Source organism: Candidatus Kapaibacterium sp. (assembly GCA_023957315.1).
Lineage (GTDB): Bacteria > Bacteroidota > Ignavibacteria > Kapaibacteriales > UBA2268 > PGYU01.
In genome coordinates this window covers 1-57,671 of the sequence record JAMLHE010000008.1, presented here as the reverse complement: position 1 = coordinate 57,671, position 57,671 = coordinate 1, and the positions used below count along the sequence as shown (strand labels likewise).

The following is a 57,671-nucleotide window of genomic DNA, read 5'->3' as shown; positions in this document are numbered from 1 at the left end:
AAAAAAGCCAAAAAAGGCGACGCCGAAACGTACTTGAATAAAATCGAACCACTTGGTAAGATTAGTTTATTAGTCGGCTTGACAATCATTGTTTTAGCTGTTTACGTATTTCATTAATTCGATTTTAATTTGCTGTTTGAATTTTTTTACTTAATTTACATCTTTATTGATTGCGTTGAATCAATATTTATTTTGTCATTTATTAAGGGTTTGATTATGTTGAGCAAAATTGCTACTCTTTTGATTTTCGTATTTGCATTCGTGAATTATACTTTCGCTACAGATATTAAGCAAATCAGCGAGGGCGAAAATCCGCGTTATTTAATAAAAGTCAAGCATGGCTTTACAAATTTGGGTGAAATCGAATTTGAATCTTTCCCGGAACTCGCCCCCAAACATAGTCACAATTTAGATAGCTTGGTTTCGATTAAATTTTATGACGGGACCGCTTTTCATAGGGTAATTCCAAATTTTATGATTCAAGGTGGCGACCCGAACTCAAAAAATAAATCTAAAGAAACTTGGGGAACGGGAGACCCTTCGCAAACTAAGGTTCCTGCTGAATTCAGCACAACGCAAAAGCATCTCAGAGGTACTCTGTCGGCTGCAAGGACGAACGACCCGAATAGTGCCACTTCTCAATTTTTCATTTGTGTAGTCCCAACTCCTTGGTTAGATGGGCAGTACTCGATTTACGGGCAAGTTTTAAGCGGAATGGATGTCGTGGATATGATTGTTAATGTGCCACGCGATGCTAAGGACAATCCTAAAGAAAAAGTTGAAATGACCATCGAACGATTGGCATCTTCCAATGTAACCGAAAATTTATATAATTCCGGCAATATCAAAATCTATCCAAATCCGACTTCGACTTCAATCGGTTTCCAATTGGAAAATTCAAATATTTTCGTAAAATCTGCGGTTATTTCCGACATTTCGGGTAAGCAATATTTTACGCAAGAATATGCTAATCCGACAATCATTTCCGAGCTTTCAATTCCGGTTGCAGATTTTTACAGCGGAGTTTATATCGTTACGCTGACTGATGGAAATGGTGCAGAATTTAAGCTGAGATTTGTGATTAATTAAGCATTAATAGCTAAAAGCAACTATACATTCACTCGTTTCATACAGAATCGCGTAAAATTCCTTATATTTGCCGTGTTAAAAATTATAATGGCAAATATGAGATATCAGTTTAAAATTCCGATCATCTTACTTATGATTTTCTTTGCGAGAAATGCATATTCGCAATGCGGTTGCAGTTCCGCAGGTTCAATGGGAGGGGCTACTCCTTTCAATTTAACCGATAACCGAGGCGTGTTGCAAAGTAAGAATCTTGAAATCAGCACATTCTATCGCTATTCCTATGCATCGCAATTTTACTACCAAGATAGTAAGATTGGGTTTGGCGACGAGGAAATCGTCAATTTTCATCTGCTAAATTTGTACTCGGCTTATGGTTTGACTCAGAATCTAACTTTAGAAGCCGATGCCGGGCATTTTTATTACACAACAAGAAATTTGTGCGATACCGTTTCGGGGAATAATTTCTCCAATCTCAATATTTCTGCAAAGTTGAATTTACTGAACCAAACGGAGCATTCAATCAACTTTACATTGGGTGTAGGAGGCAAAGTCCCACTGACAACAGATAAAATCGAATCAATCGGTTATAATATGCCCGTTACGGCAGGATATGGAGTTTTGCTCCAAATGTTTGTCGGCAAAAGCGTCCTATCAGGCGATTTGAGCATTATGAATTACTCTCGCTACGAAATTAACAGCTTAGATGCACAAGATTACGAGTTTGGAAATTCATTGACAAATTCAATTTACGTCAGTTTGCCGGTTACCAAGGATTTTATTTCTCATGTCGAACTTCGTAATTCATTCAGAAATTCGGATAACATCAATGATTCAACCTTGAACAATACGGGTTCTTATATGTTTATTGTATCTCCACAAATTAGTTACCACCACAAATCTTGGGCTTTTCGATTAGGAGGCGAAATTCCGATTTATAAGTACGTGAATGGCACTCAACTCACAAATAGCTTTACTTTGCATGCTAACATCTCAAAAACTTTTGATTTCACTCCGCGAGATGAAATTTACGAAGAATACCTCAAGTACAAGGACGATTTCGAGAGCTACGACGATTTCAAGAAGCAATTTGGGCTTTGAGACCGATTTCTCAATCCGCAAATGAGCCTTTTTTCGTAATTTTGTAATGATTATTAATGATGAAAATTAAAAAATGATAAAAATTGAAGATTGGGGATTGATTGGATACATGGAAGCTTGGGAGCGTCAAAAGCAACTCGTAGCCAAGATTCAATCGGGTGAAGAAAGCAGTACATTTGTCGTTTGCGAGCACCCGACTGTGATTACAGCCGGTAGGGCAACCAAAGAGGGCAATATTAATGTGTCTGTAGATTTTCTCAAAAGCTTAGGTGTGGACGTTATTCAAAACGACCGTGGGGGAGACGTTACTTTGCATAATCCCGGACAATTAGTTGGCTATCCGATATTCGACCTGAAGCAATACAAGCAAGATTTGCACTGGTTCTTGCGTGAAATCGAAGATTGTATCATCCAAACAATTGCTTCCTATGGCATAGTCGGCGATAGGGTAGAAGGGCTTACAGGTGTGTGGCTCGAATCAAAACGTAAGATATGTGCGATTGGTATGCACTGCTCGCGCTGGGTCACCTCTCACGGCTTTGCTTTGAATGTCAAAAACAACCTGAACGAATTTTTCTACATCATTCCTTGCGGAATAACTGACAAAGAAGTCACCTCGATTTCTAAGGAAATTGGCACGGAAGTTGACTTTGATGAAGTGAAAAATAAATGTATTGAGATTTTTAAGAGCAAATTTTAAGTTTTTTTTGATTTATTTGAAAAAATAATTGTGATTGTGAGAAAAATTTCTTATTTTTGAATCCGCTTATAAATGAATGAGCGTGCAAGCGAAAGTAGCTCAGTTGGTAGAGCACAACCTTGCCAAGGTTGGGGTCGCGAGTTCGAGTCTCGTCTTTCGCTCGACAACGCAAGTTGTCACTTCCTCTTTATGCTGCATGCCTTGCTGTCAGTTCCCCCCGATAGTAAGGCATTTTTTTTTGCAAAAAAAAGCACCTGCAATTGTTGCAGATGCCTGTTTCAGCCTACATCAAACACTTTTAATTTCCGTCAAAATTCGCTTTGCGTTTTTCGATAAAAGCAAGCGTTCCTTCTTTAAAATCACTCGTACCGCAAGTTCTGCCAAATAAACGAGACTCATAATCTAAGCCTTCTTTTGGCGAGAGCCTTTCCGATGCATTGATTGCATCTACTGCCGCAGATAAAGCCAATGTACCTTTGGTGAGCATTTTATTGACCAATTCAATAGTTTTGGGGAGTAATTCGCCAACTTCAAAAACTTTGTTCACCAAGCCAATTCTATATGCTTCATCTGCACCAATCAAATCACCTGTCAAAATTAGCTCGATAGCGCGTGCTTTGCCTACTATTTTGGGTAAACGCTGTGTGCCACCATATCCGGGAATAATGCCAAGATTAACTTCAGGCTGCCCGAACTTCGCATTATTGCTTGCATAGCGAATATGGCAAGCAAGAGTGAGTTCACATCCGCCGCCAAGTGCAAAACCATTGACAGCAGCAATCACGGGAATGCTCAGATTTTCGAGTCGCGCCATAACACCCGAACCAAATTCGGAGAACAATTTCCCTGTTCGCGTATCACATTCGTGAAGCTCGGTGATGTCGGCTCCTGCTGCAAAGGCTTTTTCGCCCGAACCCGTCAGTATGAGAGCTTTGATGCCCGCATCTTTTTCGACTTCTGTGATGATTTGGTCTAATTCCGTGAAGAGTTGATTGTTGAGTGCGTTTAGTTTGTCCGGACGGTTTAGAGTGATAATTGCAAAATTCTCTTGTTTTTCAAAGATTATTGTACTGAATTCCATTTTTTATCCCTTAAATTTGAAATATGATTTTTACCAATAACGAACTTAAAAGATAATTATTCGCAACAACATGAGATTCATATTTTTACTATATCTTAGCTTTTTGATGCTTTTTACTTCTACAGAGCTTTATGCCCAAGTACCCTTAGCTTACAAGCATAATATCGAAACGGAAATTTCACTTGCAGACGGATTGAGCTACAAAAAAATAATGATGGGAAATCAAAAGACAAAATTTGCCGTGCATGTACTTGAAGTGAATTTGCTAAACCATTTGCTTGTCCCGACAGTTTTAAAAGCCGGAAGCCATACTTTAGAACTTGCCAAATTGCACGATATTATCACTCATTCAGATTCAATCAATGAAGGAAAAATCCTTGGAGCTATCAATGGCAGCTTTTGGAAGGCTTATACAAATAACCCGATAGGAGCCTGTTTCATTGATGGTGAAATCGTCGAATTGAATCCATATAAGGAGTGGTCAGGAATTTATTTCGATTCAGTGGGCAAACCTTTCATAGATAATTACAAAATCACAGGAAAAATCGAACTCAAAAACGGAAACGAAATCATTCTCAATCGGGTAAACCGCAGACGCGACTCGCTCGAGATTGTGCTCTATAACAAGTATGGCGGAACCGAAGTGCCACACGTGCAAATGCAAAAGCTTGAGGATGAAATTGCTACACGTATGGCGGTGGCTATGAATGAAATGTTCGAAATTGATTCGACAGAATTCGATATAGACCCTGAAATGCTCAGACAGGAGTTAGTCACCGAAAAGCGTGGAAATTCTTTGGAAAACTCACTTATCAAATGCAAGTTGAAGTACCTTGACCATCCTGCAATCAATAAATCAATTAAATGCGTTGTGATGGCGATTGATACCGGATTGATGGCAATTGATACAATGTCGGCAGTTTTGTCCTACGGCATAAATGTTCCCTACGATATGTTTCCAATGCTGGGCGATACCTTGACCTTATCCTATAAAACTGATGTTCAGACGAAAGTTCAATTCCGAAATGGTCTTAGTGCCACACCAAGGCTTGTAAGAGATGGCAAAGCTCAACACGAAGCCCTGAAAGAGGGTTCAAAAGGGAAAAGATTCATCAATCGTGCCTTATCGCGAACTGCAGTCGGATATAGCAAAGATAAAACTAAACTGTACTTAGTTACTGTGCAAACGACTTCGAGAAGCAATTTCGTAAAGGGAGCAAATCTGAAAGATATGGCGATGATAATGAAATCGCTTGGATGCTATGATGCTATGAATCTTGATGGGGGAGGCTCGTCTGTGATGGTGATAGACGGCAAAAATGTTATGAGTACACTGAGACCCGACGCATCACGCAGAATTTCTGTTGGATTGGGTGTAAGGCTGCTCCCGTAAATTGAATTTTTGAATATTGATTTTTTTTTTGTGGCAATTCGTAGAAATTTCTTAGTTTTGTCTATATTTTTGAATGTAGTATGAAATTTTTACATATGTTGGCTGAAATTTGTTATATGTGGCGAATATAACATAACATCTCGTGAAACTTGTTTTGCGGAGTGGAATAGCCACGAATCACTTAAAAAAACTTAGAAGGATAAGATTTGTATGGTAAGAAAGAAGAACTCAGCGTTCATAAATTTCATAGATAATGATATTTTTAAAATCATTGTTATTTACATTGTGCTGATTATTTTGGCAGTCTGTCAAGTTATTGATGTTTATTCCGAAATTACCAGACCTCTGTCGGGTCCGATTTTGATTTTCCTATCCATTTTGGCTTTTTGGGAAATTTTGAGAAAATATAAATTACCACAACCCAACAAAGCAGGCATCATTGACCAACCAAACCTCCGCAACAACTTCATCATTTATTTTATAATCGTCGTCGTTGTGGCGTGGTCATTACAACTTTTGGGAGTGCGGACGAAAACAATATTCGGTTCGTACAACTATAACGATATTTTGCAACCAACACTTTACAATGTTCCGATTGCACTTGGTTTTGTATGGTTTTTAGCACTTGTATCATCTTATGCCATACTCCAAAAAACATCAAGAATCAATCTCAACGGCATTCCTACACTAATCAAGTCCATCATAATTGGGTTTACGATGATGTTTTTCGACTTCCTGATGGAACCCGCTGCAATTAGAATTTACTATTGGTCATGGGTCAATGATATAGTACCATTGCAGAACTACTTCGTGTGGTTCTTAGTAGGCGCCTTGTTCGCTTTTTTGGGCTTCAAGATGCGAGTACTTAAAATCGTTTTCCCAAACATCATCTACCATATTTTCTTAGCATTGCTCGTTTACTTCCTCATAATCCAGTTTGGGTGAGAGAAAAGCATCGCCGAGAAATTAGTAAGAAATCCCCTTAATTCCTCTTTGGCAAAGGTGGAAATCGTGCTTGCGAGCAGGGGGATTTGTATTTTCTTTACATTTATCAAGACTTTTTTATTATCTACCCATTTCACAAACGTCAAAATACGACATATAAAAATGTAGTTTTGCTATTGTAATTGTACCATTTTTATTTTGGAGTATGGCATTATGGAAACGAAACACAAAGTATTCAACCTGATTATTTTGGATGAAAGCGGCAGTATGGACTCTATCAAACACTCTACTATCAGCGGATTCAACGAGATTATTCAAACGATTCAGGAAGTCGAAAAGCAATTTACAGAGCAAGAGCATTTTGTTTCATTTGTTACTTTCAACGGTGTCGGTATCAAGACTCTTCTGTTCAACCAACCCGTTGCAACAATTCAGCCGATTGACGAACGGAAATATCAGCCCAATTCATCGACTCCGCTTTACGATGCTATGGGATACAGCATCAACAAACTCAGAGTTACTTTGCTCGACATGACTGATTACAACGTCTTGGTCACGATTTTGACCGATGGCGAAGAAAATTCATCTCGGGAGTACAACAGCCGAAATATCAAAAACATGGTTGAAGAACTCAAAACTAAGAATTGGACTTTTACTTACATTGGTGCCAATCATGATGTCAATAGGTCTGCTTTTTCAATTTCAATTGATAACACTCTGATTTTCAATTCAAGTGCGGCGGATGTAAAGAGAATGTTTGACCGCGAGAAATCTTCGCGAATGTCTTTCAGCCGGAAGATTAGACTGAAAGAAGATTTGCAGAAGAATTTCTATGATGAAGAGCCGCCTGAAAACCCTTCTTCAGTATGAAGGAATTTTGTGGTGATGTTGGGGTTTTGGTTCAATTTATGACTAAGTTGATAATTTATTTCATATTTTCGCATAAATTCTTTATTTTAGAATCTGAATTTTTGTAAATTGTGATTGAATTTTGAAAAAGAACTCTGAGATTTGGAGAAAAGTATGAATGTAAGAACTCAAGCGGAAATAGACAAGATAACGGCTATTCGTCAAGATAAAATTTATAAGCGTCTGATGGACGGTGATACAAACATCACGTTCGATGATGCGCTCGATAATGATATGATTTTGAATATGGGACCCCAACATCCCGCTACTCATGGTGTATTGCGTGTTTTGCTTCGCCTCGAAGGTGAAACAATTTTGCGCTGTGTGCCCGAGTTAGGTTATTTGCATCGCGGTTACGAAAAATTAGCCGAGAACGTGACTTATCACGAATTTATACCGCATACCGACCGATTAGACTATCTTTCGCCAATGTCCAACAACACTGCGATTGCCCTCGCTATCGAGAACTCGCTTGGTATAGAAGCATCGCCTCGTGCACAATGGATTCGTGTTTTGGTTTCGGAAATGGCTCGAATCTCATCACACTTGATGGCGATGGGTGCTACTTGTATGGACGTTGGAGCTTTGACTGTGCTGATTTGGACTTTCACTGAGCGCGAAAAATTGTACGATATTTTCGAGTTAATTTGCGGAGCAAGATTTACAACAAGCTATACTCGCATTGGTGGCGTCGCAAATGATATTGATGATGCTACGATTGCAAAACTTCGTGAATGGGTGGCACAATTCCCCGCTCAATTAGAAAAATCGGAAAAACTTGTGCATCGTAATTCGATTTTTATTAACAGAGTTGCAGGTATTGGTGTAATAAGTCCCGAATTAGCTGTCCAATATGGTCTGACCGGACCATGTTTGCGTGGTTCCGGAATTCCAAGAGACATTCGTCGTGATATGCCGTATTTGGTTTATGACAAACTCGATTTCGACGTCATAACTTATCCCGAAGGTGATTGCTGGTCTCGATATATGGTCAGAGTTGATGAGATGAGGGAAAGTATCAAGATTATTACTCAAGTGCTCGACCAAATGCCCAAAGGTCCGGTTCTTGCTAATGAACCTAAGAAGGTATTACCACGTAAAAATGAAATTTATACCAAAATGGAAGAGCTTATTCACGATTTTATGTTGATTAATTTTGGTGCTGCACCTGAGCCGGGAGAGACATACACTGCTATCGAAGCCCCGAAAGGTGAGCTCGGTTTCTTTATTGTTTCTGACGGTACCGGACACCCATGGAAGATGAAAATTCGTTCGCCGTCGGCATCCAATTTGCAAGCTTTGCCTCATTTTGTCGAAGGCTCGATGCTGTCGGATGTGGTTGCTTGTATTGGTTCGATTGACCCGGTTATGGGAGAAGCTGATAAGTAGGATTTGCTTTACAATTCTAAAAAAAATTGGTTGATACTTTATGAGGTATCAACCAATTTCGTTTATAGACTGTCTGCGTTTTTTACGTAGATTCTTAAAGTGAGAAGGGGATAAGCCTGTAACTTTTTTGAACTGAGTCGAAAGATGTTGAACGCTGCTATAGTTCAGTTTCCAAGCGATTTCGCTTATATTTAGCTCATCGTAAACAAGCAGTTCTTTAACACGTTCAATCTTATGCTTGATTACAAATTGTTGTATCGTAACTCCTGTTACTTCAGAAAAGAGATTTGAAAGATAAGTGTAATCCAAATGAAGTTTCTCGCTCAAAACTTCCGAGAAGTGTACCGGTTCCATATCTTCTGTATAGTGAACCATCTCAATTATTACATTTTTTATTTTTTCAATAATTTGACTTTTCCTATTGTTCATAAGTTCCAGTCCGGAACGTCTCAAGTTAATGTCGAGCTTTTCCTTATCCGCATCGCTCACGTCTTCACTGACCTCGACTTCGCCAATTGTGAGATTTTTATATTGAATGCCTAAATTTTCCAATTCGGATGCCACTACCATCTTACATCTAATACACACCATATATTTTATATATAATTTCATATAGAATCTAATTCTTTAATTCAAAAGTTTGTGTTGTCGTAATAAAATCGTAAAAAATGTCATTGTGTTTCTCCCTATATCTTGTTTATCGAGATTATAAAGTCAGTCGTTTATTATTCTAAGTTATTTTAAATCAATTCATTATTAAAAAAAGCCCAGAGTTTGTCAAAGTTAGAATTTAAATTAGCTACAAATTTATTCATACAAAGAACAAACTCTGGAATTAAATAAAATCGCAAAACATAGATTAGAATTCAATTTAAATGTATCCTAATTTTTGTTTGTATCAAGACTAAAAGTAGTAACGAAATCCAAGGGCACCCTCAAAATTAGTTCGAATTGGCGAAGGAATACCTAACATTAGACCGACTTCCACAAAGAATTCGAGTGGAGCAGTTCTTGGCACAATATTGATACCAACAAGCCCACGGACACCGAATCCTAATTCGTCATTCTCTTTATACCAAGTTTTGCCTTTGTTGCTGTACCACCAGCCGCCACTTTCGCCAATACCAATAGCCACACCCGGACCTGCATACATATTGACTACTTTTGAATTAAAAGCATTGAAATGCCATAAATAATCAACACCAATTCTGATATTTCCTAAATAGGAACTGCCAAGACTCAAAGCAAAAGCTCTGTCATTGTATGACCAAATTTTCGCTGTCAAACCGGAAGGTTCGCCTGCCATCAATCCCAATCCGAAATCTCTGCCTTGAGGGGCGAACGATTTGGATGTCTGAACTGACACTATAAGGAAAAGAGCAATCAAAAGTCCTGTAATAAAAATCTTCATCTTAATTCTCCTTGGGATATGTAAAATAATCCCAAATATATGTTGTAAAATTTAATCAATACGCCGCCAATCACATTTAAATAAGACAGAGTGACGACTCCAAATGCTTCACTTATTGAAACCTGTAACCAACAGTAAATTGCACCCAAGAATTTCTATATCGTGGGGTATGCGAATTGCCGTCCCCATGATTTTGGTGTAAATCCCAACCTAATCTTGTTCCAAAAACAAGTTGGTCCAAGTTAACATCTAATCCAATTAAGAATGATAGAGTGTTGTTTCTGATATTGTCATTTTCAAATTCCTGCTCCTGTTCTACTGTAGTCAAAGCATTCTCGAACACATCAGTTTGTTTGACTAAATATGAATACTGCGGTCCGGCTACAATTGTAATTTCTTTAATCGGTCTCAAAGTTGCCAACAATGGTATGGCAATATGATTTGTAGTTCGGGTGAGGCGATAATCGCCACCGAGAATCTTACCACTACCTTCGAAACCTTTTTGAGAAAAGAGCAATCCGGGTTGAAATCCTACATACTCCCAAATCGGAATCGAAACGAAACCGCCAAATACCAAACCAAATGTTGAATTGGCTACAAAATCCTCGCCTTCGGAATCCCAGACATTCGAGTAATTTAACCCTATTTTCAAACCAACGTGCAGAATTTCCCGATGTCCTTCTGTATCATTTTGAGCCAGACTAATAAATGTTGTGGCAAAACTTGCCATAATCAATATCATAATAAATTTTTTCATGTTTCCTCCTTAAAACCATTATCGAAAATTTTAAATACTTTTTTTAATTTTACTAAAGAGAACCGTGATTGTCTTTAGCATATAAATACTTTTAATACATCAAACCGTTCATTTTGTAAGATATTCTATACAACTCTGCGACCTTGAATAAGTCTTACTAATATTATAACTACGGCTATCACTAAAAGTACATGAATGAATCCGCTCATTGTATATGAACTTAACATTCCGAGAAGCCAAAGGATTATCATCACTACTGCGATTATATACAACATAAATACTCCTATAATTTTGTTTTAAATATGCAATTATATTATTTTTAGATTCAAATAGCGATAGTTGAGAAGGTTTATAAAGAACCCAAAAAATAATTTTTCTTCACTATCAAAAGAGTCCTTTACTTCCTTCAAAACTAAAATCAAGACTGCGTCAAACTATCATATAACACTGTTATAATTCTGTTATCTAACTCATCTGCCTTCGATGATTTCGACAAATACATTTCTGTTATACATTCTACCTTCGGGGTATTTGTTATCGAATGAATATTGTGTTTTACGTTCACCCATGCCCATACTTGTGACATTTCTTGTTGTTTTATTGTCTTTTCTGAGCTGGTCATCAATAATTGATTTCGTTTCCTCAGCTCTTTCTTTCGATAGCTTCATATTACCTTCCGGTGTACCAATAATATCAGTATGACCATGTACGATAACCCTATCTGTGTTTCCAATACCTTTGACAATATCGTTTCTGATGGTGGTCTCATAAGTTCTAACCGCATCTGCTTGGTTATAGTCAAATATCATCAGGTATCTTGAAGCATTTTCCAATTCGGTATCTTTAGTTAGATTGAAGCTAACATTTTCAGTAGTGATTTTTCCGGTTCTATCGGTAATGGAAACTTTAGCATTATATTTTCCATTTTCAAGAAATCTCATAAGTTCAGCCGGATTAATTCTGGCACTGCTATATGAGTATGGACCGAAATACATTGTTCTGCCTTCGCCGGTGATAGTAATATCCCAGCTCCTGAATGGAACTGAATTGTCAATCGAAAATAGCATATCATTGTCAATCGAAGTTTCATCTCTAATAGTATAAACCAATGGTTTGTACATGTCCGAGTTGCTGAAAACAAACTTGACTCTTCTATTTTCGTCATTAATCAATTCTGCTGATTTTACTTCAGTCTCATCACTTCCCGATGGAGCATACGGAGGGTCTGTAATTACGGATATTCTATCTGCATTAATACCGAAATTAGTTACCAAATAGTTCTTGACTTTGGTAGCATGTACTTCAGCATTTTTTTCATCGGGGTCCGAACCACGTAAAGTCAATTGAACACTTGGATTCTTTCTCATCCTGTCACCATATACATTCATTACATTGTAGTATGCTATCATCAACTGGTTCACGTTTGTTTCTTTAACAGTCAAATCACCTTTTTCAAAATTAGATAAGTCTGACTCGTTGAAATTTTGAGCTTCAGAAAATGTCAATGTTTTATACCTTCTTGGAAAATCTAAACTACCTTTGTCAAAAAACACATAAGGATGTATTGGGAAATAACCTTTTACATTCTTAGTAACTATAGTATTATCAGTAGGCATTGCAATTGCTACTTTATTAGTAAATGTTGGAGTTGGTGATTTTGAAATTTGAGTCATACCTTCTATCGGGTCTCTGTGTTCGATAGAAAACCTAACTCCAATCCTGTAAGCCACAGTTGACCATACATCAGCTATCGAATTTTGGTCCGGTTCATCAATGCTTTCACGTTGATTTACTAACCATGATGTTTCAAAGAATGGCGATAAATACAAGGATGAATTTTGGTCTAAATCTGAAATCCTAATATCATATGCCACACCACCTTGGAGTCCATAAGTTAACTTGACAACATCAGGTACATCTCTTTCCGCTTCTTCAGCAGCAGCATCCTTATCAAATTTAAAGACGTAAGTACTACTTAAGTTATATGCTAAGAAAGGACCTATATAGAAGTTCAAATTTGGAATAAGATTTTGGTCAGCCCTGAACAATGGTTCAAAAGTCAGGTAGCTCATTTTAGTGTCAAATGAAGGAATTGGCGTTCTCGTGTCATCAATTACTAATGCATCTCTGACATCATATGAGACACGGAATTGGAATCCCCACCAGCTTTCGGAAAGATATTCCCCAAATAAGCCTAAGTAAATACCATTACCTGTACCATCTACATAGTCAATTTCATCCCTTTCTGATTGGAAATTCGGGTCAAGACCGTGAAGATACTGCCATCCAAGCCCGGCTGAGTTAAATTGGTAACCAAGGTTCAATCCGTATCGCCATGCTTGTTGGCGAAATTTCATTTCTTGCGCATCTGTCGTTGATATAAACATCATTGCGATGACAAATGTGAATATGAAACTAAATACGATTTTGTTTTTAAAACTTTTCATTGTAAAATCCTTTATTATGTTTTCTTATTTTATAATAAGAATAATTTTTTGTTTAACAGCAATAATATATCGCTATTATGATATTGAATAACTAAATGCTTACATACACTAAATTTGGTATGTTTTTCTGTGACAGTAAGGTTTATTCATAGCCGCTTTTTATAACTGTCAGTATCATTTTGAAACGTTCATTAGCTACAATTTTATTCGAAATATGAGCAGGTATGATTATAGATTGTCCTGTTTCAAGAAAAGATGATTTACCATTAATTACGATTTCAGCCCTGCCATCAATAATATGTGCAAATGAATCAAATGCAGATATTCTCTCGACCAATCCTTCACCTACATCAAGTGACAATACGCTTACATTTCCTGTCGTTTTTTTTATGATTGTCTTTATCACAACAGAATTCAATTCATACTCAATTATTTCAACCAAAATCAAAGCTTCTGCTTTATTGATTTCTGCGTTTTTCATTTTACTTCTTGTCCTTCATGTAACATTGTTAATAATTGATACTGAAATCAACTACAATTGCTATTTCTTTTGTTCAGTTGTAAAGAAATTAGATATTGAATTTCCAAGATCATCCATGTTACGTGAGAATTTAGTCTTGAAGTTTTCCCAATTTTCTTTGCCTTTTTCATTATATGTTTTCAAATTCTCCTTCAACAAGTAATTTTTTTGTTCCAAATCAATAATCATTTTGTCGTAGTTGTTTCTAGTAGTCTTATTTGTTTTTGCAATTTGTAATTTTAGTTCAGCGATATCTTTCTCATGTTGGAGAATCCTCAATTCAGATTGCTGCTTAAAGCTCTTGTAATCATCAATTGAATCCTTAATAGCCTGAGTTAGTTCTGTTCTTGCTTCGACTACATCATATTTTGATGTTTGAAGTTCCATACGTGCATCATCAACTTTTTCACTTTCTGACTGACAGCCAATCAAAAATGTGTAGAAGCTCAAAGCCATTGCAAACACTATAATTTTAAAACTATTCATTGTGATATTCCTTAATAATGTATAAAAATTTTCAATTCAAATTCCTTTAGACAAAATATTCATAAAGCTCTACTTTATGTAAGTAATCGTCTTTGTGTTGTCCGAATCCGGTAATGCAATCCTTCATAGTGCCATGATGCATTATTCGTATGTCTGTCTGTCTGTAAGTACTATCTTGTTTGGTCGGAAGTGTTATAGGTCGTTCGCTCATACAGTTTCAGTTTGAAGAAAAATTTTTTGAATCCCTACCATTTCCTTTTATAATGATATTCGGTATATTTTAATTTCTATATGAAACTTATTTACGATACAAAGATAACTCCAAAGATACAAGACAAAGTTACATAGAAAAACCTAAAATGTATATAATTCACATGTAATATGCTAATGAGTAAAATCTATATTCAATTTGCACAATACTTACATTATAAGATAAGTCTAAAGCTGCAAGTGAAAGTTATATACAAAAATCTAAAATGTATATAATTCACAGGTTTTGAGTATTTAATCGAAGAAGTAGTATGGAAGCGATTGAAAGCGCATATTATGGTGATTTTACATTAAAAACTTATATTTATTTAAAATGAATGTTTAAACGACAGTAGGTTCAAACCCCCCAAAAAAAAAATCGTCCAAATTTTTGGACGATTCGTTTGCGATTTTGTACCCGGAACAGGAGTCGAACCTGCACGAGAGTTCTCTCACTACACCCTGAATGTAGCGCGTCTGCCAATTCCGCCATCCGGGCAACGTCGGAGTTCAAAAGTAAGCAATTTTTCCGCTTCTGCAAAGAAATTTCCTGTTGTTCGTCATAGCATTAATGTTAATTGGAATAAGCATTTTTTGTACTTTTGTATTTTACACTGAAATTGAAATTGAAGGAATTTTATGACATCGCAAGAAATTAGAAAGTCTTTTTTAGATTTTTTTAAAGATAAAGAACATCGTATCGTACAGGGTTCGGCTGTGATTCCCTTTGGCGACCCTACTCTTTTGTTTACAAATGCCGGTATGAACCAGTTCAAAGACGTTTTCTTAGGTACCGGAAGCCGAGAATATACTCGTGCAGCCGACACACAGAAATGTATTCGGGTAAGCGGCAAGCATAATGATTTGGAGGAAGTTGGCGTTGATACCTATCACCATACATTTTTTGAGATGCTTGGTAACTGGAGCTTTGGTGATTACTACAAGCATGAAGCGATTCAGTGGGCTTGGGAACTATTGACCGATGTTTGGAAATTACCAATCGAAAGGTTGCATGCTTCCGTTTTCCGCACTGATGATGAAGCTTTTGAAATTTGGAAAAAATATCTTCCCGAATCTCGAATTCATCGTTTTGACGAGAAAGATAATTTCTGGGAAATGGGGGAGACCGGTCCATGCGGTCCTTGTAGCGAAATCCACTATGACAGAACTCCTGACTTGAGTGGTGCCAATTTAGTAAACGCCGGAGTTCCGGAGGTAATTGAAATTTGGAATCTCGTATTTATTCAATACAACAGGAAGTCAACCGGTGAATTGGAACCCTTAACTGCAAAGCATGTTGATACAGGCATGGGTTTCGAGAGAATATGTTCGGTTATCCAGCAAAAAGAATCCAATTATGACACAGATGTTTTCAGCCCAATTATTAGCGAAATTGCAAAATTATCAGGTAAGATTTATAAACAGGATTTAGATGATAGCGATAGCATTGCGATGAGAGTCATTGCCGACCATTTGCGTACTTTATCGTTTGCGATTGCCGATGGTGCATTGCCCGGTAATGAGGGCAGAGGATATGTTTTGAGACGAATTTTGCGTCGCGGTTCGCGATTTTCACGCAATCTTGGTTTCAAAGAACCTATAATTTATAAATTATTACCTGTTTTGATTGACATTATGGGTGAACAATTCCCCGAATTGAAGCAATACGAAAGTACAATCCATCGAGTCATCAAAGCTGAAGAGGAAAGTTTTCTTCAAACTCTTGAGCGTGGTCTCGAAAAATTTGACGAAATTCTCTCAAAGTTAGATGAATCCGGAAAAATCATTCCGGGCGAAGAAGCATTTTTGCTCTACGATTCATTTGGTTTCCCTTTAGATTTGACTCAACTCATTGCAAGAGAACGCGGCTATTCCGTAGATAATGCCGGATTCGACGAATCTATGAAGCAGCAAAAGGAACGTTCACGTGCTGCTCGTAAAAGCTTTTCGGATGAACTTGTATTGCCTCAGACAGATGCTGTATCGCAATTTGTTGGTTATGAAATGTTGGAATGTGAATCCGAAGTGAAATTTGTAAATGAAAATTTGATTGTATTAGCCCAAACTCCTTTTTATACGGAAAGTGGCGGTCAAATTTCTGATACAGGCGTTTTGTTGATAGGCGGGACTGAATATCAAGTCAATGATATGAAAAAATCCGGTACGGCAATTTTTCATATCTGCGACAGAAATATTGAGGCTAAAGTCGGCGACAAAGTTCTTGCACGTGTTGACTCGAGCCGAAGAATTGATATTATGCGTAACCACTCTGCGACTCACTTAATGCACGAAGCGCTTAGAGTCATTCTGGGCGAACACGTTCAGCAAGCAGGCTCGCTTGTTGCACCCGGGTATTTAAGATTCGACTTTAATCATTTTGAAAAAGTTTCTGCGGAACAAATTCATCAAATCGAACGTATAGTAAATGAGAAAATTTTGGAAATCATAGATATAAATATTGAAGAACTTGATATGGAAGTTGCTTCTCAAAATAGTAAGATAAAAATGTTCTTCGGTGACAAATACGGAGATAGAGTCCGTGTTGTTACTATGGATAGCAAATATTCTATGGAACTGTGTGGTGGGACTCATGTCCGAAATACATCGGAAATCGGACTTTTCAAGATTATATCCGAATCCTCAATTGCAGCTGGTGTTCGCCGTATCGAAGCTATTACCGGACGCGAAGTTGAGAATTATATCAGTTCACTCAATAATAAATTGGAAGAGAGCAAGAAAAAGCAAGATGAATTACTCGACAAAATTAAGGAATTAAATAAAGAAATTAATATAATCAAGTTAAATGATACTGTAAACATGATTATCAATGATTGTAAACCAATTGAAATTAATGAAATAAAATTATTTATTTATAATTTAAATAATGATTATAATAATGATTTGAGAACCATTGCCGAAAAACTTAGAGAAACTTATAATAAAAATTCAATTGCATTTATTTCATCAATTAATGACGGCAAAGTTCAACTTGCGTGTATAGTGAGCGATGATTTAGTATCTAAATATAATGCAGGAAAACTCATCGGGCAAGCAGCCAAAATCGTTGATGGTGGCGGCGGTGGAAAGCCTCATTTAGCAACTGCAGGCGGAAAAGACATCAGCAAATTAGACGAACTATTGCAATCATTTCCCAAAATAGTTGAAGGAAGTAATTAACAAAATGCAAGACAATACAATTAAAAATATTCTGATTTTATTCTTAGCTATAGTAATTTTCTATATACTAAATGAATTAGCATCTATTATATTACCACTTGTATTGGCTTTGTTGGGCGCTATCGTGATGCAGCCCTTTATTGATTTTTTACTCAGAAAAAAAATCCCTAAACTTTTTATTTTGCCTACTGTTTCGATTATATCATTAGCTGTGCTGTTCGGTATTTTTTTAATAGTTTCCGATACTGTAACAAGTATCGTAGAGCAACAAGACTATCTTTTGAGCCGTCTATTGAGTAAACTTGATGGATTATTGACATGGATTAATGCCGTTTTTAAATTGGACCTCGATACCACTCTACTTGTTTCAGAGATTTACAAACGAGCTGGTGATGGTTGGCTTTCAGGGTTTATGGGTGATTTGGCATCGGGTTTAGGTTCATTTTTAGGTTCATTTATGTTTTTTGCTTTGTACTATATTATGCTATTAGCGGGAATGTCAGGTTATAAAGATTATATGAGCTATGTTGGGGCAGATAAATCTGAGCAATTTTTAGCGGAATACGCCAAAATTCAACACTCGATATTTTCTTATGTAGCGATTAAAACTTTAATAAGCATTATAACCGGTTTGTTAGTTTATGGTATATGCGTTTCATTCGGAATAAAATTTGCATTTTTTTGGGGATTTTCAGCATTTATATTGAATTTCATTCCGAATATTGGTTCAATTTTAGGTACTGTTTTCCCAATTTTAATGTCTATTATTCAAATTGATTCCTTGCAAACAATATTATTGCTATCAATTTTGTTAGTAACCGTACAGTTTATGATGGGTAATGTGATTGAACCGATAGTAATGGGTAATCGTATGCGTCTCAATACACTTACCGTACTATTTGGCTTAGTTTTCTGGGGTTATATTTGGGGTATTCCCGGGATGTTGCTATCTGTGCCCTTGATGGTAATACTGAAAATCATACTTGAACGATTTCCGGCATTTAGTTTTATTGGCAGAATTATGGGCTATCCCGAAAAAACGTGATTACTCGCTTTTCAGCCAATCCCTATCGTCTTCGAATGTGACTGAGTTGTCTTCAAAATTCTCGTTTACAAAATTGTAAATATCTTTATAAGCCGAGATTAGTTTTGATTTTTCAAAGTAAGCACTTGAGATATTTATTAATCGCTCATCCTCAGTCATTATGATTAAGTTTTCGCTTTGTTTGCCATCTTCTTGGTAACTCTTTACTAATGCTAAATTATCCCAAGTAGTAGTGAATGTTTTGTTTGATTGAGTGTATTGCAATTTATCATCATACATGCTGATTGTGCGTGATTTTTTGCCGAAATAGTAAAAGAACAAGGCAATCAACAAGCCGATAATTCCACCGGTTAATGCTTCGGTGATTTTCTCTTGGTCTCCCGATGTAACACCGCTTAGTATGTATATGACTGAAATTCCTGTCATCACCCAAGATAGATATTTGAACGATGTTAATTTAACAGTATATTCTGAGATTAGATTACTCATTTCTTGCCCATATTATTTACTATTTCTTTCAAAGCGACGATTGAATCAGCCAATTGACGGTTGCTCAAATAGGGTGCAGGTCCGAATCTCAAATTTTCACCCCTAAAATCTACAAAAATGTTTCTTTGTCTGAGTTCATTTGTTATTCGCGCCGCCCTTTTGGTATAAAAGACTATGAATCCGCCGAATTTTTCAAGTGGAATGTCTCGTTTACGGTCTATTATCTCGCTCGGCATACCGGCTTTATCAAATTCCGAAGCCAAGTACTTCAATTGATGCAATGAAATTTCTCTTAATTTTACCGGTGAATATTGCATATCGCGGAAAAAGTCCAAGACACTCGATGCACGATAGTGACTAATTGGGTCATAAGTTGAGCCTGCGAATTGCCAATGGCTTGGACCGTAATTAACTTGCCCCTGAACTTTAGGAGCTGTAATCATCCCAAATTCGCTGAACCAGCCGGTCAATGCAGGTCTGAATTCAACACCGTCGGGTATCAGCATGAAGCAATTGCCTTCGCCTAATTGGCAGTATTTATAGCCACCGCCCAAAACGAAGCTATTTGGCAAATTTTCTTCTATAATTGAAAATGGAATAGCATTCAAAGTGTGGTAAGTGTCTATCATCAATCTGGCGCCAAATTTTTCGCAGGTGCTATCTAAAAGGCTCAAATTTTCGATAATTTTAGAATTATTATAGAATACTTTTGATATTACAACGGCTGCAGTTTTATCGTCAACCAATTGAGCCATGCGTTCTGATAAGGTATCGTATGGTTCGGAGGCAACATTGACCACTTCGAGAAATTCTTTGTCCAAACGGTCTAATTGGCGTCGCACAGTATAAAATTCTGAGTCGCTTGTGATGACCTTCCTACGATTCTTCAAATCAAGTGCCGAAAGAAATTTTATAAAAAGCTCATGTGTATTGGTAGCAAGGGCGATATTGTGCGCCTTGCCATCTAATAATTCCGCATATCCTTGACGAACTCTATCCGATTTGTGAAAAGCCTTTTCCCACTTATCATCAACTAAAAGAGCCGCGTCTTTCCATGCTTCGCGAATGCCCTCATAAGCAGCATCGGGCCATGCTTGGTGGGAATGTCCGGTTAGCAAAATTCTTTCAGTTACTTTGAAATTACTATAAAATCTACTCAAAGGGTTGACATCTTTTGTCAAAATATTAACATCAATCATTATTGAACTCCGATCTTATTGCCCATAAATCCGGGAAACATGGGTTGAATAGGGTAGATTGTAAATATTTAGCTCCCGGACTTCCACCTGTACCCATTTTTGCTCCGATTGTACGTTCAACCATTTTCACGTGACGATAGCGCCATTCTTGCAAGCCCTCGTCGAGGTCTAACATCAGTTCGCAGAACTGTGCTATGATTGGCGAATTGCGATAAATGTCTATAAGTATTAGTTGAACTTCCGGAGATGTTTCTACTTTTGCGGTGAAATCTCGGTTGAGTATGTTTTGTGGTATATCGTAAGAATTCGTTTGTAAATATCTTAGAAAAAAATCCCAAAGGGTTGGGCTTTTAAAGCTATCTTCTAATCTTTTTCTTTCCTGGGAACCCTGCTCAAAACGATTGAGAACTGCTGATTGTTTGAGCCCAAGAGCGAACTCGAGTTCTCTGAACTGAGAAGATTGAAATCCGCTTGCCGAATCTAAATAGTTTCTGAATGAAAGAAATTCCAAGGGAGTCATTGTTTCGAGTATATCAATTTGATGAACAAGAACTTTCAAAATTGTGTTAATTCGCTTCAGTGTCTTTTGGGCGGCAATAAGCTGATTTTGCTCCAATTTGACAATAAGATGAGCAACTTCGTGAAGAATTTGCTTGAACCATAGCTCATATGCTTGATGAATTATGATAAAAAGCATTTCATCATGCTCATTCGGGTCCGACTTCAAATTTTGCAATCCGGTCAGTTCAGTAATTTGTAGGTATTTATTGTATGTAAGTTCCATCTCAAATCTCTAATTTATTAATGCCAAATTTATGTAAAAATGTCAATACTCAAAATTAAATAAAATTCACTGAACTCAATCATAAAACGACAAACTTGCAAAAGTGACTGCTGATTGTGTTTCTGCTTCGTACCATTGATTATACTTGTTCAACTTTGCTTGCTTAAAGGAATTTGTTTTCAAAAAGGAATAAATTGGTGCTGTTCCGCAAATTTTCCATTTGTCATTAACTGCAGCAATTTGACTATAAAAATCTTCAGGTGCTATGTTCAAAATCGAATCAATAAGTTTGTAATCTTTAGATTTTACTTCATCGAGTTTCTCGACAGCATCAAAATTATCATCGAACTTGATGCCTATATGAGCAAAATCAACGCTTGCAATATTGCTCGCTTTAATGTTATTAGCTGAGATATAAACCTTCAAAGTTTTAATAAAAGTGTTAATCTCGCTATTTTCAGCCGGGTTTGTGCCCTCAGCCATAAATTGATGCATTGAGCCAACTACAACAGGTAAGATTTTGAATTTTCGATTCTTGAAATAATGTTGGAGCAGAATCACCTGAAGTTCAATCGAATGTTCAGGTTTATGTGCCAAATCATCAATGCTGAATGAATCAGGACAATTTGAATATAGGTAATCAATCAAATTTTGGTCTGTTTCAACAATCCCGAGTGGAGTCTCGAAATTTTTCCGTGTCAACATAAATTGACCGGAGTTGATAAAATGCGAAGTTCCGAAAATGATGAATAAGTCTGAATCAGTTCCGGAAATTGAATGATAGCCCGATGAATAAACTTCGGAGACAATTTCGCCAAGCCTGAAATCAATATGCGGGACAATTATTGAATGGGCGGATGAATCATAATCTTCAACATTTGTACTTTTGAAAAATTCATTTAGAAAAATTTCTATTTCTTTCGGGTCAGCAGGATAACAAGTACCTGCACAAACGGGAGGTCTGGTACTTGACGCAAGGTATTCTTGCTCAACTAAAGCCCGTTTTTGATAAAATGTCTCGGAAAGAATGAACCCCATATCGTCTAATGCTTTTATTTGAGCCAAGATGGGTTCTATTGTGGTTTCGCCGTGCTCTTGATTTTCAATTTTCAAAATATCGCGAATGTCAAGTTCTTCATCTATACTCACCAAAATATTGAAAAATTCGGGCGTTACTATTACGGGAGCTTCTGCATAGCCCATTGGGTCATCTAACAAAACCCAATCTTTGCCTTCATATTCGATTAAATTGGTACGAATGTCATATCTTAAGGGGTAAAGTTTACTCATTGGCAATTTGATTTTCATCTGATATGGATAAATATTTATCCTCGAATTTTTTAATTACGTATGCAAATGCTAATCCTGATGCGGTCAAAATAAGTGCTGCCGCCAGAAACCATGCATTGTTTGTAAACGCATATGCTACGAAAAAGAACAGAGCACCAATCAGGCTCGAACCTGTTGTGACCAAAATTGACTTCTTGACGTTTTGTTGAGCATTCAAGGGCTTGCTCATGTCTAATTTGTTGCTATTCATATTAGCTTTTACCTTAAATCGAAATTTAATGCAGTCTTAGCATCAGTTTTCGAATCCCGATATTTTACAATCAATGGAGTATATATAGAAAGTCCGTTGTCGAGAGCAAATTCGGAATTGATTTTGCGTGAGCCTGCTACTAAAACGGCGTTTTCAGGCACTTCTAATGGATTGTTTTCGCCTGAAGTGATAATCGATTCATTTACTAAATCATAAATTTTTGTAGATGCTGTGAGTATAACTCCCGAAGCAAGTACTGCATTTTTACGAACACGAACACCTTCGTAAATACCACAGTTTCCTCCCACCATTACATTATCCTCGACTATAACAGGTCTTGCACCGGCAGGTTCGAGGACGCCACCGATTTGAGCGGCGGCACTAATATGGACATTCTTGCCAATTTGGGCACAAGTTCCGACAAGAGCGTGGGAATCAATCATTGTTCCTGAATCAATATACGAACCAATATTTATATACATTGGAGGCATACATATCACACCTGCGGCGACGTAAGCACCACGACGTATCGTCGAGCCACCCGGAACAATTCTGATGTTGCTTTCAAGTTCAATATTTTTGGTTGGTAGAGTGTGTTTATCAAAAAATTTGAAGTTATCGTCATTCGAGAAGTCGTGCATCTTTCCGGCTCTGAACAGAAGGAGTATGCCTTTCTTTACCCATTGATTCACCTGCCATTCACCGTTGCCAAGAGGCTCGGCTGCTCTTATTTTGCCGGAGTCCAATTTTTGGGCAAAACGCTCTAAAATTATTTCAGGTATTTCATTTGTTCCTGATTCAAAGTAACTTTCAACGGAATTTTTTAATTCTTCCATACTACTCCCGTACATGATAATTTTCTACTAAGAATAATTCAACCCTTCTATTCAAACTCATATTTTCGTCACTATCGTTTGGAACGACGGGCTCATTTTTACCATAAGACTTTATATCAATCCTCTTATTGTTGATACCAAATCTATTCAACAATTCAGCAACAGCTTTTGCCCTTGCCAATCCTAATTTATAATTTGCTTGCTCACTGCCTACATTGTCAGTATGTCCTTTGAGTTCGATTTTATAATTTGGATTTAATTCCAAAAAATCACTGACGTTGGCAATAATATCAGCAAATGTGTTTGCTACATGCATCTCTGCAAAACTGAAAAGTATATTTGGGATGTGAATCAAACTGTCAGACAATGGATTTAAAGCTATTTTAATCGTATCTGCAAGTTTTAATCCTGAATATTTAATTTCCAATTTTGTATCATATGATTGATAATTTTCAACATCCAATTTGAGATTGAATGTTGTAAATGGCAAATCAGCTATGACTCTTCCTGTAATATCAGTCTTCAATTCATATGATTTTTGGTCATATTCATATAAGTTGATTACGACATTTTTCAAAGGAATGAACCTTTTGGCATCCGACACTCTGAATACTACAGATTTCGACAGAATTGGCTGAGAACTTTTTTCTAATTCTATGAAGAAGATATTACTTGCTGAATCAACTGCTTCATTTGAAGCGAAGTATGCTTGTTTGCCGTTTCTTGTTAGCTTGAAATGAGCATCCCAACCGACTGAATTTATTTCGGGTCCGAGATTCTCGGGTGTAGTCCAATTTTTCCAAGTATTATCCAATCTCCGGGACATGAAAATATCAGCATCTCCAAAACCGGAATGACCAAACGAAGAAAAGTAGAGTGTGATTCCATCAAAAGCTAAAAAAGGGGACAGTTCATCTAATTCAGTGTTAATTTTTGGTCCCAGGTTTATAGGTTGCGAATATACCCAATTTCCCTCAGGCAAACTGACATAAATATCTGTCCCACCATAGCTGTCTTTCCTCTGGATTGTCATCAGCAAAATATTTGTCTCAAAACAAAGGTAGAAACCGTTTACATCGTTCAGGTTGTAATAATTCTTAATTCTTATAGTTTTCGGACGAGTCCAATTGCCATTCTCACGATATGTATAAGAAATTCCTTGCAAAGAGTCTTTGTTTTGTTCGTAAATTGTACCCAAAATAAGAGTATCTCCCGAAGGAGAAATGCCACAAACAAAGTTATTCAGGTCGTTATTCAAGGGTTGCCCCATATTCAAAGCTTTTGTCCATTGTCCGGACTCATCTAAATCCGAGTACCAAATATCATCGCGTCCATAATTTAAAATGTTTTCTGAACGACAAAAATATAGTCTTTTCAAGTCGTGAGTTAAAATCGGTATCAATTCATTAACCGATGAATTAACATCGCTGCTAAGCTTCCTTTTGACCGACGATAAAGCGTCATAATGTGTCAACAATAAAAAGTAAAAAATCATGAGAACGCTAAAAATGCTTTTCATTTTCAATCACTCGAAAACATTAGAATTATTAAAATTGTAAATTTAAAATTTTGTAAATCAATCTGGCAGATGTCAAATCACAATGATGCAAAATTTCAACAGGCGCTAATTCAACAACATCAAAGCCGATGATTCTTTTGTTGCGGCGACGAATTTCCCTAAACAGTTGAATTGTTTCGTTATATAATAAGCCGTCCGGCTCAGGAGTTCCGGTTGCCGGCATTATTGAAGGGTCGAAATAATCTAAATCGAATGTTACATAGATTTCATCGGCTAAAGTGTCCACAACACTTTTTTGCCATTGCTCACCATGCAATCCCCTTCCAATAGCAGAGGCGTAAAAAGTCTTAACTTTATTTGCTTTGATAAACTCGTATTCTTCGATGCACTGAGCTCTAATGCCAACTTGTGTGATTCTTTCATTTGGGAAAAACTCTGCTACACGTGCCATCACCGAAGCATGAGAATATTTAGAATCTTGGTAAGTGTCGCGAAAATCACTATGAGCATCAAATTGAAGTACGCTCATATTAGGATGCTTTTTGAAGTGAGATTTGATTGGTGCAGAAGATATTGTGTGTTCGCCGCCGATTGTTACTACAAATTTGTCCATATCCAAAAGTTGGTCAACAGTATCTTCAATCAATTGAAGAGCCGCGTCATCTACTTTTCCGCTAAAATCCAAAGGTTCAATCGTTGCAATTCCTTTATCATAACAAAGTTCTCTGGTGCTTTCATCATCGAAAAACTCGACATATGCTGATGCTTTTAATATTGCCTCCGGTGCATTCGCAGTTCCACCACCATAACTAACGGTATGCTCGTATGGCGCCGGAACAATGACGATTTTTGATGATTCCAAATTTGAATATTCTTCTTCAATCGCTAAGAAATTTGATTCTACGTTCAAAGTTTTCAAGTTTAGCCCTGTATTATTTATTTTTTTGTTTGATTTAATCTTCAAAAATACTAAAATGTTTGCTATATCGCAATTTTTGTTGCAGTTTTGATATAAAATAAATAACACTTCAAACAAAACGTCACTTGCAATGATTTGTAGAATTTTTAAAAAAGTAAACTAATGATTGCCAATATCATTTCGAAAATATTTGGAAGTAAGCACGACAAAGAGGTAAAACTAATCAGACCAATCGTGGATGAAATTAACAAGTATTACGAAGAGTATCACAAATTGTCTGACGATGAAATCAAAAATAAAACAGTTGAATTCAAAGAACTTATTCAGTCTCGAATCAAAGATTTAGAAACAGAACGAGAAGAATTGCAACACAGACTCCAAGAAGAGGAGCTTCATGCTGATGAAATCATGGATATGACCCAACAAATTAAAGCTTTGGGAGATGAAATTTTTGCGACTGTGAATGATACCTTAGATGAGATATTGCCTCAAGCATTTGCTGTTGTTAAGCAAACCTGCAAGCGACTTGCCGAACAAGGCTTTGCTTATGAATATGCCGGGCAACATGCAAAATGGGATATGATTCCCTATGATGTTCAGATGATTGGCGGAATTGTTTTGCATCAGGGCAAAATTTCGGAAATGACAACGGGCGAAGGTAAAACACTTGTTGCGGTTGCCCCGGTTTACTTAAATGCCTTAGCAGGACGCGGCGTTCATATCGTAACTGTTAACGACTACCTTGCAAAACGTGACTCCGAGTGGATGAGTCCTGTTTATAATTTCTTGGGAATGAAAGTTGGCTCTATTCAATCCAATATGGATAATGACGTACGGAAAAAATATTACAATTGCGATATTACATATGGTACGAATAACGAGTTTGGTTTCGACTACTTGCGTGATAACATGGTTATCGATATCACTCATTGTGTCCAAAGGGAGCATTGGTACGCCATAGTTGATGAAGTGGACTCCGTTTTGATTGATGAAGCTCGTACACCGCTTATCATTTCAGGTCCCGTAGCTCAATCAGACCACAAATTTGCACAAATGAAGACAAAAGTGGTGAAACTGATAGATGCCCAAAGCAAGCTCATCACGTCGTATGTTTCAGAAGTTGAAGCATTGCTCAAGACAGGCAATAAAGATGACAGAGACAAAGCAGGTATTCATTTATTCAGGTCTTATCGCGGACTTCCAAAGCATAAAAAACTTTCAAAGTTATTACAAGACCCCGAAAATCAAAAATTGAAACAAGAAACCGAGTTATTCTTCTTACGTGACCGTGGCGTTCGGATGCACGAAGTTACCGACGAATTATATTATACAATCGAAGAAAAAAATCACCAGGTGGATATAACTGAGAAAGGTAGAGAAATACTTGGCGAAACTGAAGCCGACCCGGAAATGTTTGTCATTCCCGACATTGCTGCCGAATATAGTGCTATCGAGGGTGATTCATCTTTAAGTCCAGAAGAAAAGCAACTCCGTAAAGATACTGTGAATGTGATTTATTCCGAAAGAAGCGATATAATTCACACAATTCAACAATTGCTCCGAGCTTATACTCTATATGAAAAAGACGTAGAATACGTTGTCCAAGATGGCAAAGTAATGATTGTTGACGAATTTACCGGACGCATTTTAGAAGGAAGACGCTATTCGGAAGGTCTGCACCAAGCTATCGAAGCAAAAGAAAATGTGAAAGTCGAACGCGATACCCAAACATTCGCTACTGTAACTTTGCAAAATTATTTCCGCCTATACCGCAAATTAGCAGGTATGACCGGAACGGCAGAAACCGAAGCAGCCGAATTTGAAAAAATTTACAAACTCGATGTGACTGTTATCCCTACTAATAGACCAATCGTAAGGGACGACCAAGAGGATTTGATTTTCAAAACTAAGCGCGAAAAATACAATGCCCTCATTGAGGAAGTCACCGATTTGCAAAAGCAGGGCAGAGCAGTCTTGGTTGGTACAGCAAGTGTAGAGGTGTCGGAAGTTATCTCAAAAATGCTCAAGCGAAATGGCATCAAGCACAATGTTTTGAATGCCAAGCAACATGCTCGTGAAGCAGATATTGTTGCTCAAGCAGGACAAAAGGGTGCTATTACTATTGCTACAAACATGGCAGGGCGTGGGACGGACATCAAGCTCGACCATGACGTAAAGAAAAACGGTGGTTTGGCAATTATTGGCTCTGAACGCCATGACGCCAGAAGAATTGACCGTCAGTTACGTGGTAGAGCAGGTCGTCAGGGCGACCCGGGTAGTTCAATTTTCTACATTTCACTTGAAGATGATTTGATGCGATTGTTCAGTGGTGATAAAATTGCCGGAGTTATGAGCAAACTTAAAATTCCCGAAGGCGAGCCTATCCAACATTCAATGATTTCTAAAACTGTCGAAAGAGCCCAGAAAAAAGTTGAAGAAAATAACTTCTCCATCAGGAAAAGATTGCTCGAATATGACAACGTGATGAACCAACAACGTGAAGTAATCTACAATCGTAGAAGGCAAGCTCTACGCGGCGAAAGATTAAAAGGTGAGATTTTTGAATTTGTCGAAGATACCGCATTTGAATGGGTGGAAAATTTCAAAGAAGAATTAGATTTGAAAGGACTCCAAGACACTGTCCGTGCTAATTTACTTTGTGAAATTAAAATTACGGCTGATGAATTGGATAAAATGAAAAGTGATGAAATAGTTGCCAAAATCATTTCATCTGCCGAAGAATTTTACAAACGTAAAGAGGAAATGCTCGGTAAAGAATTTATGGCAAAATTGGAACGAGTCGCAGTTTTGCAAACAATTGATGACAAATGGAAAGAACACCTACGTGGAATGGATGATTTGAAAGAGGGTATCCATCTTAGGTCATACGGTCAAAAAGACCCACTTTTGGAATACAAATCCGAAGCGTTCAAATTATTCGTTGAATTAGTCAAGGACATCAACAAAGAAGCGATGTCATTTGCATTCAAGTATTTCCCGCAAATCGTTCAACGCGAAATGCGTGGCAAGCGTCCCGTAACATTCAAAGCGGCTGTCAATGAAGACGGAGTACCGGTCGTAACGAGTAGAACTCAATCTTCAAATTTGAAATTTGAGCACTCGAACCAAACTCCGGCATTCTTGGCAAATGTTCCACAACAAAGCGGTCCCGAAGGTATGGCTACTACTGTTTCAAAAACGTACAAACGCGATATTAAAAAAATCGGCAGAAACGACGTCGTCAAGGTAAAATATACTAACGGCAAAATTGTTGAAGCGAAATTCAAAAAAGTCGAAAACGATATAAGTTCTCAAGCCTGTGAATTACTCGATGATTAATGTTTCTGAGATTGATTTAGAACACTACAACTACGAATTGCCGGAAGATAAAATTGCTTATTTTCCGGCTTTCTCTCGTTCGGACAGCAAATTATTATTTGTCGAGAGAAAATCAGGGAAAATTAAGCATCACAAATTCACTGATTTAGCTAATTTATTGCCCCAAGATGCTTTATTAGTCAGGAATTCTACAAAAGTAATTTCTGCACGTTTGCATTTTCGTAAATCAGGTGGAGCAAAAGTTGAATTGCTTTTAATTAAGCCCTTGCAGCCATCTGCCGACCCTCAGATTGCGATGCAATCACTTAAATCTTGCTCTTGGGAGTGTATCGTTGGTGGTAGAGCTGTTCGCGAAGGAATGACGCTTGAAATTGATGCACATCCGGATAATGATTTGCAATTTACAGCTACCATTTTAAAAAGATACGAAAATAAGGCTGTGGTGCAATTCGATTGGTCTGATGAGGCTTTGACATTTTCGCATTTGCTAGCAAGTCATGGTCAAGTTCCTTTGCCACCGTATATCAAACGTGAAACGGAATCCAACGATGTCGAAAGATACCAAACCGTTTATGCTATTGCTGATGGTTCGGTTGCTGCTCCGACAGCCGGTTTGCATTTCACTCCTGAGATAAATGAAACGCTAAATAAGAAAGGAATCAATATCTGCGATTTGATTCTTCATGTCGGTCCCGGGACTTTCATTCCAATTGCCGATGATAAAATCGCAAATCATGTGATGCACTCGGAGCAATTTAGTGTCGGGATTAAGCAATTGAAGCAAATCAAAGTCGCATTGGAGCAAAAGAAGCCCATCATTGCTGTTGGGACGACATCTGTCAGAACTTTGGAATCACTTTTTTGGATTGGAAATTTAATTTCCGAAGGTATAAAAATTGACCTTACAGCAATTTGCTTAGACCAATGGACGGCATATGGGCAATTTGCAATTTCTGACCCGGCGGTTGCAATTACAAATTTGCTCGACCAAGCTGCGGCTCAGAAATTAGACACTATAAGCGGCGACACGTCTCTATTAATCATCCCGGGTTATCGATTTAAGGTTGTTTCCGGAATGTTGACTAATTTTCATCAACCCAAATCAACGCTCATTTTGCTCGTGGCATCATTTCTCGGCAGAGAGCTTTGGAAAGCGTCATACGACGAAGCCCTAAATTCGGATTATCGCTTTCTCAGCTATGGCGATTCATCATTATTATTGTAAAACTAACCTTTGCTTTGATAATCAATTCTAATGCTTGAATCGAAATCCAAATATTTATCGCAAAATTCGATTATTGTATCCGGCGAACACGTTGTCATCATTTCAATCACGTCGTAAAATTTCTTTGCATCGCCGTAAAAGGTTCTGAAATTCCCGATTGTGTCCGCCAAACCTTGCGTATATTGAATCTCATTTGCGATTCCTGTCAACATTCGGTTCTTAGTTTTTTCTACAAGATAGTCCAAATCCGTTCTTTTCGTTAGCAATTCAATTTCATTTCTCAACTCTGTCGCCAAAATTTCCGCTGTTACGCTTGTATCCGAAGCAATTGCATAGAAAACCAACAATGATGAATATTGCCGTCTGTCGGTAAATACTCCGGCTGAAGACGCCACCTGCTTGCCCCGAACAAGGCTATCATGCAACAAACTGCTGCGTCCACCCGCTAAAATTTGCGAAATGAAATCGGCTGTATCGTTATCCGCATTCATATAATCCGGCAAATGAAATGCTATGAAAACTGCATCCAAAGGTACTTCATCAGGGCTAATGAAGTGATGCCCCTTTTGCACATTCACTTTATTCCCATTTGAATGGGGGAGAGCACTCTCCGATTTCTCGCCAAAATATTTTTCAACAAGCTCAATTGTGCTTTGTGGCTCGCAATCGCCGCATATCACCAATGATGCATTGGAGGGTTTGTAATAAGTATCGAAAAATTGTCGCGCAAGTTCCAATGTTGAGTTATTTATATCACTAATATCGCCATAAACATCCCATGAATAGGGCGTATCGGCTTTATAAGCAAGCTCTGCCAGATATTTTCTGAATGTGCCGTAAGTGCGATTTTCAACATTTTGCGAAATTTCCTCAATCACAACGCTCTTCTGATTTTTCAAAGCGTGCTCGGTAATCTCCGAATTGTACATCCTGTCCGAATCTAACCACAAAGCGAGTTCCAACTGATTCGATGGCAATACCATCAAATATGTAGTCTTGTTGTGAGTGGTATATGCGTTATTTGAGCCGCCTGCAAGCGTACAAATCTTGTCGAATTCGCCCTTTAGCACATTTTTCGTACCTTCGAACATCAAATGCTCAAACAAATGTGCAAAACCTCTGATTCCCTTGTACTCATTGTACGAGCCTACGAAGTAAGTCAGATTGATACTGATTATAGGCGATTTCCGTATCGGAACTATTGTCAAATCAAGTTTATTGCTAAGTCGGTGTGTTACTATCGGGATATTTTTTGTTAAATCTATCATTTTCATCTTAATTATTATTCTTATCAAAGGACAAAAGCGAATAAAAGTGAAAAATATTACAAAATTTGCAAAAAAAATTTTATTATCTCGAAAATTATTGCTAATTTAAAGTTTATTTGATTAGCGAAATTGTTAAAAACAGTTTTTATACGTGGAGCTTATATATGAAGGTTTATGAACCAAAAAATATCAGGAACATCGCATTAGTTGGACATGCGGGTTCGGGGAAAACTTCTATCGCAGAGGCTATGCTTTTTCATGCAGGTAGTATCAGCCGTAGAGGTACTGTAGAAGATAACAATACAGTATCGGATTTCAACGAACTCGAACACGAGAAAAGCTCGTCTGTGTTTAGCTCAATTATGTTTGCTGAGTACAACAACACCAAAATCAATATCATCGATACTCCCGGGTATGATGATTATATCGGCGAAATGATTGCGCCGATGCATGTTTGCGACACCGCAGTAGTGGTAGTCAATTCCGTCAACGGGCTCGAAGTTGGCACTGAAAACGGAATGACTTATGCCGCAAAATCCAACAAACCGACTATCTTTTTACTGAATAAGTTAGATATCGAGCAATCAAAATTTGACTCTGTAGTCGAAGATATCAAGGCTCAGGTCGGCAATAGTGCTACCATATTCCAGTATCCGCTCAATGCCGGTGCCGGATTTAATACAGTAATTGACATTCTTTCGATGAAAGCCGTCAAATATTCAGGAAGCACCGAACCCGAAATTTTGGATTTACCCGCTTCCGAAGTTGACAAAGTCGAAACTCTCAGAAATGAACTCATCGAATCTATCGCCGAAAGTGACGAAGATTTGATGAACCAATATTTCGAAGAAGGCAGTCTGACTGATGAACAAATTGCAAACGGTTTGAAAAAAGCACTGATAGCACGTGAAATCATGCCGATTTTCTGCGTTTGTTCCAAAAATTTCATCGGTTTCAAACACTTCATGGATTTCATTGTCAAGGAAGTGCCATTCCCGAGCGAAATGCCCGTTGCAGTCGAAGAAGGCAGCATCAAAGTTGATAGCGACCCAACGGCAAAAGTTTCTCTATTTATTTTCAAAATGGTTTCCGACCCACGCCTTGGTGACATGACTTTTTTCAAAGTGATTTCAGGCAAATTACATTCAGGCATCGACCTTATCAATTCCGATAGAGGTTCATCCGAAAGAATCGGGCAGGTTTTCGTCATCAATGGCAAAAAACGCGACGAAGTTTCCGAAATGCTTGCCGGTGATATTGGCTCGACTGTCAAATTGAAAGCAACCAATATCAACGACACTTTGCACGAAAAGAATTTCAACGTTACTTTCCAAAAAATCGAATATCCAAACCCGAAAGTCCGTACAGCCGTCGTTCCCAAAACTAAGGGCGAGGAAGAAAAAGTTGGTATGGGATTGCATGCACTTCACGCCGAAGACCCAACTATCGTAATCGAACATTCGCAGGAATTGCGCCAAACAATTGTATTTGCACAAGGCGAATTGCATTTGGGCGTTATCAAATGGCGACTCGAAAATCGCTATAAGGTAGAAGCTGTATTTATCGAACCGAGAGTGCCGTACCGCGAAACTATCCAGAAAAAAGCCCAAGGCAGTTACCGCCACAAAAAGCAAAGTGGTGGAGCAGGGCAATTTGCTGAAGTTCATATGATGGTTGAGCCTTGGTACGAGAATTTGCCCAATCCCGATGGAATGTCAGTCCGTGGGAAAGACCTCTACGACCTTGATTGGGGCGGAAAGCTCGAATTTGTCAACTGTATCGTGGGCGGTGTGATTGACCAACGTTTTATGCCCGCAATTTTGAAAGGCGTCATGGAAAAAATGCAAGAGGGACCATTGACCGGCTCTTACGTTCGCGATATTCGCGTTGCAATTTATGATGGCAAAATGCATCCCGTTGATTCAAACGAAGCAGCCTTCAAGACCGCAGGGATGATGGTTTTCAAAGATAATTTCACGCAAGCAAGCCCGAAAATACTCGAACCGATTTACGATATCGAAGTGAAAGTGCCCGAAGACTACGTCGGCGACGTTATGAGCGACCTTCCTTCGCGTCGCGGAGTCATCTTGGGGATTGATTCCGAAGGTAAATATCAGAAAATCAAAGCACGTATGCCGCTTGCCGAAGTGGACAAGTATTCGCAGGCTTTGCGTTCGATGACTCAAGCGAGAGCCACCTTTACATCCGCTTTCTCCGAATACGCAGCTGTACCGCCGAACGTTCAAATCGAATTGATGGAAGCTTACAAAAAGCAACAATCAGACGACGAATAGTCACGACCTTATATAATTAATGTCTTGAAAATCCGGTTTCACACAAGCCGGATTTTTTTTTCTTACAAATTTCACTTTTTTTCTTGCACATTTAAAATATTTTTGTATGTTGCAAAGTGAGGATTTAAAATATGAAAAAGGTGTGAATATGATTTCCAAGCATGATACTCATTCCAAAATACAAGTTTTCTTACTTGTGTTGATTTTTCTAACTGCTTACGAAGGGTTATTCTCACAAAAAGAAGCATATAATTGGGATTTTGGAGGAAAATGGGTAATCACATTCGATACTCCTGATGGTGAACCAAAAATACTCAGAGAAAGTATAAGTAGCGCGACTGAGGGATGCTCATCAGTATCTGATTCAAGCGGAAGATTTCTATTTTCTACGGGTGGCGTGACAGCATACTCATATACCGGTATACCGGATTCTATTAAAAAAAGCAATAGTTTTTACGAACCATTTTGTACTTTGTTTGATAACGATGGTTTTGCAAGAGCAGGTCAAACAGGATTGATTGTTAAACAACCGGGCAATAATAATAATTATTTTATTTTTGCTTCAATGTGTAAATTTGAAAATTATAATTATTTTACAACGAGATACAGTATAGTTGACATTGACGGAAATAATGGGGTAGGCGAAATGATTATAACAGATAGAGATTTATTCAAAAATTCTGGTGAAAAATTAATCGGAATTAAGCATGGAAATGGGAAAGATGTGTGGATTATATCACATGAATTAAATTCTCGTACTTTTCTTGCTGCCTTATTAACCGAAGATGGTCTTGACCCAAACATTGTAAAAAGCACAACGGGAGCATTTCATCCTCTTTTTGGTCCTTTTCCCAATGCTTTAAGTCAAGCATTTTCAGGATTAATGACTTCAAATATTGAAGGAGATTTAATTTCGCTATTAGTTGCACATACTAATAGTCTTGATATCTTGAGTTTCGATAAACTGACAGGACAGATTAAGTCTTTACATAGTTTTAACATTGGTGATTTATTTGTTGACTTGAATGGTAAGCAAATGAACTTATATGGAATTGGGTTTTCACCTGATTCAAAGAAGTTATATGTCTCAACGATTGATGTTTTTAATAAATTAATGCAATTTGATATTAGCATATTAGATTCAAGCAGGATTTTAGCGTCAGCTTATGTAGTTTATGAAAATAATCATTCTATAAATGAAAATATAGCAGATGGAGCTATACAATTAGCTCCTAATGGTAAAATATATTTAAGAAATATTACTTCAATATTTGGAAATCCCCCAAGTTTAATTCAATCACTTTTCGTTATAAATAAACCGAATTTGTCAGGTGTAGATTGTAGTTTTATGGCTTATGATAAATTTATCTTTGAAAGAATCAAATTTCATCTCGGTCTTCCCAACTTTGTGCAGGGATTAATTGATTTTTGGGTCAAAATAATTCCGGATTCTGTTTGCGAAGGCGATGATTTAGTCCTCCGTGTTGACGTCCAACCGGACATAACGACCAACAAATATACATGGCTCGCTCCCGATGGTTCTCAATATTCAAGTAAAACACTCACAATTCGCAATGCTAAACTCTCCGATGCTGGGCTGTACAAAGTCACCGTTGATATAAACAGTACAATTCGCTCCGATTCAGTGATGATTACAATTTTACCTAAACCAATAGCAAAAATTATCGGCGATTCGGTACTTTGCGAAGGTGCTACATTGCAACTACGAGCCCAACCAGGTGCTAATTATAAATATAAATGGTCAACCGGTTCGACTTCTGACCGAATTACAATTAATAAAATTGGTCAATATATCTTAACTGTTGAAAATGAAAACGGTTGCATCGCTCACGACACAATAAATGTTAAATTAGGCGATAAATTGCTTTTCTCCATCCTCGCACCCGATTATATTTGTTTGGGTGATACAATTGTTTTGAAAACGAGTTTGACAGGCGAAGGCTATAAATATGATTGGTCAACGGGCGAAAAAACTCCGGAAATTGTGATTACTCGCGGTGGTGAGTATTCCGTCACAGTCGTATCTGATGCGGGTTGTACAGGCACAGAAACAATTACAATCGAAGAATTCGACAAACCCGAAATTAATTTCGAGAAATATTTGTACGAACTTTGCGAAGGGGAGAGCGTCACGCTGCGCCCACTCGAGATTAATTCCGAAAATAATTACAAATGGAACGACGGCTTAAACTCCTCCGAACGCATTATTAGCGAATCCGGTGATTATTTTCTCGTAGCTACTTCGCCCAACGGCTGCACAGACACAGCCTTTGCCAAAGTCACAGTTTACGCTCTGCCACAAGCTGAAATTATTGCATCGTCACTCTCTGCCTGCTTAGGCGAGGAAATCACATTGTCAGCCAATAATTTCAATCCCGCTTATAATTATTTATGGTCAACCGGTGAAACAAGCGAATCAATCACGGTTTCGAGTTCCGGAAAATATAAATTAAAAATCACGAATAATATTTGCACAGACAGCACAGAAATTGACGTGACAATTTATCCCGATTTGGCACTCGAATTAGTCTCATCGCCGCTCTCAATCTGTAATGAGGAACCGGTTGTAATTTCCTCAAAATTGAAATATGATGCATATTTCTGGTCAACAGGCGAAACTACGGAAACAATCACAGTCACTCAAGCCGGACTTTATTCACTACGAGTTGAAAATGAGGCAGGATGCACAGATTCAGCAACTATTGATATTCGACAAAATAATATTTCATTAATTCCGGACAAAAATTCTATTGATTTCGGCGAAATATGCCTTGGTACAAAAGTCACCGAAACATTAAAATTAACTGTTCAAACAGATTCCGATTTATCAATCAGTGAAATATATTTCCAAAATAATTATTTCGCAATCGAAAATATTAATTCATTTATCCGAATATATAAAAACGGTGAAGTAATAGAATTATCAATCAATTACACTCCTCAAAATATTGCCGACTTTTCCGATATTTTAATTATTAAATCCGATTCTCCTTGCGAATTCACGCTCGAAATTCCGCTCTTGGCAAGCAGCAAAATGGATTTCGTGTTTTCTTTGCCTGTGATGAAAGTCCAATCCGGTGCTTCAATTGCGATTCCACTTTATGCCAAACTCGCATGTCCCGATTGGCAGAGCATCACTACAGATTATGAAGTTACCATTGCTTTCGATGCCGAATATTTCTACCCCGACAGCGTCCGATTCGGGGAAATAGTGAGCAATACTCGTCTCGGAGCAGATAGAATAATCACAATCAAAGCTCCCGAAGCTGAATTTACACCACAAAATAAAATAATTAATTATATTTACGGAAGAGCCCTCGTTGGTCGCAGCGAAGCCACAGAGTTGAAAATTAATTCCATAACATTTTCCGAACCGAGATATTATTCCGAAACAATTAATGGCGAGCTCACTGTCGAAGGTTGCGTCAATGATTTAAGTGGCGTCCAGATGTTTAAGCCAACTGCCTTGACCGTCGCCCCCAATCCAGCTCGTGACGAAATCACACTGAGCATCTCCACTCAAGAGCAGGGCAATTTCCGCATTGAAATTTACGACATTCACGGCAGAATCGTCCACAAAGGTGACTTCAAACGTGCCGCTAACACATTGGAAATAATAGAGTTCAATGTTAACACAAAATCCATCGGAAACGGCACATACACGATTCAACTCATCACCCCTTGGAACAAAGTTTCCGAACAAGTGATGATAATGAAGTAATCGCAACACTCAAAAAATCCGGATTGTAATTATACAGTCCGGATTTTTTATTGCCAATTTGTTATGAAGGTGATTCCTCATAGCACAAAATCGCCCGAATTTAAACAATTATTCTTACATTTGTAAAGAATTTTATTTGGTTCAACTATGAAACGATTTACAAAATGAAAAAATATTTGCCTTTATTCAAGTTTTTTGGAATATTTCTGGGCGTGATTGCCGCCTATTACGTGCTGATAACAGTTTTCCCCGATTCAATTGATTTCTACATCAACGCTACAGCCCAACTATCAGCATGGTTTTTATCTATTTTCGGTATCAAAGCCGTCGCCCAAGGTGCAAGCATTATCACCGACGAACTCATCATAGCCCTTGCTTTTGGTTGCGAAGGAAGCGAGCCGATAGTGCTCTACATCGCCGCAGTGGCTGCGTTTCCGGCATTGCTCAAAGCAAAATTAATCGGCGGACTAATCGGCGTGCTGGTGCTATATTTTCTAAACCTCATTAGAATTATGCTGCTTTATTATATTGGATTGAGCGAAACCTTAGATTTTGACCTATTTCACGTCATAATTTTTCCGGTAATATTTATAATCATTGCATTAATCGTTTTTGTAGGATGGCTTAAATGGCAAAACAAGTTCCAAGCAAAAGTATCGTAATCAAGCGACCAATTTTGTACTTCGTGGTAACATTTTCTATGGTTTTCGGGCTGGGATTGTATCTATATTCCCTGATGCAGGACGACATCATGAATCATTTTATGAATTCGGGGAACTCGTATTTCCGTTCATATATCAATACCGATTTGTCGCTGAACACTGCTGTTAATCTATCGAAAGATGAAAGCAATGCAAATATACTCATTGTTCAAACGATATTTTATGCGAAAAAAAATGATGACGGAACGATTCAATCAAAAGGTATATTAATCAACATTTTTAACGAAGCATATTTCCCGATTTTATTTGTTCTGGCATTGGTGATTGCAACTCCAATTGTTTGGAGGCGAAAATTGATTTCATTATTGATTGCAACTATTTTGATTTTTGCCTTTGTATATTTCAAACTATTTGCCATTGTCATGGATAATTATTCATACCCTGAAATGGCTGTCAAGCAACTTCCTATAATCGTTTCGCAACTTGTATATTTTTATAATATGACGCTCACTGCCACCGGCACCGGAACGAATCTAATAATCGGTTTATTTATTTGGTTAGCATCATCAATCAGACGGCAAGAATTGAATTTAATCATGGATTTTGTAAATAAAAAAGCTGTCCCAAATTGAGACAGCTCTATTATTTATGTGCAAAATTGATTTTAATTTCGCTTTGGTAGCGTTAATTTCCTACCCGGTCGTTTATTGGGATAAGTGATGTCATCATGGCAGTCAGCACATTTTGGTGCTACTTTGAAATTATTAGCAGCATGGCAATCAACGCAATCCAAGTCTGCGTGCAGTTCATCTAATTCAAAGCCGACATTGTTATGATTGAATTTGCCGGGTTTGAAAGTATCGGAATGGCAACTCATACAATTAGACTTCAATTTGACTTTGTAATCGTTACCAATGTGGCACTTGTTACAAGCTATTTTGTCATGATATTTGGTCAAATCAAATCCGGTGATTTTGTAGTGGTTGAATCGCTCCATAACTGTATTCAAATGGCATTTTACGCAATTGTCCTTTTCGTGACAAGATATACAAGGTTGGTGATGGTCATCGAATGACTTATGTGTTTTGACGGCGTAATCCCTGTCCTTAGGTGTACGCAATTTGTCTAAGCGAACGTCGTGACATTTCATACAATTTTCGTCGTGGTGGCATGTAGCACAATCAATTTTGAACAGTTTAACATGTTCATCATGGAAGAAAGTCACAATGGGACCTTTTTCGTAATCCGTCTCATAAACAACGCGTTCGGGTTCTAAAACAACAGGATGTCCCTTACCGGCGTACTTTTCCATTTTTATTTTTCGAGCTTTGTCAGCGTCAATACCTTTTTCAAAGTGGCAATAATCGCAATCGGTGGTTCGGCTCCATTGTCTGTGGCACGAGAGGCATTGTCTGTGATATGCAGCTTCCAAATCAGGAACGCTGATATCTTCACGCATTCTATTGGGTTCGTGGCATGTGATACATTTCAAAACGGGTCCGGTTGTGTTGTAATGGTGGCAAGAGCCACATCCTCCAGCCATTTCAGCCATTTCAGCATGAAGTTTATGTGTGAATGCAACAGCTCCCCATTCACCCGGCAACATATCCATGACTACTATTTCCGGTCCTTCGGAAGGGTCGTGATGGACAGAAATCATATCAGTTCTCGGGCATGAAATCAAGCATGGATTACTCACAGTTGGATATTCGCAGAAATGGCATGATTTACAATCAATTGTTTGCTTCGCATGGTCTGCCGGCATAGTTCCCTGATTGCTCTTTTGCACTTTTTGGGCAGTTTCACCCATTGTGACAGGGTCTTTCTTTTTTTGCTCAATCGCTTCCGGAGCCAAAGCAAAAATAATTACTGCTCCCAGAAGCAATGCTGAAATCATTGTTATATATCTTAGCATTTTGTTTTTCTCCTTATTTATTACTGTTGTGAACACCGCTTGGTGCCGGCAAACTTATTACAGGAAAATTAATGACAAAAAATCTGTAAAGTAGTATTAAAAGCGAAGCCGCACCAAGAGTAACTGAAATCTCACCGTATGATGGTATATATGCTTCGACAGCGTATGGGGCATTATAGGCAATTATGAAATTATTAATCCTATTGAGCAATACTCCGAATATTACCATTGACGAAGCCCAGAAAAGCCAACTAACCGATTTTGATGTAAGTGGAGTTAAAAATATAATCATTGGAATGACAACTCCGACAATCATTTCAATTAAGAACATTATCGCAGGTAAATCCATAGGTACTAAATGAACGAAAGATTCTCTTATCACCATATCGCCAATTTTGAATGATAAATACACACCGAGAATTGGTCCCACATAATTTCCTAATCGCGAGAGTAGGGGGAATTCGGGTTTAAGTTTGAAAGAGCGAGCCGCCATCAGTGATTCGAAAATTACCATAGGCAAACCAACTGCAACTGCTGAAATCAAGAATAGCAATGGCAAAATCGGTGTTTGCCAAAGTGGGTGCATTTTATCTCCTGCAATTATCATCAATGTTCCCAATGATGATTGGTGTAATGATGATAATACAACACCGGCAATAATGAACACAAACATTGTCTTTGAAAGCCCACTATCTAAGAAACGTAGTAATTTGTCCAAAGGTTTATTCAAAAATCTGAAGAAACCTTTCATATTTAACTTTCCGATAAATCTTTCAGCTACAATAGGAAGGAATTCAATATAAAGTACATTCAAATAAATTATAACGCAAATACCAACTTCGAATAATGCAGAATTTGGATTCCACATTATTAATGGATGCCATATGTAGTACCAGCGTCCAATATCAATGAATACACCAAATGCTACAAAAGTATAGCCTAACATCGCTGTCAGCAACGCTGGTCTTACAATTGAATGATATGCGTCTTTGTGCAGAATATGTCCGATGGCAGCAGAAATAAAGCCACCAGCCGCTAATGCTACACCTGCAGCAACGTCAACGCCAATCCAAATTCCCCAAGGGTATTGTTGGTCTAAATTTGTTACAGCTCCAAGCCCATACAGGAATCTTCCTGCAATAAATACTATCCCGTTCAAGGCTATAATGACTAATACCATCACTCCGGGAGTGAAAAATTTATGTTTAACTTGTTGTGGTACTTCGTGTTCCATTATATCTTCTCCTCGATTTCTAGTTTTGCATTCTTACGTTTACTAACCCACATTATTCCACCTAACCACGCATATAGAGCAATAGGCGGGACAAAGTATGCAAATAATCCGTGTTGGATTGATTCCGATACACCCGGGGCAGTGCGAGTGCCATGTTTGGGGAATTTTAAAGTCTGGAAGTCAACACCGGATAAGTAAACCCATGATGTTCCGCCGACTTCATCTTCGCCGTAAATATGTTCGAGATATTTTTTAGGAGTTCTTCTGATTCTGTGTCTTGCCACTCGAATTAATTCTGTTCTTGGTCCATAAACCAAGGCTTCGACCGGGCAAATTTCAACACATGCAGGGAGTTTACCTTCTTGGGTGCGGTTGTAGCAAAAATCACACTTGTGAATATCAGGCTGAATAGCCTTGTGATAGTCAAATGTAGGAATTTGGAAGGGACACGCTACCATACAATAACGGCAACCAATGCACATGTCAGTGTTCCAAACTACACTTCCGTCCTCTTTTTTAGTGAAAGCACCAACTATACAAGCTGAAACACATGCCGGACGGTCACAGTGCATACATTGATATTTCACATTAATGGGAAGCAATTCATTATTTGGATTCTCGAACTCATTTACAACTGTATATGAGTCATTGCTGGGTCTTCTGAACTCTTTGAAAACCTCTCTGTCATGGTAATCATGAATATTATCAGCTGGTAAATCATGAGCTGTTTGGCAAGCCCATTCACAACTTCTGCAACCAATGCAATGCGTTATGTCCACTAAGACGCCTTTTCTGTCATCAGAAAGAATGTTCTCAGGAGCTGCCTTTGCTGTCGAACTTGCACCAAGTGCAACGGTTCCTAATAGTGCACTCGTTTTGAAGAAGTTTCTTCTGTTTTTATCTACCATTTGCAAAACCCTTTATTATAGTTTAATGCACGAATAAAAATAATTGTCACAAAAAAGCATAAAAATTCTATTCCAAATTACATGAAAATTTGTTAATAACCAAGAAAAAATGGAAAATAATGTAATTTTTGTAACTATAACGCAAGTTTATGTCACATTAAATAAAATGTTAATGTCAACAAACTTTGATTGAAATATATTACTACTTAGTATTAAAGACTTGTTTGAGTATTTGAGAGTTGAATTTTTCGAAGTTTTCAACGATTTCGGGGAATTCTGAGAGGTATTGGTATAATTTGAGTTTGTCAAGCTTGAATGCTAATGCCAATTCTTTTTGCGAATCTTTCAATAAGCCACGAATAGCAAGTATTTTGGCTTTCAAGTAATAGCCGTCAACTGCTTCGGGCTCTACTTGTATATATAAAGAAGTCAAATCGAATGCTCTATCGAAATCATTAAGTTCGTAATAGGCTGAGGCGCAATCCAACAATGCTTCTGTGTTTGTAGAATCGGATTCGAATGAATCTTGGTAATACTTCACAGATTGTTCGATTTTGCCCATATTGAACAACAAATCTGCTTTTGCGTACAAAACTTCGGCATAATTTGGGAATGCATCAAGCACTTTATCATAATCTTCCATAGCGGAATCAAATTTTTCGATAGCATCGTAACATATTCCACGTCCAAAATATGACTCGAAATTTTCAGGGTCTAATTCCAATGCTTTGCTAAAATGTTCTATAGCACTAATATATTGGTTGTTATCTCCGTAAACACTTGCCAAATTGTGCATTGTATCAACATCGTCGGGTACGACTCTTAATGCTTCTTTAAAACATTCAATTGCATCAGCAAGTCTGCCAATAGATGCGTATGAATTTGCTTTGTTGTACCATGCAGAGAAGAAATCTTCATTGATTACTAATGCCATTTCATATGATTCGATTGCTTGATGGTACATCCTTTTGCTGTTATAAATCACACCTAAGTTATACCATAGATGTTCATCATAAGGAGATTCGTCAATCGCTTTGTTGAAATATAGCACCGATTTATCAAAATCGTTCAAGCAATTATAGCAATACGCAATTTCTTGCATGACTTCGGCACCATAATACTCGGAATCTTTGAGATAGTCTAAGATTTGGATACTGTCGTTGAAGATACCGAGAGATTGCAATACCATCGCTTTTTGGAATAGTGCATCTTCGTTGGAGGGGTCCAGCATGAGTATGCTTTCGATTTGCTTGAGAGCTGATTTGGGGTCGCCGGATTGCTCTAAAATCATGGCTTTATTCAAATTGGCATCGGGGTCGAATGGGTTGTAGGACAATGCTTTCTCAACGTATTTGAGAGCGTCGTCATTCATATCCAAGTTTGATAAGATAAAAGCTTTTTTATTATAAGCATCGGAAGAATTTGGAATAAGCTCTATCCATAGGTCACAAAATTCGAGTGCTTCTTTCAGTTGGTCTGTAGAGATACAATACTCTACAAGCGATTCCAGAGCATCGAACGGAGGTATATGTTCACTATTTTTGCGTGAAGAACGAAGATTATTCAAGTAAAAATGAAGTTGCTCCTCCATATTCTCGAAGTCATCATCAAATTCATCGTCAAAATCGTAAAAGCTCATTATTTAACCTATTCAATTATAATAAATTTCTTAGAAACATTAAATTTGCTACCTACAAATCTTATAATAAAAACGTTTCCAAATGATTTTAGTTTTTTTGTATCAAGAAAAATGTTTCGATTGTCTGTAATTTCAATTTGATACAGGCTTTTATCAATCAATTTGCCATTCACATCATGAATCGAAATCTCTTTGACTAATTCCAATTCGATGTCAGTTTTGATTGTTAAACTGCTCGATGAAGGATTGGGAAAAATTTCAAAATTGAAAGATTCCGACTCATAATAATTTTCAACACTTGTCAGCCCATCAATCAATTCAATATCCCACGTAAAAAACGAATCATCACTTAGTGTAACCGTAGCTGTTATTGTCGAGTTGCTTTCTAAATATTCAGGCTTAAACAGTTCAAATGCTGCTCTTTTATTACTTTTAGCCAAGATAGTCTTATCAGAAGATATCATTTGATCGATAAACGGTATCAAGTAATCCGGGTAATTAAGTCTGACAGATTCTACTTCAACGTCGCCGTTGCCTTGGTTATGAACCCACAAGCTCATAAACAATTTTTCATCAATTGTGTTAATATTAATGGTAAAGTTTGTACCAATTTGATTTGGTTCCGCAATCAATTCAAAGTTCGGGTCGGAACTTATTGAATAAATTCGCTCTAAGAATGATGGATGGTCAATAAATGGGTTGCGTTTTAGTTGATAAGAAGCTATCGAATCATTTCGTCTCATTTCCTTTTCGTCAGGTGGGTCAAGGATCACCCATTCTCTCAGAACTGCTTCTTGAGCATCTAAAAATTTGAATGGGTTATCATAACGAAGAGCAAAATATAGCAATGCTCTGGCGATGTTTCCTTTAACTTCATTGCGTGGTTCGAAAGCTGTTTTGCCTATAGCGTCAATACCAAGTTTCGAGCCACCGTCTTGCCAACTTATTTGCCCGGTTACATAATTATAGGGGAAATTTGCTCTTCTGTCGTTAGCAGTCTTAGAACTTGGAAAAATATGATTCATATCGCTCAAAGGTGGTTCGTAATCGGAGCCATATGAGCGGGGCCAAGAATGTTCAGTATTGAAACCACTTTTGTCCAATTCCGCAAAATCAGGTTCACCCACCACCTGAACTGTCTTTCCGGTATAAATACACTCAACTGTTCCATTATCATTATCGAATGATGTCCAAAGCAATTCACGAGCTTTTTTGTATGTAAAGCTGGTATGATTCTTTAAGTATGAGGATAATGAGGCAAGCAAATCACTTCCCCAAAGATTATTCGTGAAATCATATACACCTTGGTTTGCGTGCGTTACTTTGGCAATTACTCTTGTAGCCACAGGATAGGCATTATCCCAATGTTCGACAAGGTTGTAGAGATAAATTTCGTAATCAATGTTATGGGTTGGCGTGAATTTGTATAATATATAGGATGTGGAATTGGCGGCAGAGTTGATTGAACGGTAAATCGGTGAAACAGTATCCATAGTTGCAAATGCTTTAATTGAAGTGATTTTTGCATCCATTACCGAAGTATTAGTTACTCCGACAGAAATTTCATATTCGACTCCTGATACTATCGTACCTAAATCAATTTCATCAACTACTTGAATCTGTAGTTGCGAAGCAAAGGCTACACTGACGTAAGCCCAAAAAATCGTAATGAAAAGTAAAAAACGCATAAGTTAACTCAAATATATTTACAAAGCTTTTGTAAAAGTAAACTAATAATAGCACAAAAAAAAACGACTCAATGAGCCGTTTTCAGTTAATTTTATGTTAAACCGGTTTTTTTATCTTTCCATTTTGGATGATTAGCTTATCATCGAAGAATACATTTGGCTTGGTCATCACCATCGAAAGCCTGAAATCGGTATTGACATTGCCACCCAAGCCGATGTTGCCGCCAAATACGAAATGAGCGTGTCCTTCGACAGTTTCGTCTTCGATGTTATTGCCTGAAAGTATTGCTTTAGGGTTGATACCAATTCCGAATTCTGCCAGATTACGAGCATTTTTGCCTGATTTGTTCATGATTTTGGCTAACAATTTCGGTTCTTCACCATCACCGGAAATTTTAGTCATAAATCCTGTCGTTACTTCAACACCTACCGGATTTTCAACAACACCGATTTTGTCTATCGAACCATCAATCAGAATTACACCCGTAGTCCTATCATCAATTGGTGACACAAAGACTTTGCCGGACGGTAGGAAACCAAATTCGCCGATTGTACGCATGATTCCGGTTGATGAAAATACTTCTCTGCCACGAATTGGAATTCTTATATTCGTACCCGATTTTGTTTCTACTCTTATGATTGAAGTCTTCTTCATCAATGTTGAAAAGAATTCAGCTTGTTCAGCAATTTTCTCGTGATTTGCACTTAAACATCTGACCAATGATTCCTCATCCAAATTTGGAATTAGCCCAATTCTGACACCCATTTGAGTTGCTTTGAGTCGAGCTTGCGAGTTAATAAGAGGAATGTCGGCAGCGCATATGATTGAATCAACAGTATTGATTGATTCAGCAATGATTTCCGGCAAAATTTCTCGATTTTTGTTCGATTTCAACAAAATCATGTACGAATCTTCACAAAAACTACTAAGGTTTTCGTACAGAGCGTCTCCAATTTCTTTTGTCAAGTCGTCTGCTATCACAAGCACAATCTCGCTTTCATCAATTCCCATAAAATCCTTAATCAAGGAATTGATAGCTTTATTTAATTTAGTTGAGGTCATTAATTTTGTTTCTTTTGTTAAAAAGTAAATTCGAGTTGCAAAAATATACAAATCTTTTAAATAAAACACTACGTATTATGATGAAAAATATTTCATTTTAACTTTTCTTTTCGCAAATCAGCCATTGCAACTTAAATATCAGCAATTACAATACATCTAAATTAATTAAAAAATTTCAGAACTCAGATAAAATTAGTATTCGATAATATTGGGTTTATATAGCCTTAAAAAAAAGTGTAAATCATTTGATTCACACTTTTATTAAATATTTCAAACCAACCTTGTGATTATAATTGTTTCTGAATGTTTGGCGATTGGAGCCCATAGCCTTTCTTCTTATCTTCTATTTTCAAAAGGAAACCAAACAAAATTGCCAATAATCCAAAACTTGTAAAAATCATCATTGGGAGTGTATAATCGTATGTTGTGGAAGTCACTCCATTGACCACAACTGTACCTGTTATGCAGTAAGTATCTAATACCCATCCAATCAACAAAGGTACGCCCATCAATCCCCAGTTTTGAACCCAGAAAATCAATGCAAAAGCTGTTCCTAATTGGCGTTCAGGGATGATTTTCGGTACTGAGGGCCACATTGCCGAAGGCACCAATGAAAAGCCGATTCCGAGTATCAAAACTAACACAATTGCGAATATCCAATGATTAAAGATTGGAACTGAAAATAGAAAATGCACCATAGTAATCAGGAATGAGCCTATTATCATTATCGTTGCACCCTTGCCTTTTCGGTCGTAAATCGTTCCAAAAATTGGAGTTAGCAAAATAGTGCCAAAAGGTAATAATCCCGGAATCAAACCTGCCCAATACGCATCAACATTGAATTTGTTAATCATCAAGTCTGTAGCATATTTGAGGAATGGAAAAACGGCTGAATAAAAGAGTACACAAAGTATTGCAATATACCACCAGCCCTTGTTTTTGACGATGAACCAAATATCTTTCATTTGAAATTCAATTTCCGGCTCGATATCTAAACCAATATTTTTTTCGACAATTGATGCTTCTAATTTCTTATCCATGAATGTATAAACAAAGAATGCTATCAGACCAATACAAAGCATAATCAAACAAATTAGAATTGGTGCCGATACTGTCCCGAATTGCAATGCTACCGGAAGAGATGTGGATAGGGCTAATGCCGTTCCAAGTCTGGCAATAGAAAGCTGCAAACCCATCGCAAGAGCTAACTCTCGCCCTTTGAACCATTTAACGATGACTTTAGAAACTGTGATACCGGCAACTTCAATACCTACGCCGAAAATTGCAAACCCTAAAGCTGCTACCATTACTTGGGCTTTCCATCCCAAAATCATTTGCCCGTCGAGCGAACTTGTCGAAATAGCCCAATACTTAATCGCAGTCCCCAATACCATTATGGCTGCGGCTCCTAATCCTGTAAAGCGAACACCCATTTTATCGAGTATAATACCGCCGATTATTAGGAAAAATAGGAAAACATTAAACCAGCCATAAGCACTTGTGAAAAAACCATATTCGGAACTGCTCCAGGACAATTCATTTTCGAGCAATCCCTTCAGAGGAGCCATTACATCAGCTAAATAGTAGCCTGCAAACATTGTGAATGCTACAACAACCAAAGCTGTCCAGCGAGCCGCTTTCGAATCGCTTATCAAAGTTTTTATTTCTGTCATATCGTTAAAATTTGAATTACAAAAAATGTTAATTACAATTTGACACTAAGTCATTCAAAACATATAAATTACCGATTTTATACAAGAACCCCTCCCGATTAAGGAGGGGATTGTATTGTATAAGCTCGATAAACATTATGCTTTAACGGGAATTTCTTCAAGAATAGTTCTCAATAATTTCCAGCATTTTGCTGTTGATGTAATTGAAATCATTTCATTAGGAGAATGAACTTCGCGAAGGTCAGGACCGAATGAAAGCATATCCATATTCGGATATTTTTCGCCTACAAGACCACATTCCAATCCGGCATGAATTGCTTCGATATGTGGTTCTTTGCCAAATAATTTAGTGTAAACCTGAGCAGCTTGTTTTAAAATAGGTGAATTTACGTTTGGCTCCCAAGCAGGATAGCCATCACCAAATTTCACTTCAGCACCGCCTACTTCAAAAGCATTTTGCACTACTGCAGCCATATCTTTCTTTTCAGTTTCTACTGAGGAACGTTGGCTTGTCAATACTTCTACAGTGTTTTCCATAGTTTCAATAATTGCAAAGTTAGTAGATGTTTGGACTAAACCTGCAATATCAGGGCTCATTCTGTAAACGCCATGTGGCATTACATAGAATGAATTCAACAATCTCTTTTGGAATTCAAGTGTCATAACTCTTGCCGGAATGGCAGTTGCTTCTGCTGTAATAGTAACGTTTGGTTCTTTTGAGCCATATTCACGTTTGTATTGTAAGTCGAAATCAGCGATAAATTTCAAGAAATCACCTTCGGCAGCTTTTGCCACAACTACAGTTGCAAAACCTTCGCGTGGAATTGCATTGTGCTTGTTGCCACTATTGAAATCAGCTACACGGATATTCAATTTATTGGAAGCATTCCACAGAATTCTATTCAAAAATTTAGCTGCGTTACCGCGTCCGTCGTGGATTTCAATACCTGAGTGACCGCCTTTGAGCCCTTTGACTGCAATTGTGTATGCAACTGTATCACCGGGAACATTATCAGCGTGATAAGCGTAGATGCCTCTTGTATTCAAACCACCGGCACATCCAATTGTGAAAGCACCGTCTTCTTCCGAATCAAGATTGATTAATATTTCAGCTTTCAACAAATCTTTACCGAGTTGCATAGCACCGGTTAAGCCTGTTTCTTCATCTAAAGTGCAAAGTAATTCGAGGTCAGGATGCTTTACACCTTCTGTGGTCATTGCCGCCATTCCCATAGCAACGCCAACACCGTTATCGGCGCCCAATGTTGTGCCTTTTGCTTTTACCCAATCGCCATCGATATAAACTTGTATCGGGTCGTTGTCAAAATCAAATTCAACATCAGCATTTTTTTCGCAAACCATGTCAATGTGACCTTGGATACATACAGGTTTGCGATTTTCCATTCCCGGAGTTGCCGGTTTGCGGACAACAAAGTTGCCGAGTTTGTCTTCTTGTAGTTCGAATCCTTGGTCTTTAGCCCAACCTTTGATGTATGCAGCTATTTTTTCTTCCTGTTTGGAAGGACGCGGATATTTAGTGATTTCTTCAAAATAGTACCAAACCTCTTTGGGTTCGATTGCTCCTAAAATTCTTTCTGCCATTTGTTTAACCTTTATTAAATTCGTGAAAATCTATAAAACCGTTTCTATGTAATTGTGAGAGAAACATCGTAACCCTCTCATAAGCAGGGTTTACTTCCTCTCCCAACTTATCTTTAACTTTCATGATTATATTGTCAACGCTGGTTTTTCCGTCAATTTCGAGCCATACGGAAGTGCCCAGCTTGTCAAAATTTGCTTTGATATAAGGATTTTTCAATTTTGGTTGGAAAATCTTACCGAGTATCTTGTCATTAAATCTCGGTACCAACACATTGATTGTATCCTCATCTCTTGATTCATGCGTATATTTCCTATATGGAGTCAATTCCAGATAATTTATATCAGCAGCCTTTTGTTTTTTAAATAAGCCCAAAAACTTTCTCCATTTTTGCAATTTTTACAATGTCCAATTTAAGAAAAAAATAAATGAAATTTATGTAATTCGTGCTAATTTTCGATTTTTTATAAAATATTTAGGAAACAGCCTGTAAAAGCTCTCTTGGAATGTCCAAATTCGTTATCTCGTTCGTAACTTCGTACTCATATGATGGATATTCATAAATGGGCATTCGAGCTTCGGTGACTCCAATGGAATAATTCCAGATTGAACTGTATTCATCGGGGTCTTCGCCCATTGCTTCTAATTGATTGAGGTATTCGCGGATAGATTTTGATTCGACAACAACAATTTTGCCCAAATTGTCAATAATCGGGCTATGCCAACGGGTTGAATCATGGTCGAACTCTATTATTCTTCTGCCGCTTCGTGTTATACCAATCACTCGAAATGTCAAACTTTTTCCTACGCCGGGAAGATTTAGCACATTTCTGTCAGTTGCCAAAAATGGCAGCTCGAATTTTGCTCTTATTCGATTGATATGTTCCACCATGTTTTTAGGTTCTTGGGGCAAGGAAGACACATCATCAATAGCATTTTCCTCTATACTTCCGAAAATCTTCTCTTCCATTTGCTCTTGGACAGCTCTTGCATTTGTGGCGAAATTATGCCTATTTTCACGATAACCTTTTACAGTGAATGTGTAATAGGCGAGTACACCAATATCATTCAATACCTTACGCAGTTTGGCAGTATGTCCTCTTCGAGATGCCGAAGCTGTCATTACAAATTGATTTGTAACGATCCAACCTGCTGAAATCAATTTTTGAATTGCGTTCTGTGCCTCAGGAGTGACTTCCATTGCAGTTTCAAAATGCGTTTGAATGATAAATTGCTTAATGCCGATTTTGAGTGCTTTTTCTCGAAAATCGTCCAATATTTCAATTAAGTTATCATTGATGCGCTGGGGCAAATAAGCCGGAAGTCTTGTTCCCAACCTGACTCTCAAAATCTCCGCATACTTTTCATCTCTTCCCAAATTTGCTTGTTTTTTTCGTACTGCCATATCATAAACAGCGTTCAATATTTTGGTTAGCGAAATATTTTGGCTCATCAAAGCATCTCCGCCTGTAATCAAAATGTCACGAAGTTGAGAATCATGCTCGTAATACTCCATCAATCTTGCTAATTTCTGCTCCCAAGTCTCTTTTGGTTTTAATTTGTCGAAATTGAAATTCAAATTCCCACGTTGAAAGTCGTACATCCGTTGGCATGACGAACACAATCCGCCACAAGCTCTGCCGATAGTATCGGGAATAAGTATAGCCACTTCGGGGTAGCGGCGATGCAAACTCCTGTTTGAGGGCAAAATCCAGCCCGCTGCATTAGGTTTGCCTTTTTCAACCAAATCTTCCATTTCCCAAGCTGAAATGTTGCCATATTCAGAGACCAAATCTTGTGAATAGATTATATAATCACGTATTGCAAGGTCGGAGCCAATCGAATTTCCCAGATTTGCAATGTTCAACAGTGATAAATAGTAGGGATTTACAAAAAATGGAATTCCTTTGCTCTCAGCTTCGTAGAGTAATTCCATCGTATCATTGTCTAATGAATTATCAAGCATTTCATTCAGTTCTTTCGGGCTCCGAACTGCAAACCTAAGATGAAACCAACGGTCATTCCACCATTCATTTAGGACTAAATCAAATTTCTCGCTGTAGCTCATGTCTGGTTCGAAGCTATATTTGGCATTGTAAATTTCACCGGAATCAATTTTTTTTATGATTATATTGATGATTCTTTCGCGATTTTTTTCCCTCATCCGCACGTTTTCTTCGTCAAGTCCCGAAGGATGCCGATTCATCCAATTTTCCACTTCTTCTTTAGATGGCTTTCTTGTTCTGTCGGCATCATTCAACTGCCGGAAAAGATGCAGCATATCCTCGAAATAATACTCAGACGCTCCACCTCTGCCGTATTTGAAGGCTAACCACAAATTTTTGAATGGATTGCTGACTAATTTTTTCCCATGCAAATTCATATCGGTAAAAGTTTTAGTTTCATTTTTCGAATAATCTTTAAGTCTAATGATTGCTAATTCTTTGTTAGTCAGTCTTTCAAAGGACATTCTGCTTGGTTCGGGTTCTTGGTAGAAATTTGAAGCATAAGGATAATCCGACATCAAATTATCAATAAACTGCCGCATTTTATCAATAAAAATCAATTCTGATTCGGATATTTCTAACAGATTTTTCAATTCTGCGTTTTCGCTCAAAATCTTATTCAAAATTATTTGAGATTTTGGCGAAATTGATATTCTATCAGGTTTATTTAAGATTTCGTTCATATTCATTCTTTTTGTGAATTTGTTACAATCAAAGCTTGCAAGTTACAAATTTTCTTTGGAAAAATCAAAAAATAATCAATAGGATTAAAAAAATGTAATTTTTAAAATTCGAGAAATCATGCGATTTATGTTACTTATGCACATAACTAATTGGAAAACAAAACTGTCAGATTGAATATTTGCATTTTCTTTACCAACTATTCATTAAAATATATTTTAGCCTCACTTAAAATAAAATTCCAACATATTCCTTCACTATAAGTATAATGTTTTTTGTTTAATTCAAGGAGGTGTATAAATGATGAACCAAATCAATGACACCGGTGTACTTTCATCGCAGCTAAGCAAGGTTTCCAATAAATATAAATCATTCACAATCAACAACTTTCGCAAGATTCCCCAAATAGCCGACAACTTTTCTGATGCAGAATTGTTCGAAATGGAAGTCGTCGCTACTGTTTTACCCTTCAAATCTAATAACTATGTTGTAAATGAGTTAATCAATTGGGACAAACCTCGAAAAGACCCAATTTTCAACCTTACGTTTCCTAATCGTGCGATGCTCAAAGAGCAGCACTTCGAAATGCTTGCAGAAAAAATGAAATACGGTGCTGATAAAGCCGAGATCGAGAAAACAGCCAGAATCATTAGGATGGAACTTAATCCTCATCCAGCAGGGCAAAGCAAAATGAATTTGCCTAAAATCAATGGGAATGTAGTTGAAGGAATGCAGCACAAGTACGACCACACTGCACTATTTTTCCCAAAGCAAGGGCAAACATGCCACGCATATTGCACTTTTTGCTTTCGGTGGCCCCAATTTGTCAGTACAGATGAATTGAAATTCGCTACAAAAGACATCGAAAGTTCAATTGCGTATTTCAGAGCTAATCCCCAAATTACCGATATACTATTCACCGGTGGCGACCCAATGGTGATGAGTCCGCGTCATTTCGCTCAATATATTGATGCCTTGATTGATGCAAAATTACCCAATTTACAAAACATTCGTATCGGCTCCAAATCACTCGCTTATTGGCCCCAAACTTTCTTGGAAGAAGATGGTGATATCATACTCGGTGCATTCAAAAGAGCAATCAGCGAAGGCAAGCATGTTGCTTTCATGGCACATTTCAATCATCACGTCGAACTCAAAACTCCCGCAGTTCAAGAAGCTATCCAGAAAATCAATGCGACAGGCGCTAGAATCCGAACCCAATCTCCGGTTTTCAAAAATATCAATGATGATCCTAAGGTTTGGTCGGCAATGTGGAAAGAGCAAGTTCGCCAGGGTTGCATACCATATTATATGTTTGTGGCTCGCGATACAGGTGCACAGCACTATTTTGCAGTGACGCTCGAACGAGCTTGGAAAATTTTCCGCGAGGCATATCAAAATGTTAGCGGATTAGCACGAACTGTTCGTGGTCCGTCAATGTCATGTACTCCGGGTAAAGTTCAAATTCTCGGCGTAGTCGAAGTGGCAGGGGAGAAGGTCTTTGCTTTGCGTTTCTTGCAAGGGCGGAACAAAAATTGGATTCATCGTCCGTTTTTTGCTAAATATAACCCCGATGCTATTTGGATTGACGACCTTGAGCCTGCTTTCGGCGAAGAAAAATTCTTTTTCGAGGACGAATTGGAATCCAAGTATGAATCAATTCTCCGACACGAAGATGTTGATAATTATTCGGGAATCAGCTATTCACAAAATTGATAAATAGCAACAGCTATTTGGATGATTTTGTTACACTACGTAGTCGAGACTAAAATCATTAATGAAAAATTAATTGATTTTAATTCAAGATTTTTACCTATTTTTGCATTGTGAATTTCGTATAGTTTAATTATAGTTTTGTTGTTATTGTCTAACAATATCAAAATTGAAAATATGAAAAAAACAATCGAAAATAAAATTCGATTTTGTAAAAATTAACAATTTTTAGGTGTAATGATGTCAAAAACTAAAGTAATAATTATTGGAGCCGCCGGACGCGATTTCCATAATTTTAATACCGTTTACAGAGATAACGATGCAGTCGAAGTGATTGCATTTACAGCAGCTCAAATTCCCGATATTGACGGCAGAAAATACCCTGCTGCTTTAGCAGGAAGATTATATCCCGAAGGAATTCCCATTTATGCTGAAGAAGAATTGGTGGGATTAATCCAAAAACACGAAGCAGACGAATGTGTACTTTCATATAGCGATTTGCCTTACGACAAAGTAATGCACCTCGGTTCGGTAGTTATGGCTGCCGGAGCAAAATTTTCGATGATGGGTTCATTCCCTACAATGATTAAATCAACTAAACCGATTATCGCTGTTGGTGCAGTCAGAACCGGTTGCGGCAAATCACAAACTACTCGCGCTATCGTACGTGCATTGATGGAAGCAGGCAAAAAAGTCGTTTCAGTACGCCACCCAATGCCATACGGCGATTTGGAAAAACAAAAAGTTCAACGTTTTGCGACTATCGAAGACCTCAAACTTCACAAATGCACAATCGAAGAAATGGAAGAATACGAACCACATATTGCAATGGGAAGTATAATTTATTCGGGTGTGGATTACGAAGCGATTTTGCGCGAAGCCGAAAAAGAAGCTGATGTGATAATTTGGGACGGTGGCAACAACGACATGCCATTCTACAAACCTGATTTGAACGTGGTTGTGGTTGACCCATTACGCCCCGGACACGAAATCGGTTACTATCCCGGCGAAGTTAACTTGAGAATGGCTGACGTAATCGTTATGAACAAGATTGATTCAGCTTATCCCGATGATGTTGATTTCGTTTTGGAAAATATTCGTGAATATAATCCCGATGCTCAAATTATCATGGCTGCGTCTGCAATTATGGTGGACAATCCGGAAATCATCAAAGGCAAGAACGTTTTGGCAATCGAAGATGGTCCTACTTTGACTCACGGCGAAATGCACATCGGTGCAGCTATCGTCGCTGCTCGCAGGTTTGGAGCCGCTTCACTCGTTGACCCAAGACCTTACACAGTCGGCAAATTGACTGAAACTTTCGAAAAATATCCTGAAATCGGCACCTTACTTCCGGCAATGGGATATGGCGACCAACAAATGCAAGATTTGGAAGCAACGATTAAGAACACAGTTTGCGATTCCGTTGTGATTGGAACTCCGATAGACTTAACAAGATTTATCAAAATTGACCAACCTCACACCAGAGTTTATTACGAATTATCAGAAATTGGCAAACCTGACATCAAATCAGTTTTAGAAAAATTCTTATAATAATCTGATACTATAAAATTAGAAAGCGAAACGGAGAAATCTGCTTCGCTTTTTTTTTATTGGACAAAACCCGAAGAACCTCACCCCGACCCAAATTTTGTAGGGACCGCAACAGCGTTCTGTCCGAAACATAGCCCATGAATTTATTCGTGGGTGATGAAATGAACGTAAACATAGCCCACGGTTTCATTCGTGAGTAAAGATAAGTTTTATCCGTGTTAATCTCGAAGAGATTGAATGTTAATAACCCGGTATGAAATGCGGGGAAAGAAACATATGCACCCAAAACAAGCCCGGAGGGCTTGAATATCTACAACAAAAAAGTACACGATATTTTCATGTCCCGCCTTTGTTATAATTGACGAATAGGGATGAATCTGAATTATAGTTGTCGTTTGTAATTATTGACGATACGCTAAATTAGAACAAAGACGGGACGGGGAGTTTTCAAACCACTTAGCTTACCGTAATAGCTTATTAAACTCATCTATTGATAATCCGCTTTGTCTTGTGATAGCTCTCAAAGTGCCTCTATCTAAAGATTTATGTTCCGGAACTGTAATTTGACTGAACGGTTCATCGCGGCGAAGAATAATATGGTTTCCTTTCTGTCTGACGAACTTATATCCTGCTCTATTCAATGCATCTACACATTCAAGACCCGAAATTGACGGTAAGCCTTTCATACAACGGCTAACATTGATTCAAAGTTCTCTTCAGGAACGGGTAAATTGTCATCAACAAGAGTTTCGATATAAAGTTCAATCGCTTCTTTGATGTTTTGCAATGCCAATTCTTTCGTTTCGCCTTGGCTGATACAGCCTGGTAATGAAGGACATTCGGCAACCCAAAATCCATCCAAACCCTTATTTAAGAATACTTGTCTCATATTATCTCCTCTTTTACATTTATCATAAGTATAAATGTATAATCATTCAAATTATTTTAGAATGTCTTGCTCATTCTCTAACAAGCGCAGTTCACGTCCCGTCTTTGTTATTATTGACGGATAGGGATGAATCTGAATTATAGCCGTCTTTGTAATTATTGACGATACACTAAATTAGAACAAAGACAGGACGGGGAATTTATTCGTGGGAATTGAATATGTCGTTGATAGATGATTAATTCATCCGATGACTCCCAGTTCAAAGGGCGACTCATCTTAGATAATTAATTAATTCGAGAACAGTCATCGGATGAATATTGCGTGTGATGATTTTTTCTCCCCATTTCCCAAATTTTTTCCCTAATTTTGAGATAAATTACACATTCATGTGTCATTGTATATATACGGAAAATGTATTTCAGGGAGAATTTTATGAAAAGAGCATTTTTATTTCTCGTTGTTGCAATACTGTATTGCAACTTTACACTGGCACAAGAGCCTGACCCTGACCCATTGGTGTGGAAAAAGCACATTGGGGGCGAGATCAGCACAGTTAAGTTTAGCCCTGATGGACAATACATTTATGTGCTGTCCAA

The 57,671-nt window shown here is 37.7% G+C and carries 48 protein-coding genes, 2 tRNA genes and 1 pseudogene (1 of these 51 running past the window's edge); 20 read left to right on the top strand and 31 right to left on the bottom strand.

Annotation, left to right across the window (positions count from 1 at the left end; genetic code table 11):
- From M9949_09795 to M9949_09770, 6 genes and pseudogenes are all read left to right on the top strand, one after another.
- Nucleotides 1-117 carry the 3' portion of a hypothetical protein gene (locus M9949_09795; protein MCO5251696.1) on the top strand. 303 nt of this gene lie to the left of the window's left edge, so only the last 117 of its 420 coding nucleotides appear in the window; its start codon lies beyond the left edge, outside the window; it ends in the stop codon at nucleotides 115-117.
- Between the two features lie 207 nt (nucleotides 118-324).
- A pseudogene (locus M9949_09790) lies at nucleotides 325-792 on the top strand (peptidylprolyl isomerase).
- Nucleotides 784-1,089 (top strand): T9SS type A sorting domain-containing protein, encoded by a 306-nt coding sequence (locus M9949_09785; GenBank protein MCO5251695.1) that lies wholly within the window; start codon nucleotides 784-786, stop codon nucleotides 1,087-1,089. Before M9949_09790 ends, M9949_09785 begins: the two are co-directional and overlap by 9 nt.
- Before the next feature lie 96 nt (nucleotides 1,090-1,185).
- Nucleotides 1,186-2,187 (top strand): hypothetical protein, encoded by a 1,002-nt coding sequence (locus M9949_09780; GenBank protein MCO5251694.1) that lies wholly within the window; start codon nucleotides 1,186-1,188, stop codon nucleotides 2,185-2,187.
- A gap of 73 nt (nucleotides 2,188-2,260) precedes the next feature.
- On the top strand, nucleotides 2,261-2,887 hold the full coding sequence (gene lipB, locus M9949_09775; protein MCO5251693.1) for a lipoyl(octanoyl) transferase LipB: 627 nt from the start codon (nucleotides 2,261-2,263) through the stop codon (nucleotides 2,885-2,887).
- 88 nt (nucleotides 2,888-2,975) lie between these two features.
- Nucleotides 2,976-3,048: transfer RNA gene (locus M9949_09770), tRNA-Gly, on the top strand.
- Nucleotides 3,049-3,185: 137 nt separating this feature from the next.
- Here the strand turns inward: M9949_09770 and M9949_09765 are convergent.
- Nucleotides 3,186-3,968 (bottom strand): enoyl-CoA hydratase-related protein, encoded by a 783-nt coding sequence (locus M9949_09765; GenBank protein MCO5251692.1) that lies wholly within the window; start codon nucleotides 3,966-3,968, stop codon nucleotides 3,186-3,188.
- 70 nt (nucleotides 3,969-4,038) lie between these two features.
- On the opposite strand from M9949_09765, the gene M9949_09760 reads away from it, so the two are divergent.
- The 4 genes from M9949_09760 to nuoD all read left to right on the top strand — a co-directional run bounded on the left by M9949_09760 (nucleotide 4,039) and on the right by nuoD (nucleotide 8,604).
- Nucleotides 4,039-5,361 carry a phosphodiester glycosidase family protein gene (locus M9949_09760; protein ID MCO5251691.1) on the top strand — a complete coding sequence of 441 codons (1,323 nt, stop codon included), beginning with the start codon at nucleotides 4,039-4,041 and terminating at the stop codon, nucleotides 5,359-5,361.
- Between the two features lie 210 nt (nucleotides 5,362-5,571).
- Nucleotides 5,572-6,306 carry a carotenoid biosynthesis protein gene (locus tag M9949_09755; GenBank protein MCO5251690.1) on the top strand — a complete coding sequence of 245 codons (735 nt, stop codon included), beginning with the start codon at nucleotides 5,572-5,574 and terminating at the stop codon, nucleotides 6,304-6,306.
- 213 nt (nucleotides 6,307-6,519) lie between these two features.
- Nucleotides 6,520-7,176: a VWA domain-containing protein gene (locus M9949_09750; protein MCO5251689.1), complete on the top strand. Its 657-nt coding sequence runs from the start codon at nucleotides 6,520-6,522 to the stop codon at nucleotides 7,174-7,176.
- Nucleotides 7,177-7,329: 153 nt separating this feature from the next.
- Complete coding sequence (nuoD, locus tag M9949_09745; GenBank protein ID MCO5251688.1) at nucleotides 7,330-8,604, top strand: NADH dehydrogenase (quinone) subunit D; 1,275 nt, start codon at nucleotides 7,330-7,332, stop codon at nucleotides 8,602-8,604.
- Nucleotides 8,605-8,652: 48 nt separating this feature from the next.
- On the opposite strand, the gene M9949_09740 is transcribed toward nuoD, so the two are convergent.
- The 9 genes from M9949_09740 to M9949_09700 form a co-directional block, all read right to left on the bottom strand.
- A complete protein-coding gene (locus M9949_09740) occupies nucleotides 8,653-9,216 on the bottom strand; it encodes an AraC family transcriptional regulator (GenBank protein MCO5251687.1) in 564 nt (187 codons plus the stop codon).
- A gap of 292 nt (nucleotides 9,217-9,508) precedes the next feature.
- On the bottom strand, nucleotides 9,509-10,015 hold the full coding sequence (locus tag M9949_09735) for a hypothetical protein (GenBank protein ID MCO5251686.1): 507 nt from the start codon (nucleotides 10,013-10,015) through the stop codon (nucleotides 9,509-9,511).
- A gap of 112 nt (nucleotides 10,016-10,127) precedes the next feature.
- On the bottom strand, nucleotides 10,128-10,772 hold the full coding sequence (locus M9949_09730) for a PorT family protein (protein MCO5251685.1): 645 nt from the start codon (nucleotides 10,770-10,772) through the stop codon (nucleotides 10,128-10,130).
- 125 nt (nucleotides 10,773-10,897) lie between these two features.
- The gene (locus M9949_09725) at nucleotides 10,898-11,047 is read right to left on the bottom strand and encodes a lmo0937 family membrane protein (protein MCO5251684.1); all 150 of its coding nucleotides are present in this window, start codon (nucleotides 11,045-11,047) and stop codon (nucleotides 10,898-10,900) included.
- Nucleotides 11,048-11,242: 195 nt separating this feature from the next.
- Nucleotides 11,243-13,219, bottom strand: coding sequence for an outer membrane beta-barrel protein (locus tag M9949_09720; GenBank protein MCO5251683.1), 1,977 nt, complete (start codon nucleotides 13,217-13,219; stop codon nucleotides 11,243-11,245).
- Between the two features lie 142 nt (nucleotides 13,220-13,361).
- Nucleotides 13,362-13,700: a cupin domain-containing protein gene (locus M9949_09715; protein ID MCO5251682.1), complete on the bottom strand. Its 339-nt coding sequence runs from the start codon at nucleotides 13,698-13,700 to the stop codon at nucleotides 13,362-13,364.
- 60 nt (nucleotides 13,701-13,760) lie between these two features.
- Nucleotides 13,761-14,225 (bottom strand): hypothetical protein, encoded by a 465-nt coding sequence (locus tag M9949_09710; GenBank protein ID MCO5251681.1) that lies wholly within the window; start codon nucleotides 14,223-14,225, stop codon nucleotides 13,761-13,763.
- Between the two features lie 46 nt (nucleotides 14,226-14,271).
- On the bottom strand, nucleotides 14,272-14,436 hold the full coding sequence (locus M9949_09705) for a hypothetical protein (protein ID MCO5251680.1): 165 nt from the start codon (nucleotides 14,434-14,436) through the stop codon (nucleotides 14,272-14,274).
- A 453-nt stretch (nucleotides 14,437-14,889) separates the two neighbouring features.
- A tRNA-Leu gene (locus tag M9949_09700) sits at nucleotides 14,890-14,973 on the bottom strand.
- Nucleotides 14,974-15,113: 140 nt separating this feature from the next.
- Between M9949_09700 and alaS the strand changes: the two genes are divergently transcribed.
- Together alaS and M9949_09690 are read left to right on the top strand one after the other, a co-directional pair.
- Nucleotides 15,114-17,651 carry an alanine--tRNA ligase gene (alaS, locus tag M9949_09695; GenBank protein ID MCO5251679.1) on the top strand — a complete coding sequence of 846 codons (2,538 nt, stop codon included), beginning with the start codon at nucleotides 15,114-15,116 and terminating at the stop codon, nucleotides 17,649-17,651.
- Nucleotides 17,652-17,655: 4 nt separating this feature from the next.
- On the top strand, nucleotides 17,656-18,696 hold the full coding sequence (locus M9949_09690; GenBank protein MCO5251678.1) for an AI-2E family transporter: 1,041 nt from the start codon (nucleotides 17,656-17,658) through the stop codon (nucleotides 18,694-18,696).
- Here the strand turns inward: M9949_09690 and M9949_09685 are convergent, their stop codons facing one another.
- The 8 genes from M9949_09685 to speB all read right to left on the bottom strand — a co-directional run bounded on the left by M9949_09685 (nucleotide 18,697) and on the right by speB (nucleotide 25,982).
- The gene (locus M9949_09685; protein ID MCO5251677.1) at nucleotides 18,697-19,185 is read right to left on the bottom strand and encodes a hypothetical protein; all 489 of its coding nucleotides are present in this window, start codon (nucleotides 19,183-19,185) and stop codon (nucleotides 18,697-18,699) included. It abuts the gene before it with no gap.
- On the bottom strand, nucleotides 19,182-20,384 hold the full coding sequence (locus M9949_09680) for a kynureninase (GenBank protein MCO5251676.1): 1,203 nt from the start codon (nucleotides 20,382-20,384) through the stop codon (nucleotides 19,182-19,184). The genes M9949_09685 and M9949_09680 overlap by 4 nt, the downstream gene beginning before the upstream one ends.
- Entirely contained in the window at nucleotides 20,377-21,168 is a 792-nt protein-coding gene (locus M9949_09675; GenBank protein MCO5251675.1) for a tryptophan 2,3-dioxygenase family protein, read from the bottom strand. The genes M9949_09680 and M9949_09675 overlap by 8 nt, the downstream gene beginning before the upstream one ends.
- Nucleotides 21,169-21,243: 75 nt before the next feature.
- A complete protein-coding gene (gene amrB / locus M9949_09670) occupies nucleotides 21,244-22,458 on the bottom strand; it encodes an AmmeMemoRadiSam system protein B (protein ID MCO5251674.1) in 1,215 nt (404 codons plus the stop codon).
- Complete coding sequence (locus M9949_09665; protein MCO5251673.1) at nucleotides 22,451-22,708, bottom strand: hypothetical protein; 258 nt, start codon at nucleotides 22,706-22,708, stop codon at nucleotides 22,451-22,453. The genes amrB and M9949_09665 overlap by 8 nt, the downstream gene beginning before the upstream one ends.
- Nucleotides 22,709-22,716: 8 nt before the next feature.
- Nucleotides 22,717-23,544: a 2,3,4,5-tetrahydropyridine-2,6-dicarboxylate N-succinyltransferase gene (locus M9949_09660; GenBank protein MCO5251672.1), complete on the bottom strand. Its 828-nt coding sequence runs from the start codon at nucleotides 23,542-23,544 to the stop codon at nucleotides 22,717-22,719.
- 1 nt (nucleotide 23,545) lies between these two features.
- The gene (locus M9949_09655; GenBank protein MCO5251671.1) at nucleotides 23,546-25,063 is read right to left on the bottom strand and encodes an OmpA family protein; all 1,518 of its coding nucleotides are present in this window, start codon (nucleotides 25,061-25,063) and stop codon (nucleotides 23,546-23,548) included.
- A 28-nt stretch (nucleotides 25,064-25,091) separates the two neighbouring features.
- Nucleotides 25,092-25,982: an agmatinase gene (gene speB, locus M9949_09650; protein ID MCO5251670.1), complete on the bottom strand. Its 891-nt coding sequence runs from the start codon at nucleotides 25,980-25,982 to the stop codon at nucleotides 25,092-25,094.
- A 162-nt stretch (nucleotides 25,983-26,144) separates the two neighbouring features.
- Between speB and secA the strand changes: the two genes are divergently transcribed.
- Together secA and M9949_09640 are read left to right on the top strand one after the other, a co-directional pair.
- A complete protein-coding gene (secA, locus tag M9949_09645) occupies nucleotides 26,145-29,321 on the top strand; it encodes a preprotein translocase subunit SecA (GenBank protein MCO5251669.1) in 3,177 nt (1,058 codons plus the stop codon).
- The gene (locus M9949_09640; protein MCO5251668.1) at nucleotides 29,314-30,546 is read left to right on the top strand and encodes an S-adenosylmethionine:tRNA ribosyltransferase-isomerase; all 1,233 of its coding nucleotides are present in this window, start codon (nucleotides 29,314-29,316) and stop codon (nucleotides 30,544-30,546) included. The genes secA and M9949_09640 overlap by 8 nt, the downstream gene beginning before the upstream one ends.
- Before the next feature lie 2 nt (nucleotides 30,547-30,548).
- Here M9949_09640 and M9949_09635 read toward each other — a convergent pair whose 3' ends face one another.
- Nucleotides 30,549-31,814 carry an insulinase family protein gene (locus M9949_09635; GenBank protein MCO5251667.1) on the bottom strand — a complete coding sequence of 422 codons (1,266 nt, stop codon included), beginning with the start codon at nucleotides 31,812-31,814 and terminating at the stop codon, nucleotides 30,549-30,551.
- Nucleotides 31,815-31,978: 164 nt separating this feature from the next.
- Between M9949_09635 and M9949_09630 the strand changes: the two genes are divergently transcribed.
- The 4 genes from M9949_09630 to M9949_09615 all read left to right on the top strand — a co-directional run bounded on the left by M9949_09630 (nucleotide 31,979) and on the right by M9949_09615 (nucleotide 39,144).
- A complete protein-coding gene (locus M9949_09630; protein MCO5251666.1) occupies nucleotides 31,979-34,108 on the top strand; it encodes an elongation factor G in 2,130 nt (709 codons plus the stop codon).
- Between the two features lie 148 nt (nucleotides 34,109-34,256).
- The gene (locus M9949_09625; protein ID MCO5251665.1) at nucleotides 34,257-37,850 is read left to right on the top strand and encodes a T9SS type A sorting domain-containing protein; all 3,594 of its coding nucleotides are present in this window, start codon (nucleotides 34,257-34,259) and stop codon (nucleotides 37,848-37,850) included.
- Between the two features lie 164 nt (nucleotides 37,851-38,014).
- The gene (locus M9949_09620; GenBank protein MCO5251664.1) at nucleotides 38,015-38,512 is read left to right on the top strand and encodes an archaeosortase/exosortase family protein; all 498 of its coding nucleotides are present in this window, start codon (nucleotides 38,015-38,017) and stop codon (nucleotides 38,510-38,512) included.
- A complete protein-coding gene (locus M9949_09615; GenBank protein ID MCO5251663.1) occupies nucleotides 38,479-39,144 on the top strand; it encodes a hypothetical protein in 666 nt (221 codons plus the stop codon). The genes M9949_09620 and M9949_09615 overlap by 34 nt, the downstream gene beginning before the upstream one ends.
- 32 nt (nucleotides 39,145-39,176) lie before the next feature.
- Here the strand turns inward: M9949_09615 and M9949_09610 are convergent, their stop codons facing one another.
- The 10 genes from M9949_09610 to M9949_09565 form a co-directional block, all read right to left on the bottom strand.
- Nucleotides 39,177-40,427 carry a hypothetical protein gene (locus M9949_09610; GenBank protein ID MCO5251662.1) on the bottom strand — a complete coding sequence of 417 codons (1,251 nt, stop codon included), beginning with the start codon at nucleotides 40,425-40,427 and terminating at the stop codon, nucleotides 39,177-39,179.
- Between the two features lie 13 nt (nucleotides 40,428-40,440).
- Nucleotides 40,441-41,661, bottom strand: coding sequence for a Ni/Fe-hydrogenase cytochrome b subunit (gene hybB, locus M9949_09605; GenBank protein ID MCO5251661.1), 1,221 nt, complete (start codon nucleotides 41,659-41,661; stop codon nucleotides 40,441-40,443).
- Entirely contained in the window at nucleotides 41,661-42,569 is a 909-nt protein-coding gene (locus tag M9949_09600; protein MCO5251660.1) for a 4Fe-4S dicluster domain-containing protein, read from the bottom strand. Before M9949_09600 ends, hybB begins: the two co-directional genes overlap by 1 nt.
- Nucleotides 42,570-42,771: 202 nt before the next feature.
- Nucleotides 42,772-44,208 (bottom strand): tetratricopeptide repeat protein, encoded by a 1,437-nt coding sequence (locus M9949_09595; protein ID MCO5251659.1) that lies wholly within the window; start codon nucleotides 44,206-44,208, stop codon nucleotides 42,772-42,774.
- Nucleotides 44,209-44,216: 8 nt separating this feature from the next.
- Nucleotides 44,217-45,896: an endonuclease gene (locus M9949_09590; GenBank protein MCO5251658.1), complete on the bottom strand. Its 1,680-nt coding sequence runs from the start codon at nucleotides 45,894-45,896 to the stop codon at nucleotides 44,217-44,219.
- A 97-nt stretch (nucleotides 45,897-45,993) separates the two neighbouring features.
- A complete protein-coding gene (locus M9949_09585) occupies nucleotides 45,994-46,959 on the bottom strand; it encodes an aminopeptidase (protein ID MCO5251657.1) in 966 nt (321 codons plus the stop codon).
- A gap of 287 nt (nucleotides 46,960-47,246) precedes the next feature.
- Nucleotides 47,247-48,632 carry an MFS transporter gene (locus M9949_09580; protein MCO5251656.1) on the bottom strand — a complete coding sequence of 462 codons (1,386 nt, stop codon included), beginning with the start codon at nucleotides 48,630-48,632 and terminating at the stop codon, nucleotides 47,247-47,249.
- A 135-nt stretch (nucleotides 48,633-48,767) separates the two neighbouring features.
- The gene (locus M9949_09575) at nucleotides 48,768-50,234 is read right to left on the bottom strand and encodes an aminoacyl-histidine dipeptidase (protein MCO5251655.1); all 1,467 of its coding nucleotides are present in this window, start codon (nucleotides 50,232-50,234) and stop codon (nucleotides 48,768-48,770) included.
- Nucleotides 50,235-50,238: 4 nt separating this feature from the next.
- Nucleotides 50,239-50,607: a PqqD family protein gene (locus M9949_09570; GenBank protein ID MCO5251654.1), complete on the bottom strand. Its 369-nt coding sequence runs from the start codon at nucleotides 50,605-50,607 to the stop codon at nucleotides 50,239-50,241.
- Nucleotides 50,608-50,707: 100 nt separating this feature from the next.
- Nucleotides 50,708-52,921, bottom strand: a complete 2,214-nt coding sequence (locus tag M9949_09565; GenBank protein ID MCO5251653.1) for a KamA family protein — start codon at nucleotides 52,919-52,921, stop codon at nucleotides 50,708-50,710.
- 301 nt (nucleotides 52,922-53,222) lie between these two features.
- On the opposite strand from M9949_09565, the gene M9949_09560 reads away from it, so the two are divergent.
- Together M9949_09560 and M9949_09555 are read left to right on the top strand one after the other, a co-directional pair.
- The gene (locus M9949_09560) at nucleotides 53,223-54,635 is read left to right on the top strand and encodes a lysine 2,3-aminomutase (protein MCO5251652.1); all 1,413 of its coding nucleotides are present in this window, start codon (nucleotides 53,223-53,225) and stop codon (nucleotides 54,633-54,635) included.
- Between the two features lie 237 nt (nucleotides 54,636-54,872).
- Nucleotides 54,873-56,186: a cyclic 2,3-diphosphoglycerate synthase gene (locus tag M9949_09555; GenBank protein ID MCO5251651.1), complete on the top strand. Its 1,314-nt coding sequence runs from the start codon at nucleotides 54,873-54,875 to the stop codon at nucleotides 56,184-56,186.
- Nucleotides 56,187-56,647: 461 nt separating this feature from the next.
- On the opposite strand, the gene M9949_09550 is transcribed toward M9949_09555, so the two are convergent.
- Both M9949_09550 and M9949_09545 read right to left on the bottom strand, forming a co-directional pair.
- Complete coding sequence (locus M9949_09550; protein ID MCO5251650.1) at nucleotides 56,648-56,872, bottom strand: type II toxin-antitoxin system HicA family toxin; 225 nt, start codon at nucleotides 56,870-56,872, stop codon at nucleotides 56,648-56,650.
- Entirely contained in the window at nucleotides 56,869-57,075 is a 207-nt protein-coding gene (locus M9949_09545) for a type II toxin-antitoxin system HicB family antitoxin (GenBank protein MCO5251649.1), read from the bottom strand. The genes M9949_09550 and M9949_09545 overlap by 4 nt, the downstream gene beginning before the upstream one ends.
- Between the last annotated feature and the right edge of the window lie 596 nt (nucleotides 57,076-57,671).

What these genes read in the sequence shown, in the direction of transcription:
- hybB (MCO5251661.1), bottom strand. Translation starts at nt 41,661, where the DNA reads ATGGAACACGAAGTACCACAACAAGTTAAACATAAATTTTTCACTCCC.
- M9949_09640 (MCO5251668.1), top strand. Translation starts at nt 29,314, where the DNA reads ATGATTAATGTTTCTGAGATTGATTTAGAACACTACAACTACGAATTG.
- M9949_09630 (MCO5251666.1), top strand. Translation starts at nt 31,979, where the DNA reads ATGAAGGTTTATGAACCAAAAAATATCAGGAACATCGCATTAGTTGGA.
- M9949_09725 (MCO5251684.1), bottom strand. Translation starts at nt 11,047, where the DNA reads ATGTTGTATATAATCGCAGTAGTGATGATAATCCTTTGGCTTCTCGGA.
- M9949_09690 (MCO5251678.1), top strand. Translation starts at nt 17,656, where the DNA reads ATGCAAGACAATACAATTAAAAATATTCTGATTTTATTCTTAGCTATA.
- M9949_09685 (MCO5251677.1), bottom strand. Translation starts at nt 19,185, where the DNA reads ATGAGTAATCTAATCTCAGAATATACTGTTAAATTAACATCGTTCAAA.
- M9949_09715 (MCO5251682.1), bottom strand. Translation starts at nt 13,700, where the DNA reads ATGAAAAACGCAGAAATCAATAAAGCAGAAGCTTTGATTTTGGTTGAA.
- M9949_09615 (MCO5251663.1), top strand. Translation starts at nt 38,479, where the DNA reads ATGGCAAAACAAGTTCCAAGCAAAAGTATCGTAATCAAGCGACCAATT.
- M9949_09660 (MCO5251672.1), bottom strand. Translation starts at nt 23,544, where the DNA reads ATGGAAGAATTAAAAAATTCCGTTGAAAGTTACTTTGAATCAGGAACA.
- M9949_09710 (MCO5251681.1), bottom strand. Translation starts at nt 14,225, where the DNA reads ATGAATAGTTTTAAAATTATAGTGTTTGCAATGGCTTTGAGCTTCTAC.
- M9949_09550 (MCO5251650.1), bottom strand. Translation starts at nt 56,872, where the DNA reads ATGAAAGGCTTACCGTCAATTTCGGGTCTTGAATGTGTAGATGCATTG.
- M9949_09705 (MCO5251680.1), bottom strand. Translation starts at nt 14,436, where the DNA reads ATGAGCGAACGACCTATAACACTTCCGACCAAACAAGATAGTACTTAC.
- M9949_09765 (MCO5251692.1), bottom strand. Translation starts at nt 3,968, where the DNA reads ATGGAATTCAGTACAATAATCTTTGAAAAACAAGAGAATTTTGCAATT.
- M9949_09635 (MCO5251667.1), bottom strand. Translation starts at nt 31,814, where the DNA reads ATGATAGATTTAACAAAAAATATCCCGATAGTAACACACCGACTTAGC.
- M9949_09555 (MCO5251651.1), top strand. Translation starts at nt 54,873, where the DNA reads ATGTCAAAAACTAAAGTAATAATTATTGGAGCCGCCGGACGCGATTTC.
- M9949_09600 (MCO5251660.1), bottom strand. Translation starts at nt 42,569, where the DNA reads ATGGTAGATAAAAACAGAAGAAACTTCTTCAAAACGAGTGCACTATTA.
- M9949_09620 (MCO5251664.1), top strand. Translation starts at nt 38,015, where the DNA reads ATGAAAAAATATTTGCCTTTATTCAAGTTTTTTGGAATATTTCTGGGC.
- M9949_09575 (MCO5251655.1), bottom strand. Translation starts at nt 50,234, where the DNA reads ATGGCAGAAAGAATTTTAGGAGCAATCGAACCCAAAGAGGTTTGGTAC.
- M9949_09680 (MCO5251676.1), bottom strand. Translation starts at nt 20,384, where the DNA reads ATGATTGATGTTAATATTTTGACAAAAGATGTCAACCCTTTGAGTAGA.
- M9949_09625 (MCO5251665.1), top strand. Translation starts at nt 34,257, where the DNA reads ATGATTTCCAAGCATGATACTCATTCCAAAATACAAGTTTTCTTACTT.
- nuoD (MCO5251688.1), top strand. Translation starts at nt 7,330, where the DNA reads ATGAATGTAAGAACTCAAGCGGAAATAGACAAGATAACGGCTATTCGT.
- M9949_09545 (MCO5251649.1), bottom strand. Translation starts at nt 57,075, where the DNA reads ATGAGACAAGTATTCTTAAATAAGGGTTTGGATGGATTTTGGGTTGCC.
- M9949_09750 (MCO5251689.1), top strand. Translation starts at nt 6,520, where the DNA reads ATGGAAACGAAACACAAAGTATTCAACCTGATTATTTTGGATGAAAGC.
- M9949_09735 (MCO5251686.1), bottom strand. Translation starts at nt 10,015, where the DNA reads ATGAAGATTTTTATTACAGGACTTTTGATTGCTCTTTTCCTTATAGTG.
- M9949_09580 (MCO5251656.1), bottom strand. Translation starts at nt 48,632, where the DNA reads ATGACAGAAATAAAAACTTTGATAAGCGATTCGAAAGCGGCTCGCTGG.
- M9949_09740 (MCO5251687.1), bottom strand. Translation starts at nt 9,216, where the DNA reads ATGAAATTATATATAAAATATATGGTGTGTATTAGATGTAAGATGGTA.
- M9949_09590 (MCO5251658.1), bottom strand. Translation starts at nt 45,896, where the DNA reads ATGCGTTTTTTACTTTTCATTACGATTTTTTGGGCTTACGTCAGTGTA.
- M9949_09610 (MCO5251662.1), bottom strand. Translation starts at nt 40,427, where the DNA reads ATGCTAAGATATATAACAATGATTTCAGCATTGCTTCTGGGAGCAGTA.
- M9949_09585 (MCO5251657.1), bottom strand. Translation starts at nt 46,959, where the DNA reads ATGACCTCAACTAAATTAAATAAAGCTATCAATTCCTTGATTAAGGAT.
- M9949_09595 (MCO5251659.1), bottom strand. Translation starts at nt 44,208, where the DNA reads ATGAGCTTTTACGATTTTGACGATGAATTTGATGATGACTTCGAGAAT.
- M9949_09665 (MCO5251673.1), bottom strand. Translation starts at nt 22,708, where the DNA reads ATGAATAGCAACAAATTAGACATGAGCAAGCCCTTGAATGCTCAACAA.
- M9949_09655 (MCO5251671.1), bottom strand. Translation starts at nt 25,063, where the DNA reads ATGAAAAGCATTTTTAGCGTTCTCATGATTTTTTACTTTTTATTGTTG.
- M9949_09755 (MCO5251690.1), top strand. Translation starts at nt 5,572, where the DNA reads ATGGTAAGAAAGAAGAACTCAGCGTTCATAAATTTCATAGATAATGAT.
- M9949_09760 (MCO5251691.1), top strand. Translation starts at nt 4,039, where the DNA reads ATGAGATTCATATTTTTACTATATCTTAGCTTTTTGATGCTTTTTACT.
- amrB (MCO5251674.1), bottom strand. Translation starts at nt 22,458, where the DNA reads ATGAGTAAACTTTACCCCTTAAGATATGACATTCGTACCAATTTAATC.
- M9949_09730 (MCO5251685.1), bottom strand. Translation starts at nt 10,772, where the DNA reads ATGAAAAAATTTATTATGATATTGATTATGGCAAGTTTTGCCACAACA.
- secA (MCO5251669.1), top strand. Translation starts at nt 26,145, where the DNA reads ATGATTGCCAATATCATTTCGAAAATATTTGGAAGTAAGCACGACAAA.
- lipB (MCO5251693.1), top strand. Translation starts at nt 2,261, where the DNA reads ATGATAAAAATTGAAGATTGGGGATTGATTGGATACATGGAAGCTTGG.
- M9949_09720 (MCO5251683.1), bottom strand. Translation starts at nt 13,219, where the DNA reads ATGAAAAGTTTTAAAAACAAAATCGTATTTAGTTTCATATTCACATTT.
- M9949_09675 (MCO5251675.1), bottom strand. Translation starts at nt 21,168, where the DNA reads ATGGAACTTACATACAATAAATACCTACAAATTACTGAACTGACCGGA.
- M9949_09785 (MCO5251695.1), top strand. Translation starts at nt 784, where the DNA reads ATGACCATCGAACGATTGGCATCTTCCAATGTAACCGAAAATTTATAT.
- M9949_09565 (MCO5251653.1), bottom strand. Translation starts at nt 52,921, where the DNA reads ATGAACGAAATCTTAAATAAACCTGATAGAATATCAATTTCGCCAAAA.
- M9949_09560 (MCO5251652.1), top strand. Translation starts at nt 53,223, where the DNA reads ATGAACCAAATCAATGACACCGGTGTACTTTCATCGCAGCTAAGCAAG.
- alaS (MCO5251679.1), top strand. Translation starts at nt 15,114, where the DNA reads ATGACATCGCAAGAAATTAGAAAGTCTTTTTTAGATTTTTTTAAAGAT.
- M9949_09780 (MCO5251694.1), top strand. Translation starts at nt 1,186, where the DNA reads ATGAGATATCAGTTTAAAATTCCGATCATCTTACTTATGATTTTCTTT.